Below are 56,861 nucleotides of genomic sequence, written 5' to 3'. Positions count from 1 at the left end.
GGCGCTACTGCTCGGCGAGTCCTACCACCCCGGCGGCCTCGCGCTCACCCGGCGGCTGGCCGACCGGCTGGGGTTGCGGCCGGGCACGCCGGTGCTCGACGTGGCCGCGGGGCCGGGTGCCACCGCGCGACTGCTCGCCACGGAGTACGGCGCCACGGTGACCGGCATCGACCTCTCCGAATCCACAGTGGACAAGGCGGGGGCCGCGGCGACGGCGGCCGGGCTGGCCGACGCCGTGCGGTTCCGGGTGGGCGACGCCGAGCGGATCCCGTTGCCGGACGGTGCGGTCGACGCCGTGGTGTGCGAGTGCGCGTTCTGCACCTTCCCGGACAAGGCGACGGCGGCCGCCGAGCTCGCTCGGGTGTTGCGCCCCGGAGGGCGGGTCGGGATCACCGACGTCGTCACCGCGGGCGCGCTGCCGGCCGAGCTCAGCACGCTGGCCGCGTGGGTGGCCTGCGTCGCCGACGCCCGCCCGGTCGCGGAGTACGCCGCCATCCTCGACCGCGCCGGCCTGCGGGTCGGGCACACCGAGGCGCACGACGACGCGCTGCTCACGATGATCGACGAGATCGAGGCCCGGCTGCGGCTGCTGCGGATGACCGCGGCCGACCGTCTCGCCGCGGCCGGTGTGGACGTCGCGGCGGTGCTGCGCTACACCGCGCTGGCCCGGCGGGGGGTCGCCGACGGTCTCCTCGGCTACGCGCTGATCGTCGCCGAGAAGCGGTGAGACTCAGGGGAGGGTGAGCTGGGGGACGCCGACGACGACGGTGGCGACGTAGAAGGGCGGTGTGCCGGCGGGGAAGCCGAGAACGCCCGGGTCGTCGGGGACGGGGTGGGGGCGCAGGCAGACGGCGGCGATGCCGAGTCCGTCGACGGTGTAGTCGAACACCGAGATCGCGGAGCTGCCGGTGATGCGGCCCGGGCTGGGGAGGGTGCGCCGGCCGGTGGGGGTGATCGTGGCCCGGAGCGGCAGCACCCAGGTGGGCACCAGGCCCAGCAGTGGGCTGGGCGCGCACTCGGGGTCGGGGATCCAGCGGATCGGGTCGCTGGGGAGCTGGAGCTGCAGGTGCGCTCCGCTGGGGACGGTCTGCGGCAGCCAGGTTCCGTTCCACCAGGGCAGGTTGTCCCGGTGCTGCTGGGTGAGCACGTAGACGTGGTCGTTGGTCAGCGGCTGGTTGCCGGGTCGTTCTTCGTGGTCGGCGGCGGTCGCGCCGCTGGTGCCGAGTAGCACGGCCGCGGTGAGGCAGGTGGCGGCGAGGAAGCGACGGCCCATGGTCAGGAGCCCTTCTCGGGCGGGGTGATGAGCAGGTTTCCCATCATGCCGTTGTCCTCGTGGGGGAGGATGTGGCAGTGGAACACCGTCTTTCCGGTGAGATCGGGCCGGAAGTGGGTGCGCAGGGTGAACCGACCGCGCGGCGGCAGCCGGAAGGTGTCCCACCACACGGTCGGGTCGGGCGGGGCCCACGAGGTATCACCGGGTGGGATGCCGCGGACGTCGGTGACCTGGAACGGGTTGACGTGGATGTGGATGGGGTGTTGGAAGACGTCCTCGTTGACCATCGTCCACTCCTCGACGGTGCCGGCCTCGACCTGCTGGTCGATACGGTCGTGGTGGTATTCCTTGCCGTCGATGAAGAAGCGCACGCCGATGCCGTGGCGGCCGGAGATGTCGCCGGAGAAGCGCAGGACGCGGTGGTGGGCGACCGGGAGGTCGGGCATGCGGGGCGGGTCGACCAGGCGGGTGGGGACGCGACCGGTGGCCGGTGGGCCCGCGACCACCAGGGTGGCCAGTTGGACGGAGGGCCGGGCGCCGCCGGGATGGCCCTGGTCGTAGGCGGGAGCGTGGACACGGTACCGGCCGGGCGCGCCGCCCTGGATGACGAACTCGGCGCGGTTGGCGGCGGTGAGCATGATGTCCGAGCGCGGCCGGGGCCGGTCGAACGGGATTCCGTCCTGCCCGATCTGGTGCAGGGTGTGGCCTTCGACGTGCAGCCACAGCGCGCGGTGCGGGGCGGCGTTGAGTACCCGCCAGCGCTGGGTCTCGCCGGGCCGGAGGTGGATCTCGGGCAGGAGCTGGCCGTTGACGGTGAAGTACATGCTGCTCGGGATCGCCGGGAAGCCGTTGAATGGCACCGGCCCGCCGGTGGGGATCACCAGGGTGGTGGGTACCTCGCCGGTGTCGTCGCCGACCCACAGCTCGTTGCACACCAGGATGCGCTCGCGCATGTCGGCGATCTCGGGCACGGCGTCGATGTCGCCCTCCACGACGATGGGTCCGGACAGGCCGGCCCAGCCCTGGTGGCTGGTGGAGCCGTGGAAGTGCGGGTGGTACCAGTGCAGCCCGGCCGGGTGGTCGGCGGGGATGTCGTAGGAGTACTGGTGGGAGCCGAGCGGGTCGATCCGGACGAAGACGTTGTCGCTGTCGCCGCTGGGGGAGACCTGCAGGCCGTGCGTGTGCAGGTTGGTGGCCAGCATGGTCTGCACGAGCGTGTCGCCGTGGTAGAGCTCGCCCAGTGCGTGCGGCACGCAGCCCAGCGCGCTGTCCGGCGGCCCGGTGGTGTCCGGGGTCCCGCCAGGGTGGGACGCGCACAGCGGGGGCAGCCGGTTGAGCGGGATGCCCATCGGGCGCATCAGGTTGCGCAGCAGGATGCGCAGCGTGTCGCCGGGCCGGATCCGCAGCACCTGCCCCGGCACCTGACCGTTGTAGGCATCCAGGGTGAGCACCCGGTCCCGCAGCCGCACCTGGGTCGCCGCGAGATCGATCCGGTGGTCCAGCACCCCGCTGGCGCCGCGGATCTCGGGCAGGTCCCGCACCGGTTCCCCGCCGGCGTGCGCGCCGCGGGGCCCCAGCTCCGCCGCCGACCGCGGGAGCAGGAACCCCGCTGCCGCGACCGCGGAGAACCGGGTCAGAAATGTCCTACGGTCCATCACTGCTCCACCTGATCGACGCCGAACGCCCGCGTGGGACGGTGTCGAGAAAACCCGCGTTCGGCCGGGTTCTCGCCCCCGCGCCGGGCCAACCGCCCGGTCAAGGGGTGCGGTTCACCGGTCCGGGGGAGGCGGAGTGTCAGCGTCCCGACATTCGTTCTCGCGAACGTGTGCGCTGGCTGACAGGATGGGGGAGTGGGACTGTCCAGGCTGACCGGTGCGTTGGAGTCGACGGCGCGGTTGCTCGGTCCCGGTCCGGCCGCCGAGATGGCGATTCGTCAGGCGGCGTGGGTGGCCCGGTGCGTGGGTCGGGGCGCGGACGCGCCGCTCGCGCAGGACGACCTGGCGGCCCTGGCCAGCGGGCTGCACGTGCGCGGCTACGAACGGGGCGCGGTGCTGTTCCGCGGTGGCGCCGGCGCGGAGGGGGTGTGGATCGTGCGGCACGGCCGGGTCGAGTTGGCGGTAGGCTCCGGCCGGCGGCGGGCGGTGGTGCACGTGCTGCGGCCGGGGGATGTCGACGGCGACATCGAGTACCTGCTGGACATGCCGTTGCCCTACACGGCGCGGGCGTTGGAGGAGTGCACCGCGCTGTTCCTCGACGCCCCGGACTTCGAGCGGCTGCTGGTCGCCCGGCCACCGATCGCGCGTCGGTGGCTGTCCAGTGTGGCGCAGCGGTTGGCGACCAGCCAGCAGCGGATCATCGGGTTGCTCGGTCGGTCGTTGACCGAGCAGGTCGCCCGGCTGCTGCTGGACGAGGCCACCGACGGGACCGTGCCGTTGCCGCAACGCGCCCTGGCCGCGATGCTCGGGGTGCAGCGGCCGTCGCTGAACAAGATCCTCAAGGACTTCGAGCGCCAGGGTTGGATCACTGTTCGCTACGCCCACATCGACATCCGGGACGCCACCAGCCTCGCCGACCTCGCCGGCTGACTCCTCGGGTGATGGTGGTGGCGCGGTCAGGATCCGCGGTGCGGCGGTACGGGCTGCTCGACGAGCCGAGCAGTCGTGCCGCCACCGACGCGCTGCTGGCCGGCCTGACCGCCGGACACTGGCGACCCCGGGCGTGGGCCCGGTTCGTCCTCGACGCGACGCTGCGGTCGCTGCGCCAGGCGCGGGCCCGGCCGCGGGCACTGGCCGAGGTGTGCGCGCTGCACCTGGCGTTCGCGGCGCTCGCCGCGGGGGTACCCGGACGAACGCCACGGTGGACTGCTCCGAAGTGGACGCTGATGAGCTGGGCGCTCGCCGCCGGCCACCTCGGCCTGCTCGAGCGGCGGCGCTCGCTCGGTGGGGCCGACGCCGTCACCCTGGCCAGGGCCAACCTGCCCACCTTCGCCACCGGCCGGTGGGTGCCCGCGCTGGCGCTGGTCAGTGACCTCGCCGACGGGATGCTCGCCCGGCGGCTGGGGACCGAGTCACGGTTCGGCGCCGCCGCCGACTCGCTGGCCGACGCCGCGTTCTGGACCTGGTTGGCGCTGCGGCACGAGCCGGACCCGCGGATCCGCGCCGCCGCGTCGCTCGCCTGGCCCCTGCCGGTGCTCGCGGTCACCGCACTCGGTGTCCGACGCGGCCACATGATCGACCCACCGCGGCCGGTGGTGCTCCGCCCGGCGGCGGCGCTGCAGGCGGTGCTCGCCACCCGGGCGGTACTGCGACCCACCCGAACGAACGTCCCACCGGGGCCATCCAACCGACGTTGCCGACGTTGACTGCGGCCGGGCCTAGGCCGTCCTGCTCGCGGCGGGCGGTCAGGCGACGGTGCCCAGCCAGGTGGTCAGCGCGTACAGGGCGAGGTAGGTCGCGACGGCGACGCCGAGGACGCCGGCCAGTCGCCACCGCCACCGGCGCACGCCGGCGATGCTGCACTGCTGACGCCGGCGCAGCGTGACCCACACCAGCAGCATCAGCACCACGAGACCGCCGAGCCGGAACCACCACGCGTGGTGGTCGTAGAGGGTGGTGGCCCACGCGTAGGCGGTGCCGGCGCTGACCACGCCGAGCAGGGCCAGCACGGTGGGTCCGACACAGCACAGGATGCCCACGAGCCCACCGGTGAGCCCCACGCGCCACACCGGCAACCGCTCGCTCCTCGGTGTCGTCCCGCCGGGCCGGGTCGGGTGTGGTCTCGGCTCGGACCGGGTCACGGCGTTGCCTTCCTTGGTCGCATCCTGACGACGTCTAGCGGGTCGCGCCGACCAGGTCGGCCCGGACCAGGGCCACGGCCCGCTCGGGTTCGGGGTCGGTGGCCAGCACGACGCCGTCGCAGACCAGGGCCCCGGCCGTCGTCGCGGCGTTGAGCCTCCGCAGGGCGACCCACGGGGACAGGCCGCGCCGCCGGGCGTCCCGCCACACCGCGGGCAGCAGCCACACCGTGTTGCGCGGGTCGACGACCGCGACGTCGAGCCTGTCCTCCCCGAACGCCTCCCGGAGCGCCCGATACACCGCGCCCGCCCGCGCCATCCCGGCCCGGGTGTGGGCGTAGGGGTCCGCCGCGCGCTCGCGCACGGTGCTGATCGCCTCGCTGCCGAGCCGCCCGCAGCAGCCCGACCCGGACAGCTGCTCGTCCCACTCCCGGACCAGCAGCACCCTGTGCCGTGCCATGTTCGGCCTCCTCGCCGACCGAGAGCTCCAGCATAGGCCGCTGCTCACCCGTGACGGCGCCACCACAGCAGCAGCCGGCCGAGGCGGCGGGCCACCGGTGTGCGCAGTGCCGACGTCGCCTCCGCCACCGCCGCCGACCACACCCCGTCGCTCCACGTGGGGTAGGGGTGGGTGACGCCGGCCAGGTCGCGGAGCCGGCCGCCCCGGGCGAGCACGCCGGTCAGCTCCGCGATCACCTCCCCGGCACGCGGTGCCACGACGGTCGCGCCGAGCACCCGACCCCGGCCGTCGAGCACCACGTGGGTGGACCCGCGGGTGGCGTCCTCGGTGACCGCGCGATCGACGTCGGCGTGGTCGACCCGGCGGACCCGCACCCGGTCTCCGTGCCGGGCCCGCGCCTGGGCCTCGGTCAGCCCGACGCGGGCCACCTCGGGGTCGGTGAACGTGACCCAGGGGATCCGCTCGTGGTCGACCCGCCGGAGCGGCCCCAGCAGCGCGTTGGTGGCCGCGACGCTCCCGTGCACCCCGGCCACGTGGGTGAACGGCAGCCGCCCGGTGACGTCGCCGGCGGCCAGGACGCGCGGATTGCTGGTGCGCAACCGGTCGTCCACCACCACGTGGCCGCGCTCGCCGGTCCGCACCCCGGCGGAGGGAAGGTCGAGGCCGGCGGTGCCGGGGCGGCGCCCGGTGGCCACCAGCACCCGGTCGGCGCGCAGCGGGTCCGGCCCCGCGGTGTCGAGCCGTACGCCGCCGGCGGCCGGGGCGGCCGCGGTGAGCGTGGTCGAGGTGAGCACGCGCACCCCCTCCGCCGCCAGCGCCGCGGCCAGCGCCTCGCCCACGAACGGCTCCTCGTTCGGCAGGAGCCGCTCGGCGGCCTCGACGATCGTCACCTCGGTGCCCAGCCGGGCGAAGGCCTGCCCGAGCTCGCAGCCGACCGGCCCGCCACCCACCACGACCAGCCGCCGCGGCAGCTCGGTCAGGTCCCAGACGGTGTCGCTGGTGAGCGGGTCGATCCCGGCCAGCCCGGGCACCGGGGGCAGCGCGGGCGAGGAGCCGGTGGCCACCACCGACCGCCGGAACGGCAACGCCCGCTCGCCCACCCGCGCCTCCCTCGGGCCGACGAAGGTGGCCTCGCCTCGGAGGACCTCGACCCCGGAGTCGGCCAGCGCGGCCGGGGAGTCGGCGGGCGCGATCCGATCGATCGCCGCCCGCACGTGGGCCAGCACCGCGGCGAAGTCGACCACCGGCTCCACCGGCGCGATCCCGAACCGCCCACTGGTGCTCATCCGGTGCGCGGTGCCGGCCGCGGCGAGCAGCGCCTTGCTCGGCACGCAGCCGGTCCACAGGCAGTCCCCGCCGGTGCGGTCGCGCTCGACGAGCACCACCCGGGCGCCGAGGCCGGCGGCCGTCCTGGCCGCGAGGATCCCGGCGGTGCCGCCGCCGATCACCAGCAGGTCGGGAACGCGCCGGGTCACGCCGGCCGGCCTCGGCGGAGCAGCCGGCGCAGCGGACCCCGCCGGCGGTCGGTGCGCGGCTCGGGCTCGCCCTCGATCCGCACCTCTCCATAGAAGGCGACGTGGTTCCTGATCCGCCGGGCCAGCGGGCTGGGGTGCGGGTAGTACCAGGCGCCGTTCGGCAGCGTGCCGTGGTCGGTGGTCACGTGGTAGTAGCTGGCGACGCCCTTCCACGGACAGAGCGTCCTGCTCCCGCTCGGCGCGAGGTTCTCCCGGCGCACCGACTCCGGCGGGAAGTAGTGGTTGCCCTCGACCCGCACCGTCCACGGCGCCTCCGCCAGCACCGTTCCGTTCCAGACCGCGCGCACCATCGCCTGCCTCCTCACTCTCGGCTCCCATCTCACCAGTCGGGTGGCGCCGAGGCAGGGGGAAGTGTCGGCGGCCTGACATCTTCGGCCGGTCGCGGGTTGGGCCGGGGCGTTGCGGGGTAGCAGCCGGGTATGGCCGCGATCGGGGACTACGGGTTGCTCGGCGACTGCCAGGGCGCCGCCCTGGTGTCGCGGGACGGATCGGTCGACTGGTGGTGCCCCGCACGGTTCGACGCGCCGAGCGTGTTCGGTCGGCTGCTCGACCCGGATGCCGGGCACTGGACGATCCGGCCGCGTGGCCGGTACGCGGTGCGGCGCCGTTACCTCGACGGCACGATGGTGGTGGAGACGGAGTTCCACACCGGCCAGGGTGTGCTGCGGCTCACCGACGCGCTGGCGCTGGGGCCGGGGGAGCGCGGCCACCGTATCGGTGACTCGTCGCCGCACGTGCTGCTCCGCCGGGTCGAGGCGCTGTCGGGCGAGGTGGAGGTCGACGTCGAGGTCGCGCCGCGCCCGGAGTACGGGTTGGTCCTGCCGAGGGTGGTCGAGGCCGGGGTCGGGATCGAGCTGGCCGGCGCCGCGGACCGGCTGACCCTCACCGGTGACCCCGCGCTGCGTGCCGGCGACGGCCGGGCCGCGGGGCGGCTGTGGCTGCGGGCGGGGGAGCGCGCGGACTTCGCGCTGCACCACCGGCCCGCCGGGGCCGGACCACCAGCTCCGGTGGACGGCGGCGCGACGCTGGAGGACACCGTCGCCGGGTGGCGGTCGTGGACCGAACGGCACCAGGGGTATCAGGGCCGGTACCGCGCGGACGTGCGGCGCGGCGGCCTGGTGCTGCAGGCGCTGACCTACCGGCCGACCGGGGCCGTCGCCGCGGCGGCCACCACGTCGTTGCCGGAGAAGGTCGGCGGCGGATGGAACTGGGATTACCGGTTCGGGTGGTTGCGCGACGGCAGCTTCACGCTCAAGGCGCTGTGGGTCGCGGCGTGCCCGGACGAGGCGCACCGGTTCTTCGACTGGATCGCGGCCTCGGTCGGCGGCATGGACGCGCGCCCGGCGCCGGTGATGTTCGGCGTGGGCGGGGAGCACGACCTCACCGAGCACCGGCTGGACCACCTCGCCGGCTACCGGGGCAGCCGACCGGTGCGGGTGGGCAACGACGCCTGGCGGCAGAAGCAGCTCGACGTGCTCGGCGAGGTCCTCGAGTGCGCGTGGGTGCTGCGCGACCAGCTCGGTGAGCTCGCGCCGGCGACGGCCGCGCTGCTGCGCTCGTTCGCCGACCGCGCGGCCAGCTCGTGGCGGGAACCGGACGCGGGGATCTGGGAGGGCCGCGAGGGGGAGCGCCACTACGTCACGTCGAAGCTGCTGTGCTGGGTCGCCCTCGACCGGGCCGTGCGGCTCGCCGACCGCCTCGGCGCCGGGCCGGACGACGTCCGTCGGTGGTCGAGCCAGCGGGCGGAGGTCCGCGCGGCGATCCTGGAGCAGGGCTGGGACGACCGAGCCGGGGCGTTCACCGGCGCGTTCGGCTCCCACCATCTCGACGCCGGCGTGCTGCTGCTCCCCCTCCTCGGCTTCCTGCCCGCCGACGACCCTCGCGTGCTGTCCACACTGGACGCCATCGAGCGGGAGCTCACCGACGACGGCCTGGTACGGCGGTGGACCGGCGCGAGCGACGAGGCGTTCGTCATCTGCTCCTACTGGCTGGCCGCCGCCAGGGCGCTCGCCGGGCATCTCGACCGAGCGCGGGAGGTCTTCGAGGCCGTCACCGGGCATGCCAACGACCTCGGTCTGCTCGCCGAGGAGATCGACCGCGGGGACGGTGCCCCGCTCGGCAACTTCCCCCAGGCGCTGTCGCACATCGGCCTGGTCAACGCGGCCTGGACCATCACCGAGGCCGAGGCCCGTTCCGGCGGGCGTTGAGCGCGCAGCGGCGTTCCGGGTCGCGCCCGATCCCGCAGTCTCGATCTCGCCGACGACCTTTGCCCGGCCGATTTCCTGGGTACCCCGGTCGTGTCAGAGAGATCCGAGGTGAAAGGAGGACATGGTGACGACCACCGAGCGCGTGACGGCTACGCGGGACGAGCACTTCAACCTCACCAGCGTGCTGTACCACACGCTGCAGGAGGCGGAGACCGTGGAGCGTTACATCGAGGACGCCAGGCGGGCTGGTGACGACGAGGCCGTGCGCTTCTTCGAGGAGATCCAGGAGAGCGACCGGCAGCGCGCCGAGCGCGCGAAGCGACTGCTCGCCGGCCGGCTCGCGGGCGGCGGCAGGTCCTGACCAGGTAAGGCCTTGGCCGCCTACGGCGCGCCGCCCCCACCCAGGGGTGGCGCGCCTTGGTCGGCCCAGCGTCACTGGTCGTTCGTCCCCGTCGCGCCAGTCGCGCGGGCCGATGGCGTGCTCGACGTCGGAGCGGTGGTACTCCCTGGTCGTGGCCTGGCTGGTCGGGTCGTGCACGTCGATCCGCTCACGATCCGCCCTCGCGCTCCCGGCCCGGCGATGGGCCGAGAGGCGAGCGGCTCACGAGCGGAGCGACCCGGCCGTCCGGTTTAGCTCTCGTTGGGACGGGCACTCCCCACGCGGACCCGACCCCGAGAGATCGTCGTGATGGCACGGACCACACCTGCGCTGGCCACCGAGCGGGTCGCCCCGCCGGGCTGGAGCCAGAACCCCTCGGCGTGGCCACAGCGCCTGCCGATCGTGGTGGTGGCGCTGGTCGGCGCCGGCATCGCCACCTACCTCGCGCTGTACCAGTACGGCGTCGTCGACACCGTGTGGGAGCCGTTCTTCGGCGACGGCAGCGCCACCGTGCTGAACTCCAGGCTGTCCCACGTGCTGCCGATCTCCGACGCCGCGCTCGGCGCGATCGGCTACCTGGCCGACGCGGTCAGCGGCTCGATCGGCGGGCGGAACCGCTGGCGGGGGATGCCGTGGATCGTGATCGTCTTCGGGATCGCCGTCGGGCCGCTCGGCGCGATCAGCGTGCTGCTGGTGATCGCCCAGCCGGTGCTGTACGGCTCGTTCTGCACGCTGTGCCTGGCCTCGGCGGTGATCTCGCTGAGCATGATCCCGCCCGCCGTGGACGAGGTGCTGGCCAGCCTGCAGTACCTGCGCAGGGTGCGGCGCCGTGGCGGATCGGTGTGGCAAGCGTTCTGGGGCCGGACCGAGGGAAGGGGGTGAGCCCACGTGCCGCATTTCCTGCTCGCCGCTGCCGGGGTGTGGTTGATGGCCGCGCCGGCCGTGCTCGGCTACGGCGACCCGGCGGCGACCAGTGACCGGATCGCCGGGCCGGCGCTGGCGGCGATCGGCTTCCTCGCCGGGTTCCAGATCACCCGCGGGCTGCGCTGGCTGAACCTCGGCACCGGCGCCTGGCTGGTGGTGGCGCCGTGGCTGCTCGGGTTCCCCGCCGCCGCCACGGTGAACAGCGTCGTCATCGGCGTGGCCGCGCTCGTGCTGGCCCCGTGGGGCAAGCCCGACCAGCGCCGCTACGGCGGGGGATGGGTGGCCCTGTGGCGGCCCGGGGCGACGTCGGCGGACGACCTGCCCGCGCGGGACGGGTGAAGCCCGCGGATGAGGGACGTGCGTGACCGTTCGGCGCGCAACGCCGTGCCGGCCGGGGTCACCCGGGCGCTCCGGACACTGTGGACCAATGCCGCCGCGGACCTCCGCGACGGTGCCCGGTTCCCGCACGGCGCTGCTGCTGGCGGCCCGGCGGCTCACCCGGGATCTCACCGGGTGAGCGCCGTGCGGCGTGGCGGGTCGCCGCGGGGGATGGGCAGCGGCTGCCCCGGGTAGTCGGGGACGGGACAGATCGGACGAGAAGGAGCGCGGGTGCGGGGCAGGTATCGGTTGTGGCTGGTCGGCGGGGTCGTCATGGTCGTCGCGGCGGTCGTCGCGGTCGTGGTGCTGGTGAACGTCGGGCCGGGCGCGCGGGTCCCCCGATCGGGCCCGCCGGGGGGCGGGCCGCCGACGGTGGTGGCGATGGGGGACAGCATCATGGCCGGTGAGGGTGCGGGGGACTACACGGTGGAGACCAACGGCCACCACGACGACTGGTGCCACCGCTCACCGCACGCGGCGGTGCACCGGGTGCGGTTGCCCGGGGTGACCGCCTCGGTGAACCTCGCCTGCTCCGGCGCGCCCTCGGCCCACGTCGCGCTGGGTGACACGACACAGTGGACGGAGCCGTCGCAGGCCCGGCAGCTGGCCCGGCTGACCGGAACGCACCGGATCTCCACGGTGCTGGTGACCGTCGGCGCCAACGACGATCCGCGCTTCTCCCGGCTGATGTCCGACTGCCTGGGCGCGTGGCTGCGGGACCAGCCGCCGTGCGGCCACGCCATCAGGAAGGACTGGCGGCAGCGGCTGGCCGCGATGGTGCCCAAGGTGGCGGCCGCGCTGCGCGACGTCCGGACGGTGCTGCGCGACGCCGGGTACGAGCGCGCCGACTACGACCTGGTGTTGCTGTCCTACCCGTCCCCGCTGTCCCCGGCGATCCCGGAGCACCTGCGTTCCCTCGACGGGTGCCCGTTCCACCGGGAGGACCTTCGCTGGATTCACGGGCCGGCGGTGGAGTCGCTGTCGGCGAGCCTGCGGGAGGCGGCGAACCGGGTGGACGCCCGGTTCGTGGACCTGTCCGCCGCCGGGCGTGGGCACGAGGCGTGCACCGGCGGGGACGAGTGGTTCACCCGGCTCACCGTGGACTGGGACGCCTTCGAGCACGTCCAGCGCGCCGACCATGCCACGCAGGACTCGTTCCACCCCAACGCCGCCGGCCACGGCCAGCTCGCCCGCTGCCTCACGGAGTTCCTGCCGACCGGTCGCCCGGCCGGTGCGTGTGCCCCCGCCCCGGATGGCGCCCTGCGTTCCGGGGCACCTCACAGCTCGGCCCACCCACGCTGACCGGCCGCACCGATGTCAGGGAAACTCGTTCTCGGTGGTGGTGTCCGGGGTCGTGTCGATCGTGGCGGCGGACAGGAACAGCTCGCCGGTGAACGGTACGTGTGGGCCGAGCCGCGCCGATGGCCTTACCCGTCCCCCGTCGAGCGCGCGGACCGGGTGGTCGGGCCACTCCCGGTCGGGACGCCGAGGACGGCGAGGAAGGCGGTCGCCGCCGGGGTGAGGGTGAAGCGGCTCCACACCACGTGCTCGACGCGGCTCGGGGCGTCGGTCACCGGGATGGTGACCACGCCGGCGAGCCGCGGCGTGTAGGTGGACGGGAGCAGGGCCACGCCGAGGCCCTGCTGGATGAGTCGAGCCATGAGGTCCGGCGCGGTCACCTCGAAGGCCACGTCGCGGGCGAGGCCCGCGGCGGCGAAGGCCTGGTCGGACTGGGCCCGTCCCGCGCTGCCGGACGGGAAGTCGACGAACACCTCACCGGCCAGCACGCGAAGGTCCACTTCGGACTCCCCGGCGAGCGGGTGCTCGGGGGCCACCACGGCGACGTGCCGGTCCCTGGCGAGCTCGTGGGCGCCGACGTCCCGTGGCCGCGCGGTGGCGGGCAACCCGAGGAAGGCCACCTCGATGGTGCCCCGCTTCACCTGCTCGACCAGATCGCCGCTGCCGCCCACCCGTAACCCGACGCGCACCAGCGGGTACCGCCGCCGGTAGTCGCGCAGCACGGCCGGGATGTCGACCGCGGCGACGGTGGGGATCACGCCGACGGTGAGCCGCCCGCGCACCTCGCCGGCGGCCGCGGCGACCTCGGCGGCGGCGCGCTCGGCCGCCTCGAGGCACTGGCGGGCGGCGGGCAGGAACGCCTCCCCCGCGGGCGTCACCCGCACCCGACGACTCGTCCGGTCGAACAGCCGCGCGCCCAGCTCCCGTTCCAGCCGCGCGATCTGGTGGCTGAGGGCGGACTGGACGACGTGGCAGCGCTCGGCCGCACGGGTGAAGCTGCTGGTCTCGGCGACGGCGACGACGTACCGCATCTGCTGGAGCTCCACACGTCTATCGTGCACCGCGATCGATGCCGTGACAAACATGTGTTGGACTCATGGATCAGGTGGGCACAGGCTGGGGTCGTGAACCTCTCGAGCCTCGACCGCCCCGGCGGCGCCCTGCCGCGCACCGCGCTGACCGCCCTCGCACCCGCGGTGTGGGGCACGACCTACGTCGTCACCACCGAGCTGCTCCCGCAGGGGCACCCCCTGTTCGCCGGGCTGCTGCGCGCGTTGCCCGCGGGGCTGGTCGCGCTGGCGCTGACCCGGACGCTGCCCCGCGGCGCGTGGTGGGGCAAGGCGGCGGTGCTGGGCGTGCTGAACATCGGCCTGTTCTTCCCGCTGCTGTTCACCGCGGCCGAGCGCCTGCCCGGCGGTGTCGCCGCCACCCTGGCCGCGGCGCAGCCGGTCGTCGTCGCCTTCCTGGCCGTGGTGGTCCTGTCCGAGCGGCTCTCCTGGTGGCGGCTGGCCTGGGGAGTGGTCGGCGTCGCGGGGGTGGGCCTGGTGGTCCTCGGCCCGGACGCGACGTTCGACGCCGTCGGGATCCTGGCCGGACTCGGCGGAGCCGCGGTGATGGCGTTGGGGGTGACGCTGACCAAACGGTGGGGCCGGCCCGCCGGCGCCGGTCCCACCGCCTTCGCCGGCTGGCAGCTCACCGCCGGTGGCCTGTTCCTGGTGCCCGTCACGGCACTCGTCGAGGGCGCGCCGCCCGCGGTCGACCCGGCCGCGGTCCTCGGCTACCTGTGGCTGGGCCTGGTCGGCGGTCTGGCCGCCTATGTCCTGTGGTTCCGCGGCGTCACCACCCTGCCGGTCACCTCGGTCGCGGTCCTCGGCCTGTTCTCCCCGCTGGTCGCGGCACTGCTCGGCACCGTGCTGCTCGGCCAGACCCTCGGCGCGACCCAGCTCGTGGGGTTCGCGCTCGCTCTCGCGGCGATCGTCGCGGGGCAGCTCACCCCGGCGGCGTCGAAGCTCGACAAGGAAAGGATCACGTCATGAGGATCGTCGTCGTCGGAGCGGCCGGCATGGTCGGCTCCCGGGTCACCGCCGAGGCCGCTCGGCGCGGGCACGACATCACCGCCGTCGTCCGCACCGACCCGGCCCGCACCACCGCATCGGTCGCCCCGCCCCCTGGCGTCGCCGTCGCCGTCGGTGACGCCGCCGACCGTGACCGGACAACCCCACTGTTCACCGCGGCCGACGCGGTGGTCGGGGCGGTCCGGCCGGCCCCGGGACGGGAGCACACCGTTGCGGAGACCACCACCGCGCTGCTCGACGCGGCCGCGGCGAGCCGGACCCGCATCCTCCTCGTCGGGGGCGCCGGCGCGCTGCGGAGCCCCGACGGCTCCGGCCGGCTCGCCGTCGACGACCCCGCGTTCGTGCCCCCGCGGTGGCGGGCCATCGCCATGGCCAGCGTCGCGCAACTGGGTGCCTGCCGAGGGCACCCGGCCGACTGGGTCTACCTCAGCCCGCCCGCCACCCTCGAACCCGGGCGTCGCACCGGCACCTACCGCCGTGGCGGCACCACACTGCTGACCACTGTGGACGGTTCATGGATCTCCGCGGAGGACCTCGCCGTGGCCGTCCTCGACGAGCTGGAGCGCCCCGGCGGCGACCGGCACTTCACCGTCGCCCACTGAGCCGGTCAGCGGGTCAGGGAGCGGTGTGGTGGTGGGCGCGGGGCGCGTCGGTGGCGGCGGCGCCGAGGTGGACGACGACCCGGCAGCCGGGATCGCCGAGGGCGATGCGTTCCTCGAGGGTGATCGCGGCCTGGTCTGGCCACCGTGACCATCCCGTCGCCGTCCCGCGCCGGGTCGGTGATCTTCGATGTCAGCCCGGCTCTGGCTCCGCCTGGCGGGCTGCCGGGGAACGCCGCTGGTGGGGCCGGTCACAGTGGCCACAGTGGCCACAGTGGCCACAGTGGACGTTCTGGATCCCCACCGCGGCCGGGCCCGCTTCGATTCTCCCCGCGGTAGGGCACAACCCCCGCCGGCACCGGACGTCCTTCCGAACGACGCCAGCACGGCGTCGACGAGACGCGTCACCGTGGCGACGAGCTCGCGGTGACCACACGAAGGGGGAACCACCTCGATGAGTGCGATCAGCAGAACCACCAGAAGAGCCATCGCCTCGGCGCTCGCCCTCGCCACCGCGGGGGTCGCGCTGGCCCCGCCGGCCCACGCCGCGAGCGACCCGGTCACCGCGTACGCCGACCTCGACGGCGACGGCCGGCAGGACAGGGTCACCGTCGAGCCCGTCGCCGACAACCCGAACGAGCAGCTCCTCACCGCCACCGTGCGGGGAATCCGACTCACCGCCCGCGTGCCGTTCGACTCGGTGGTCGGCGTGCAGCCGATGCGCGTGCTGGACGTCGACGGCGACGGCCGGGAGGAGGTCGCGGTGACCGAGGTCCTCGGTGCCCACACCAGGTTCCTCGGCGTGTGGGGTCTTCTCGATGGGCTGCGGCCGGTGCGGATGGCCGATGGCACACCGGTGGAGCTGGTGGAAGGCGGCGGCATCAGCTCCATCAGCCGCTACGGCTGCCGTCCCGGGAAGGGCGGCCGTGAGCTGGTGCAGGTGGGCGCCCTGCTGGTCGACTGGGAAACCTTCGGCTACGAGGGCGAGCGCGTCACCTACTCGGTTCGTGACGGCGTTGCCGTGGAGACCGCACGCACCCCCGTCTCGGGCGGGGCCGACGAGGTGACGTCGGGGATGGATCCGGCGACCTGCGCCTGACCGGGCGGCGGCGGGCCCGGCCCGGGCCCGCCGCTCCCGAGCCGCACGTCCCCGTACGTCCCACTGTGGTCGAGCCGCTGTCCACTGAGGACGGATTGGCCCTGCCTGGGCTGCCTGATGTGCCGTCGTTCCGGGCGCGCTCGGCGGCCGTGCCAGTCGGTGCCGGCTTTTCCGGCCCGGGCGGCGAGGGCCTTCCCGCCACGCACCTGGATCCCGACGACCTGCCGCGCCACACCGACGGCCGCACCGAGAGCCGGAACGACTCGGCCGAGGGGGAGCGGGGATCCGGGAGCTGGCCGGCCGGTATGCCCACGAACCCGTCGCGGCGCTGCCGGACCTGCTGGTCGACCAGTAGGCACGACGTCGTCCTGCGCGCCGACGACACCCTCCTGCTCGGCGTCCGCCGCATACCGGCGACGGAGGACGGCGCGGATCCCTCCCGCACCCGATCGCCGCCTCGGTCGTCGAGCGCCGCTACTCGGGTGGCCGGTCCTCGAAGTCCTCGGGGGTGGCCTCGTCGAGCCGAGCCCGGAAGGTCTCGATCTCCCGTTCCACGTCGGGCTCGCGATTGGGCTCGTCCGACAGCTCGAGCTCGACCGCCGCCACGGCCAGCACCTCCTCGTCCACCTCGATCGGCGCCTCGGCGCGCAGCCCCAGCGCGACCGCGTCGCTGGGCCGCGCCGAGATCCGCACGCCGTCGTCGAGGACCAGGTCGGCGTGGAACACGCCCTCGTGCAGCGCGGTCACCTCCACCCGCCGCACCCGGCGGCCGAAGGCGCCGATCACGTGCCCGATCAGCTGGATCGTGTCCGGCCGCGGGTGCTCGACCCGCTGGTGGGCCGCGACCAGGGCGTTCGCCTCGGGCATGCCGATCGAGATGGGCAACCACCGCCGCTCGCCGGCGGTCTCCCGGAGCAACATCACCGGTGTCTCGTCGTCCGGCGCCAGGATGGCCACCCCGTGTACGCGCACAGGAACCACAGGTCTCACCGCGCCCTTCCGTCGTCGCCTTCCCCCGGCATACCCAGGCCAGGGTCCGCACAACCGGCCGGCCCGGTCAGCGGGACGCACCGCCGTGGCGGCGGCCGGCACGGTAGACGGCGCGGACCTCGCGGAGCGCGCCGAGGTCGGCCACCGGGTCGCCGGACACCGCGAGGAGGTCCGCGTCGTAGCCGGGGGCGATCCTGCCCTTGCGCCCGCCGACCCCGCAGGCCTCGGCGGCGAGCGCGGTCACGGAGGTGAGCGCCTCGCGGTTCGGGCAGACCTGGGAGGCGAAGTACACCAGGTCGCTCGGCAGTACGTCGTGCGGCTTGGCAGGGTTGAGGCCGGCGTCGGAGCAGCAGACCACGCGCACGCCGTGACGATGCAGGTAGGCGTGGTTGGCCCAGTAGGGCTCGAGGGTGCGCAGGACCTCGGGCGGCATGGTCGGTCGCGGCCTGGCGACCGTGCACCCGACGAACGTTCCGGCCGCGGCCATGGCCTCCACCGTCGCCGGGTCGAGGCGGATCCCGGACGCGGTCATGAAGGTGCAGTGCTCGACACCGTCCACGCCGGCCGCCACCGCGTCCCGGATGCCGACCGCCGCGTGGGCGTGCGCGGTGACCGGCAGCCCGTGCTCCCTGGCGGTTCTGGTGATGGCGCACAGCTCGGCCGGCGAGTACTGCGCGGCACCGGGATCGGAGCCGGCCGTGCCCATGCCGCCGGTCGCCATGACCTTCACAACGTCCACGCCGCGCCGGGCGCGGTCCTCGACGGCGGCCACCACCTCGTCCACCCCGTCGGCCTCCCCGCCCAGGTACCAGCAGTGCCCTCCACGGCGGGTGATCGGCGGCCCCGAGGCGATGATCTCCGGGAGCTCGGGGCCCTTCCCGGGAGGGTGGCTCTCGCGCAGTCGGAGCGCGAGGTACCCGCGGTCGCCGAGATCGCGGACGGTGGTGATGCCGGCGGCCAGCGCCCGCTCCGCCTGCCGTCGCATCCTCGCCAGCACGGTCGCGTCGTCCTCGCGGAGCATCTGGTCCTCGTCCCGACCCTCCGGGTCGAACACCAGGTGGCTGTGCGCGTCCACCAAACCGGGCAGCAGCGTGACGTCGTCGCCGAGGTCGGTGAGCTCGGCACTGTCGGGCGGCGCCGCGCCGGTGCGGTCGACATCGGTGATCCGCCCGTTGTCGACCAGCACCATGACGGGGCCGACGTGCACGGCCTCGCCGTCGAAGAGCCGGGTGGCCCGCAGCGCGAGCGGCCTGCCGGTCATCGGGCGATCCCGGCGAACAGGTCCCGTTCCGGGACGGGCGCCCCGGTGGTGTCGTGGACGCGGATGTAGGTCTCCGCGCCGAGGGCGGGCGGCAGCGGGCCGCGGAAGAGCGTCTCGATCCAGGTTCCCCCGACCTGGCTGCGGTGGGCCAGGACCGCCGCCCGCTTCGCCGGCAGCGCCGCCTGCACGTCGACGGTGGTCGTCACGCCGCGCTCGACGCGGGCGAGCTCGGGGGAGAGGTCCGGGTCGGGGAACGGGCTCGGCAGCCCGGCGGCGAGCACCGCGTCGCGGACGTGCCGCCAGTACGTCGTGCCCATCGCGACGGCGTAGAGCTTCGCCGGGATGCCGGTGAGCCGCACGGCGCGCTCGGTCACCTTGGCGGTGTGCAGCTGGTCCGGGTGCCGGTACGGCGACTCGGGGTCGTAGGTCAGCACGACGTCCGGCCGGTAGCGCTCGACGATCCCGGCGAGCCGGTCCGCCGCGGTGTCGACGGGGACGTTGCAGAACACGTCGGGCCGGTGCCGGAGGTCCCAGTCGGGCATGCCGGAGTCGGAGTAGCCGAGGAGCTCGAGGTCGTGCACCCCCAGGTGCGCGCAGGCGGCCTCGAGCTCGGTCACCCTGGTGCGGCCGACGGTCGCCGGGTCGTGGCCCGGAGTGCCGGGCCCGACACCGCCCTCGGCGTCACCGAACTCGCCGTTGGTGCAGGTGACGAGGACCGTGTGGACGCCGCCGCGGGCGTAGCGGGCGAGGACGCCTCCGGTGTTGGTCGACTCCTCGCCGGGATGGGCGTGCACGGCCAGCAAGGTCGGAACCTGCGAGGTGACCATGGCGTTGAGGGATCCTCCCGTCGGGCGAGGGTCGCGGGGCGTCGCCGAGTCTACGGTGGGCGACGATCACGGCGCGGGGTCGGGCGCTCGCCATTGTGTCCACCGGGATGGATACTGTAGTGCACAATCCGCGGGTGCCAAGGGAGTCAGGGTCATGAGTACGCCGCCGGCCGATGGTTCCGGCGTCTGGCTGGCGAGCCAGGTCTGGAACCTGCTCGAGGAGAAGTACGGCAGCGGGAAGGTTCCCTCCGTGCGGAAGCTCACCCAGCACATTCGCGACGCGAATGGTGGTGAGAAGATCTCGCACGGGCACGTGCACAACATTCTGAACGGTGACGCCAACAACATCACCGACAAGACGAGGAAAATGCTCGCCACCTTCTTCGGCGTCAGCCCTTCGCGTTTCGTGCCGGCCGCCGGTCCCCCGGTCGAGGAGCCAGGTCCGGAGTCGGTCGAGGCGCTGGCGTTCCGGTTCTCCACCCTGCGGCCCGAGGAGCTGGCGGCGATCGAGAAGGCGCTGCGCATGGTGAAGGGGGAGGGCGATCGCCAGGACCGTCGCGAGGCCCCGTGATTCCCGCCCACTGCGGTAGGATCCGGGCGCGGGGGACCGGATGAGCCACCGATGAGCCGCCGCTGTCCCCGGGGAGGAGGAACGGAGGAGCCGATGGCCTCGAGGCATGTGCGATCCCTCGCCGGGAAGCTGGTCGCGCGGCTGCCGGACCTTCCCCGCCCGTGGGACGTCGAGGTGCTCTGTCAGGAACTCGCCAGAAACCGTTCCCGCCCGTTGCTCCTCCACCCTGTCGACATTCCCGCGTTCCCTTTCGGCATGTGGTACGACGACGGCGTGCGGGATCACGTCTTCTACCGGTCGTCGGCGAGCGGCTATTACCGCGACCACATCGTTCTGCACGAGATCTGCCACATGCTGGCCGGGCACGGCGTGCCGACCGAGGACGTGCTCGCCGACCAGGTCGACGCCGCGGTTCCCGGCGTGTCGTTCCGCGGGGCGAGCGGGAGGGCCTACAACAACCACGAGGAGGAGCTCGCCGAGACCTTCGCCGCCATGGTGTTGCGGATGGCCCGGCAGCGGCGCCCGGGGTCGGTGAGCGCGGTCGAACGGCGGGCGGAGGAACTGTTCGGTGCGACCCGTACCTGACTGGGTGGAGGATCTCCGCGGGGTCATCCTCCTCGTCGTCTGGGTCGTGCTGGTGCTGCGCGTTCCGGCCGCCCGCGACCCGCGGCAGCGACCCGCCTGGGTGGTGCTCGGCGCGCTCGCCGTCGGGTCCGTGGTGATCCAGGCCCCGGTCAAGCAGTGGATCAACGACGTCGTCGGCATCGACAAGGCCCACGAGCTCGTGATCACCCTGGTCGCGCTGACCGACTTCGCCGCGGTCTGGTGGTTCGCCCTGGTCCTGCACGCGGCAGGGCACGCGGTGCCCACCTGGCTGCGCCGCGCGCCGTTCTACTGCGCCGCGGCCATGGCCGTCCTGGCCGTCGCCTTCTTCGCCGTCACGCCGCCCGCCGACCGGTATGGCGCGCGAGCGGAAGGATGGTGGGTCGGCTACGCCGTCTCCTGGATCGGCTACGGCATGATCACCGCGGTCGGCGCGAGTGTCCTCTTCTGGCGGCACGGGCTGACGATGCGCGACCGCGTGCTGCGGGTGAGCGTGCTGGCGCTCGCCGCCGGCACCACGGCCGAGGTGCCCTACCTGGTCATTCGAGCGATCAGGTGGTTCGCGCCCGGTGCCTCGCCCGACCTCGCCATCGTGGGGTTCTGGTTCTCCTTCACCCGGTTCGTCCTCGTCGCGCTCGGCTGCTCGCTCGCGGCGCTCGAGCCGCTGCGCACGGCGCTGCTCCACTGGTACCGGCGGCAACGGTTGTCCGGCCTGTGGCGGCAGCTGCGCGCGGCGACGCCGGAGCTGGTGGTGACCGGGCCGGAGTCGCGGGTGGCGGACCTGCTCGCCGTCCGGAACGGCTGGGAGCGCCTGCACCAGCGGGTGGTGGAGATCCGGGACAGCATCTCGTTCCTGCACAGCGGATGGGCCTCGCCGGAGCTGCTGCGCGCGGCCACCGACCACGCGGTCGAGGTCGCGCCGCCGGGGAGGGAGCGGCTGACGGCCACCGCGGCGTGGATCGAGGCGACCAGGAGGGCGGCGCTGGCCGAGGTGCCCCGGTCCCACCACGAGCTGGGCGCGGAGCTGCTGCCGGAGGTGCTCGCCAGCGAGTCCACCCTGCGCCGAGACGTGCGCTACCTGCTGCGGCTCCACCGTGCCCTGCGCCGCGCCGAGGTGCGCTCCTTCGCGAGCTGGTTCACCCGTGAGTTGGCCTGACCGGCGTTCGACCGCTCGACGGGCCTGGTGTCCATTCACCTGTCCACTGCACTTGACAGCACGTCGGCACTCCGCCTACTGTCGCTGGTGGCGGGAGCGGCTGCCATGGGGGTGCAGCCGCTCCGAGCGTGACGGCGGCGGGTCCCCTGCGCGGGAGGTGGCCGGCGGGTCATGCCGTGCGGCACACTGGCGCGCGATGTGGCAGGCCCCCGGTCCCTCCTGGTCGGTGTCCCTCGGTGGCGACCACCGGCTGGACGCCGCCCTGTTCCCGCGCGGGACGCGCTGGCGTTGAGTGTCTCCGACGACATGTTCCCGCCGACCGCGCCCGCGGTCCCGGTGTACCCGGTGCCCGGCGTCGATCGCGCGGTCGTCGCCGGCCAGTGGTCGGACTGGCTGCGGCTGGTGGTGCGGCGGGCGGCCGCGCGTGAGCCCGCCGATGTTCGGGGCGACTTCTTCGAGCTCGGCGGCTGGCCCGAGCTGGCGGCGGCGCACGCGGCGCTGGACGAGCCCATGCGGAACTGGGAGCGCGAGCGCGTCCGCGACCAGTCCCCGCCGTGCGGGGACCTTTGGCTGACCGAGTTCGTCAACGGCCTCGCGGGCGAGCTCGGCCGCCCGGTCCGCCCGTTCGCCCTGGTGATCACCCGGGCTCCGGTGCACGGTTCCTTCTGGCACCGCCGCACCCCGACGCACGTTCTGGCGTCCGGCACCGTGCTGGCCGACACCGCGACGTTCCGGGCCGCGTTCGCGCCGGTCGCCCGGGAGCTGGCGTAGCCGACTGGTTCCCGGATTCCAATGTCCTGATCGTGTCGCGGTGTTCCCGGCCCTCGGGGTGAGCGGGCGGGCCGGCGCCGATAATCGGGGCGTGGCACGGATTCTGCTGATCGAGGACGACCAGGCGGTTCGCCGCGGTCTCGCGCTCGCCCTCGGCAGGCACGGGCACGACGTGCGCGAGTCCGGCACCGGCGAGGAGGGCCTGCGCGCGCTGGACGGCACGCCCACCGATGTCGTGGTGCTGGACCTGATGCTGCCCGGTATGGACGGGTTCGAGGTGTGCCGGCGCGTCCGCGCGGCCGGCGGCCCGCCGATCGTCATGCTCACCGCCCGCGGCGACGACATGGACGTCGTCGGCGGGCTGGAGGCGGGCGCCGACGACTACGTCGTCAAGCCGGTCCGGCCGAGGGTGCTCGACGCGCGGGTCCGCGCGGTGCTGCGCAGGGGAGCGCCCGCCGAGCGGGACATCCGCGAGCGGCACCGCGACCTCACCATCGACCGGGCCGCGCTGACCGTGACCAAGGGCGAGCGACCGGTCCCACTCACCCCGACCGAGCTGCGCCTGCTGCTCGAGCTGTCCCGGTCACCCGGGCAGGTCCTCAGCCGCCAGCAGCTGCTCGAGCTGGTGTGGGAGCACGACTACCTCGGCGACTCCCGACTCGTCGACAACTGCGTCCAGCGGCTGCGGGCCAAGATCGAGGACGAGCCGTCCCGGCCGGTCTTCGTGCAGACCGTGCGCGGCTTCGGCTACCGGTTCGGCCCGACATGACCGCGTGGGGCAGGGCGCGGTCGCTACTCGGCGGGCTGCGGGCCCGGCTGGTCGTGGCCTTCGTCGCGGTCGCCGTGCTCGGCGCGGCCACCGCGGCCTGGGCGAGCGCGGCCTCGGCCAGCAACTCGCTGGTCGCGGAGGCGCAGCGCCGGATCTCCGACGAGGTCGAGCGGCGGGTGACCGCGACCGCGCCCACCATGCCCTACCCACCCGACCAGGCCGCGCTCGACCGCCTGCGTACGGCGGTCGGCGGCCCGGCACTGGTGACCTACGGCGCGCTGCGCTCCGCGCACGGCGCCGGCCTCGACCTCGTGCCGCCGGAGCTGCGGTCGGCCACGGCGGCGGCTCACCGGCTGCTGGTGCAGCGGGTCGAGTCGGGCGGAGGGCCGAAGCTCCTGGTCGGCACCCCGGTGATGATCACCGACCTGAACGGGCGGCGGCGGCCGTCCGGTGTCGAGGTCTACGCGGTCCGCGACCTGGGCGATGTGCAGCGGCAGGTCGACGCGCTGACCGCGAACGCGAGCCGCACCAGCGCGCTGGCCCTCCCGGTGGCGGTGCTGCTCGCGCTGCTCGCCGCGCGGGGCGTCCTGCGCCCGGTACGGGACCTGCGCACCGCGGCGCGTCGGCTGGCCGGTGGTGACCTCGGCGCGCGGCTGCGGCCCCGTGGCTCGGACGAGCTCGCCGAGCTCGCCGAGACGTTCAACGAGACGGCGGCGTCGTTGCAACGGTCGGTCGGAAAGCTGGCCAGGATGGAGGCCGACGCGCGGCGCTTCGTCGCCGACGTGTCGCACGAGCTGCGCACCCCGCTGACCACGTTGACCGCGGTGACCGAGGTGCTGGAGGCCGAGGCGGAGCGGATGCCGGGGGACGCCCGCGAGTCGGCCATGCTGGCGGTGTCCGAGACCCGGAAGCTGGCCGGGCTGGTGGAGGACCTGATCGAGGTGTCCCGGTTCGACGCCGGGACGGCGACGTTGCGCCGCGCGGACGTCGAGCTGCGCGCCGTGGTGCGCGACGGCCTGCGCGCCCGGGGCTGGCTTGACGAGGTCGAGCTAGACGCGCCGGACCCGCTGCCCGCCGCGCTGGACCGGCGGCGCCTGGACGTGATCGCGGCGAACCTGGTCGGCAACGCGCTCCGGCACGGCGCGCCAACGGTCGTGGTCCGGCTCCGCGGCGACGAGGAGTGGGTGTACCTGGAGGTGGTCGACCACGGGCCGGGCCTCTCGGACGAGGTCGCGCGGCACGTGTTCGACCGGTTCTACAAGGCCGATGCCGCGCGGGCCCGCTCGGAGGGCAGTGGGCTGGGCATGGCGATCACCGCGGAGAACGTCGCGCTGCACGGCGGCGCCATCGAGGCGGGCAACGCCGAGGGCGCGGGCGCGCGCTTCGTCGTGCGCCTGCCCAGGTGGGCGGGGGAGCGGACGTGATCAGGACGGTGCTCGCGGTGGTGCTGGCCGCGGCGGTGCTCGCACTGGCCGGCTGCGGCGTGCGGCCGAGCGGGGTGCTGGACGGCGGGGACGCGCCGACCGGCCTCGCTCCCGGCACACCGGTGTACCTGGTGGACGACGCCGGCAACCTGGTCGTGCGGCGCAGGGGTGACCAGCTCGCCACGATCGGCCAGGCGACGAAGATGCTGCTCACCACGACCCGCCTCGGCCAGGGGCTGCGCTCCTTCGCCGGTGACAGCGATGTCGTGCTGGAGCTCCCGGTCACCACCACCGGCGACGTGATCACCATCGGCCTGCCGATCGACCGGGACGAGGTGCGCGCCGAGATCGGCATCGACCAGCTCGTGTGCACCGCGCTGGCGGTGCACCAGCAGTCCGGCGGCTCCCCGGTCACCAGGGTCCGGCTGACGTTCGTGCACGGCCCGGCGACCGAACCACGCCACTGCCCGGTGCTGCCGCGGGGCTGACGAGGTCGCGACACGATCGCGACATCGCGGGGACCGGGCTCGGACACCCGCTCGGCAGCGTGTCGAGTATGGATGTCACAGGGACACAGACCAAGCGAGCGGGCACCTCGCTCGGACCCGGCCACCGGCTTCCGCGGGGCCGGCTGCTCGGCATTGACGCGGTACGGGCGCTGGCGATCATCGGCGTCTTCGTCGAGCACTTCTACACCACGGGATGGCTGCACGCGGGGCGGCCGGAGGACACGCCCGGCGTGCTGCAGTGGGTCAACGAGCAGACGTCGTCCCGCGCGATGAGCCTGTTCGTGCTGCTCGCCGGCGTGTCGGTCGCGTTGATGACCGGGGGCCACCGCCCTTTCGCCGGTCGGGACATGTCCACCGCGCGGCGCAGGGTCGCCGTGCGCGCGCTCGCGCTCTTCCTGATCAGCCTCGGCATCGACGAGTTCGGCGCCTCGGTGCTGAGTTACTACGCGGTCCTGCTGCTGCTCCTGATCCCGCTGACCCGGCTGCGCCCGCGCACGCTGCTCACCGCCGCCGGGCTGGCCGCGCCGCTGGTGACGGCCTACGCGTGGTGGGTGATGTCGGCGCACCGGGACTGGATGATGGTCGACGCGCCGTCCGGCCTCGCCGTGCTCACCAGCCCCGGCCGGTGGGGCGAGTACCTGGTCCAGCTCGTGTTGACCGGCGGCGGGTTCCAGACCGTCTACGGCATCCCGCTCGTCCTCGCCGGCCTCGCGATCGGCCGGCTGGACCTGCACGACCACGCGGTCCGGTCCCGGCTGCTGCGCACCGGCCTCGGCGTGGCGGCCACGACCTACGCCGGCTACGCGGTGGTCTGGCACGGCCTCGGCGCCGGTGCGGACGTCGCCGCCGCGATGGCCGCGCCGGGCCCGTCGTCGTTGCCATGGCAGTCCCTGCTCGGCATGCCGACCGACGGCCTGTACGCGACCAGCCCGCTCGGGATCGTGTTCATGATCGGTGTCGCGATGGCCCTGCTCGGTGGAATGCTGCTGCTCCTCGAACGCCGGGTGGCCCGCACCGTCCTGTGGCCGCTGGTGGCCGCCGGCGGCATGACGATGACGTGGTACGCGGGCCACTTCGCCTACCTGGCGTCGATCGGGGACCCGAGTGCCGTGTCGTTCGTCCACTTCGCCACGGCCGTGGCGGTGCTGCTCGGCGCGTCCGTGCTGTGGCGGCGCTGGATGCGCCGCGGCCCGCTGGAGTGGCTGGTGCACACGGTGGTCACCACGGCGGTGCCCGGCCGGCGGTGACGCCGGCGCGGCGGCGGCCCGAAGGCATGCCCGCCTTCGGGCCGCTCGGCTGTCCTAACGCGACGGGGTCTCGTCGTCGTAGATGCGGGTCACGACGGTGCCGTCCCGGGTGACGTAGCCGTTGATCAGGCCGGCGGTGCTGTGCGGGGTGGCGAGCCTTCCGCGCGGGTCCAGCGCGATGGCGCCACCGGTGGCACCCAGCGCCGGGATCTTCTCGGTGATGACGGTGGCGGCCGCGCGCTGGACCGGCTTGCCGGCGTACTCCATCAACGCCGAGATGTCGTGGGCGGCCACGCCGCGGATGAACACCTCGCCGGTGCCGGTGCACGAGATCGCGACCGTCCGGTTGTTCGCGTAGGTGCCCGCGCCGATGATGGGGGAGTCGCCGACCCTGCCGACCAGCTTGTTGGTCAGGCCGCCGGTCGACGTGGCCGCGGCGACGTCCCGGTGCCGGTCGACGGCCACCGCGCCGACGGTCTCCCCGATGGTCTCCGCCGCGCGGGGCCGCGCGTCGGTCGCCGGGTTCTTGGCCGCCATCAGCGCGTCCCACCGGCGCTGGGTGAAGAAGTAGTCCTGGGTGGTGTACGGCACGCCGTGCTGGAGGGCGAAGGCGTCCGCGCCCTCGCCGGCCATCAGCACGTGCCGGGAGCGCTCCATGACCATGCGCGCCAGCGAGATCGGGTTCCTGGTGTTGTGCACCCCGGCGACCGCGCCGGACCGCTGGTCGCGGCCGTTCATGATCGAGGCATCCAGCTCGTGCTCGGCGTCGGTGTTGAAGACGGCGCCCTTGCCGGCGTTGAAGGTAGGGTCGTCCTCCAGCACCCGGACCGCGGCCTCGACCGCGTCCAGGCTCGACCTGCCCTCGTTGATCAGGGCGAGTCCGGCGCGCAGCGCCTCCTCGAGCCCGGCCCGGTAGGCGCGCTCCCGCTCCGGGGTGAGGCTGCCCCGGGGCAGCGACCCGGCGCCGCCGTGCACGGCGAGCACCACGTCGCGCACCACGGACGCGCCGCCGGCCGCCTCCGGCGCGGTGCCATCGGCGGGGACGGCGGCGCCGGATGCCGCGGAACTCGGGGCCGTGACATTCAGGGTCGTGGTTGTCGGGGCCGGGGCGGTGGCGCCGGCCGCCGAGCCGGAGAGCGCGCCGGCCATGGCGATCGCCAGCGCTGACAGGGGGACCAGGATTCCGCGTCGTGGGCGGGAGAGCATGTGACCGACCTCCTCGAGGGTGTGCCAACGGTCGCCCCTCACAGTGGAGTGGCCACCCGGGCCGGTCAACGTCCTTCCGGCGGGTATCCGGGCGCGCGGAGCGCAGGTGTCGTCGCCAGCGGGGAGCGACCACCGGTCCGCGTCACCGGAGCGGCTCGCGGACGAGCACGGCCTCCGACCCGGCGCGATACCTCCGGCGGCCCCACCGCCGACGGTGGCGGAGGAGGTGGTGCGTGTGGGGCGAGGTGAGCGCGTAGAGGAGTCGGCGGCGGTGCCGGCGTCCAGGGTGTCGCGCAGTGCCCCCGCTCGTGCGGCGCCCGGGTGAAGGCCAGCGACACCTCGTGGGTCGCGTGCGCTCCGGCGTCGGCGGCCGCCCGCCTGTCGGATCGCTGTCCGCAGCCTGGACGCTCGCCGTGATCAGCTCACCGGCGCGCTCCGGCAGGGCCGTGCTGTGGTCCACCACCCGCCGGACCGCCCGCCTGGCGGCGTCACGCATGGTGGTGGCGACACCGCCGCGCTCGACGAACAGGTCGGCGGCCGCCACCCGGCTCCTGGCGCGGGTGGCCGCCGCGGCGGCGCGCTGCGGCGAGCGGGGCGGCGCACCTGGACGCCCTCGGAATCCCCACTCGGCGGTGATCGAGGCGTCCCTCGGCTGGCTGCTGGTGTTCGCCGACCCCGACGGTCCCGAGCTGCACCTCTACACCTGGGCGGAGCACGGTCTCGACCAGTCGCACCGGCCCGGCTACGGCCGCCGCGTCGCCGGCGGCCAACCGTCGCCCGGCGACCCGCGAGCCCCTGCCGCGCCACGCTGACCCCACCGGAGCCGGCCGGCGGGACACGACCCGCGGGTGAGTGGTTTGCGCCGATGTGTCCGTGGTCACCCAGTACCTACTGGCTCGTTCGGTCAGCCGCCGTACCTTGCGTCGGGAGCAGCGGGAATGCGTGTCGTGCCCGGTCAGGGGGATCGTCGGCGGGGGTGCCCCCGCCGGGAGGGCGCCGTGTCGGGGACGGCATGGCACGTCGCCGCGCGCGTCCTGCTGATCGCGGGTGTGCTCGCCTGGTCCTGGCCGCTGCTCGTCGCGCCGCAGTCGTCCGCCGCCCCGTGGGCGGCGGACCAGGAGCGGGAGCGAAGCGTGCTGGCGGTCCGGGTCGACGGGCAGATCACCCCGGTCGTGGCCGACCACCTGGTGGACGGGGTGCGGCGGGCCGAGGAAGCGCGTCATCAGGCGTTCCTGGTCGAGCTGGACACGCCGGGCGGGCTGTCCACCTCGATGCGGGAGATCGTGCAGGCCTTCCTCGGCGCCGAGGTCCCGGTGATCGTCCATGTCTCCCCAGCGGGGGCGAGAGCGGCCTCCGCCGGAGCGCTGATCACCTTCTCCGCCCACGTCGCGGCGATGGCTCCCGGAACGACCATCGGCGCCGCCACACCGGTCGACCTGCAGGGCGGCGAGATCAGCGACAAGGTGATCAACGATGCCGCCGCGTTCGCCGAGTCGGTCGCGACCGAGCGCGGCCGCAACGCCGGGTTCGCCGAGGCCGCCGTACGGGAAGGCGAGGCGGCGACCGCCGAGCGTGCGGTGGAGATCGACGCCGTCGATCTGGTGGCCGCCGACCGCGCGGCGCTGTTCGCCGCGCTCGACGGCCGAGCGGTGACCCTCGCCGACTCCTCCGAGGTCACGCTGCGCACGCGGGGCGCGCCGGTGGTGGACCACGAGATGGGGTTCTTCGACCGGTTGTTGCAGATCCTGGCCGACCCGAACCTGGCCTTCCTCTTCATCTCCCTCGGCAGCCTGGCGGTGATCTACGAGCTGGCCAGCCCCGGCGCCGGGCTCGGTGGCGTCATCGGTGCCGTCCTGCTGATCCTGGGTTTCGTCTCGCTCAGCGTCCTGCCGGTGAACGTCGCCGGGATCCTGCTGCTGGTACTGGCCGTCGCGTTGCTGGTCGCCGAGCTCTTCACTCCCGGCGTCGGCGCGTTCGCCGGTGGTGGCGCGCTCGCGCTGGCGCTGTCCGGGCTGTTCCTCTTCGAAGGGCCGTTCGCGGTGAACCCGGCGGTGCTGTGGCCGGTGGCCGTGGTGGTCGGCGCCGGCGCCGTGCTGGCCGGCCGGCTCGCGCTGCGGGCCCGCCGGGCGAAGCCGGTCAGCGGGGCGAGCGCCATGGTGGGGCAGGAAACCGTGGTGCGGGACGCGAAGCGGGAGCGTGGCCGGGCGCGCCTGGAGGGGACGTGGTGGAACGTGCGAAGCCGGGGCGGCCCGCTCGCGGACGGGCAGCGGGTGCGGGTCGTGGAGGTGCGGGACCTGACGCTGCTCGTGGAACCGATCACTGAGGAGAAGCAATGAACCAACTCATCGGGTGGGGCATCGCCGTACTCGCCGTCCTGGCGTTGGTGTTCGCGGCGGTGCGCATCGTGCCGGAGTACGAGCGCGGAGTGATCTTCCGGTTGGGACGGGTGATCGAGGCGAAGGGGCCCGGCCTCTTCTTCATCATCCCGATCGTCGACCGCATGGTGAAGGTCTCGCTGCGCACCATCACGATGGACATCCCGCCGCAGGACGTGATCACCAAGGACAACGTGACGGTGTCGGTGAACGCGGTGGCCTACTTCCACGTCGTCGATCCGGTGCGCTCGGTGATCTCCATCGAGGATCACGTGGTCGGGACCTCGCAGATGGCGCAGACGACGTTGCGCAGCATTCTCGGCCAGATCGACCTGGACGAGCTGCTGGTCAACCGGGAGGAGATCAACCAGCGGCTGCAGCAGATCATCGACGAGGTGACCAACCCGTGGGGCGTCAAGGTCGACCACGTGGAGGTCAAGCACGTCGAGCTGCCGCAGGCCATGCGGCGCGCGATGGCCCGGCAGGCCGAGGCCGAGCGTGAACGCCGGGCGAAGGTCATTCACGCCAAGGGGGAGCGGGAGGCCGCCGAGACGCTCGGTGAGGCCGCCGGCGTGCTGGAGGAGCACCCGGCGGCGATGCAGCTGCGCGTGCTGTCCACCATGGCCGACATCACCGACGAGCGGAGCTCCACCCTGATCTTCCCACTGCCCGTCGAGATCATGCGGCTGGTGGACACGCTGCGGCCGCTCGCCCAGCGCGCCGTCGGCGAGGCACCGCAACGAGCCTGAGCGACCGGCGCGCGCGGAGGTCCCGCCGTCGGGCCCCTGGGCTTGCCGGATCGGCAAAGATGTTTGCCCATGGCTCACCCCGGGGCGCAGGGTGGTCGCGGAGGTGATCGCCGTGACCGATCGGCTGAGTGACGGGTGCGACGTGGTGGTGGTCGGCGGGGGCGCCGCGGGGTTGAGCGGCGCGTTGACGCTGGCCCGCGCCCGGCGGAAGGTGGTGGTGCTGGACGCCGGTCGCCCGCGCAACGCCCCGGCGAGCGGGGTGCACGGGTTGCTGGGCCTGGACGGGACCGACCCCGCGGAGCTGCTGGACCGCGGCCGGGCCGAGGTCCGCCGCTACGGCGGGCAGGTGGTGTCCGGCGAGGTCGAGGCCGTGGTCCGCGACGGCGACCGGTTCGTCGTGGAGCTGGCCGGAGGAGCGACAGCCTCCGCGCGGCGGTTGCTGGTGGCCACCGGGCTGGTGGACGAGCTGCCGGACATCCCGGGGCTGCGCGAGCGGTGGGGCCGGGACGTGCTGCACTGCCCGTACTGCCACGGCTGGGAGGTTCGGGACCGGGCGATCGGTGTGCTGGCGACGGGACCGATGTCGGTGCACCAGGCGTTGCTGTTGCGCCAGTGGAGCGACGACGTCGCGTTCTTCTCCCGGGCGCTGCCGCTGGCCGACGAGCAGGCCGAGCAGCTGACCGCGCGCGGCGTTCGCGTGGTGGACCGCGAGGTGGCGGCACTGGAGATCGTCGACGACCGGCTCACCGGGGTGCGGCTGGGCGACGGCACGGTGGTCGGCCGTGAGGTGGTGGCGGTGTCGCCGCGGCTGGTGGCGCGGGCCGGGTTCCTCGCCGGGCTCGGGCTCCGGCCGGCCCCGCATCCCATGGGCGAGCACATCACCGCGGACCGGGCCGGCCGCACCGACGTGCCCGGCGTCTGGGTCGCGGGCAACGTCGCCGATCTCGCCGCGCAGGTCGGGGCCGCCGCGGCCGCGGGGGCCGCCGCGGCGGCCCAGATCAACGCCGACCTCGTCACCGAGGAGACCCAGCGCGCCGTGCGGGCGCTGCGCGAGCCGTTCTCCGCCCGGACCGAGGCCAGGGTCAGCGAGCTGGTGCTGGGCGAGCGCCGCCACGGCTGGTGAGCGAGCGAGCGGTTGACACAGCGGCTCCGGCGAGCCGGCACGCCGGTCAGCGGAGCGCCTTCCGCATCAGCGTGCACATCGTCGCGTACCGGCGCACCACACCGTCCGGTCCTTCGGCGTCCCACGCCTCCGGCTGCCGACCGCAGCCGACGTACCCGAGCCGCTCGTACAGGGCCCGAGCACGCGGGTTGCTCTCCTCGACGCTCAGCTCCGCCCGGTGCGACCCCCTGGCGAGGATGCGTCGCTCGGCCGACCGGATCAGGAGGGTGCCGATGCCGCGGGACCGCACCGCCGGATGCACGGACAGCTGCCACAGCGTCCCCGCACCAGGGCTCAGCTGGTAGTCGACGCCGCCGATCGCCACCGGAACGCCGGATGGGGGGCACACGGCCAGGTAGTCCACCTCACCGCGCCGGGCACGCTCCAGCTCCAGGGCGACCTGCCTCAGGTGCAGGCGGGTTCCGGCCCAGGAGCACCACGCCAGGTCCTCGTCGGTCAGGTCACGCACCGACAGGGGCGGGCCCACCTCGGCCATCCGTCCTCCTTCCGCGTGGCGGGGTGCAGCGTGTGTCCAGCGCCCGGCAGGCCCACGAGCACGGGCAGCCGCCCGACCCCGTCCCTTGCATGGAAGGAATCCCTACTGGGGAAGGCGGTCGCGCCGGCCAGGCGCTGCGCTGCCCTGCTGCCGGGGCCGTGGCCGGCGGGCAAGGGGACCGGGCGAGCCCCGCCACGCGCGGCGAGGCTCGCCCGGTTCCGGCCGGGTCAGTGCGCGATGACGCCGTTCAGCTCGTTCGGTGCCTCGGGCAGGGACACCGTGGCCGTCGGCTCGCCCGAGGCGAGGTCGACCGCGGAGATCTCCTTCCTGGCCGGGGTGCTGACGTAGGCGGTGCCGCCGCGGACGAACAGCGTCGGTCGGGGCCGCTGCCATTCCAGCGGCTCCTGCCACGGGTCGGTGACCGGGATGGTCCTGGTGACCCGGGCGCTGTCCGGGTCGATCACGTGGAGGTGGCCGTCGGTCCCGAGCACCAGGCCCTCGCCCCGCGGCCCCCGGCCCAGCGAGCGGAAGCTGTAGCTGGTGTCGAGGTCGACCAGCCTGAGCGAGTGGTCGCGGGTGTCGATCAGCGAGACCTGCCGGGGGCGCTCCAGGTCGGCGTCCTCGTCCTGCTTGTAGTCGCCGAGGGTGATCGGGGAGGCGTCGATGCTGGCCTGGTTGCCGATCCGGCCGTACTCGGTTGGGCTGTCCACCTTCGTGATGGTGCCGCCGGCGTAGACCAGCACGCCGGTCTCGCAGCCGATGACGACGGCACCACCCTGGGCGGTGGCCTCGCCGTGCACGCCGGGGCAGTTCTCGTCGCGGGCGATCTCCCGGCGCTGCTCGTCCAACACGAGGATGCCGGGCCGGGAGTCCTCGTTGCCCAGGGTCACCACCAGCTCGCCGTTCGCCAGCTCGACGGCGACGCCGTGGTGTGGCTCGGCGGTCCGGTAGACCTCGGTCGCGGGCATGCCGTCGCCGAGTGCCGCGGGGTCGAAGCTGGTCACCTCGCCGCTGCCGTCGGCGAACAGCACCGTCCTGCCGTCGTGCCGCACGACGTGCCCCGGCTCGGCCGCCGGGAACTCGATGCCGGTCCACGTGGCGCCGACGGCGTCCAGCACCCGGAACCCGGTCGAGGTCGACACCAGCACGTGCCGGTCGTCCCCGGCGGCGTTGAGCCGGTTGAACCCGTCGAGGGGGATGTCCTCGACGAGGTCCAGCGTCCTGCCGTCGAGGACGTAGAGACCGCCGTCGTAGGTCGCGACGACCGGGTCGACGACCGCGGGCCGGGGCGGTGCCGCCGTGCCCTCGACCCCGGTCTGGCCGGAGCCGCTCGCGCCCGAGCCGCAGGCGCCGAGCAGCAGCGTGGCCGCCGTCGCCGCGGACGCGGCGACCGCTCGCCTCGTCCGCCGCGTGGCGCGCGCCGTGGTTGCCATCATGTTCACCTTTCCTCGTGTCGTCCGGTTCCCGGGTGGTGCCGGGAACCGGGTGGGTCGGGGTTCACGGTGCGGCGAGCGCGCGGGTGATCGCGGTGGTGTTGGCGCGCATCATGTCCAGATAGGTGGCCGCGCCCTCGCCCGGCCGGCTCAGCGACTCGGAGAACAGCGGGACGACGGCCACGTCGAGCCCGGCCCGGTCGGCGAGCACCCGGGCCAGTCGGTCGGGTTGCGAGGAGTCGGCGAAGATCACCGGCACCCCGGCCGCGCGGACGGCGGCCGCGAGTCGCTCGAGATCCGCGGCGCTCGGTGAGGCCAGCGTCGTCCCGCTGGGCAGCACCGCGCCGATGACCTCGAAGTCGAAGCGCCGCGCCAGGTAGCCGAACACGTGGTGGTTGGTCACCAGCCTGCGCCGGTCCGGGGGGATGCTGCCGAACTGCTCGGTCATCGACGCGGTGAGCCGGTCGATCTCCGCGCGGTAGCGGCGCGCGTTGCGCCGGATCGTCTCCTCGTCCACGCCGGGCACCGTGGCGACGATCTCGCCGGCGATGACGTCCACCGCCGCGCCGACCCGCACCGGGTCGGTCCAGAAGTGCGGGTCCGGCCGGCCCGCCGACTCGTCGCCGGTGTAGCGGATCGGGTCGACCCGCTCGCCGACGGGCAGGGTGGGCACGCCGGTCGCCGCGGCCGCCTCGACGGTGCGCAGCACGCCCTCCTCCAGGCCGAGTCCGTTGTAGACGACCAGTCCCGCCCGCTCCACGCGCGCCGCCTCTCGCGCGGAGATGCCGAAGGAGTGCGGGTCGGCGTTCGGCTTCATCAGCACCGTCACCTCGGCCTGGTCGCCGACGATGGCGCGGGTGATGTCGCCGAGGATGTTCGTGGTGACCACGACACCCGAGCCACCCGAGCCGAGGGCCGAGCAACCACCGAGCCCGAGCACCACGGCGGCGAGCAGGGCGGCGAGCCGCCGCGGGCCGTGCCGCCGGAGGGACTTCCCGCTCATCGGCCGGTCTCCACCATGTGGCTCGCCCTGCCGCCCACGTGGAACGTGCGGGCCTGGCGCAGGCGGTCGGTGTAGTCGATCTCGTGGATGATGCCGGCGGCGACGTCGTTGACGTAGGCGCGCGCCGGATCGACGTGGATCACCGGCAACGCCGGATCGGACTCGTCCACCGGTGCGGCCAGCACCGGCCGGTGCGCGGTCCGCTCCCCGGTCGCGGTGTCGTAGGCGTGCAGGACGCCGTCGGCGGTGAGGGCGAGCAGCGGAGCGCCCTCGCCCACCGCGTTCACCGCGACGGCGGGGCCGGTCTCCAGGAAGGTCCATGTCCCGCGGGTGAGGTCGAGCGACCACACGCCCCGCTCACCGGCCTTCGCGGCGAGTGTCGTACCGGCCGGGCGGTGGGCGAACTCGACGGCGCGTTCGGCCTCGGGCACGGGCCGCGGGTAGGGGATCTTCTCGCCGTGGAAAGCACCGTCCCGCTCGGTGACCAGCAGCGCGCCGTCCGCGCAGCCGAAGACCACCCCGCGCCGGGTGACCGCCGTGCCCCGCGGACTCGGGCAGGCCGGCTCGACGGTCGACACCGGGTGGCCCCGCCGGTCGCGCACCTCGACCGTGCCGGCCGGCTGGCCCGGTGGTGCGGCCGGCACCAGGAGGTGCTCTCGCCACGGCACCGCGCCGCCCCCACCCGGTGGGAGGGAGATCGTGCCGGTCCGTGCCACGGTTCCGGCCTCGAGTCGGGCTCGGTCGAGCAGGTGCACGGTGCCGTCGGCGCCGGAGACCGCGGTCAGCGCCGAGTCACTGTGGACACTGACCGGGCGGCCGCCGGGCACCGTCCCGACCTCCCGGATCGCCGCGCGGTAGTAGTGCACATGGTCGACGTGGTCGACCGTCCAGGCACCGCCGTCGACCACGCGGACCGTGCCGGTTCCCTCGGCGAGGTAGGCGAACCGCCCGTCGCCGTGGATGCCTCGGACGTCGCTCACCCGCCCGACGTCGCTCACCCGCTCGGTGATCAGGTCCACGACGCGGACCGTCCCGGTCTCCCGGTCCGCCACCACCAGCCGGGGCTGCGCCTCCGCGGTCTCCTCGGCGCCCTCGACGTACCCGTGTGGGACGACGTCCGGCGCGGGTGGGTGCGGCACGTCCGGGCCGCATCCGGTGGCCGACACGGCCACCGCGCCGGCCGCTGCCATCGCGACCACCGCTCGTGTCAGGGATGTCACTGTGCTTGCTCGGCCTCTCGTTCGACGTCGGGGAGTGCCGGGCGCACCCGGCGGTGGAGGTGGGCGGCCAGCGCGGACGCGAAGAACAGGACGATCGCGGTCGCGGCGATCGTCGCCCCGGCGGCGGTGCCCCAGTGCCACGACACGAGGAGGCCGACCGTCGTGGCGAGGCTGCCGACGACGGCGGCTCCGGCGATGACCGTCGGGATGCGCCGGGCCCACACCACGGCCGTGGCCGGCGGCGCGATCAGCAGCCCGAAGACCAGCAGCGTGCCGACGACGTGGAACGACACCACGATCGCCACGGTGAGCAGCCCGAGCAGCAACGCGTTGGCCAGCCGGGGACGCAGGCCGAGGGTGTGCGCCTTGCGCACGTCGAAGGCCAGCGCCACGAAGGACCGGTAACCCAGCGACGACACCAGCCCGGCCCCCGCCGACGCGACCGCCAGCAGCACGAGGTCGGCGGCCCTGACCGCGAGGACGTCGCCGAAGAGGAAGCCGGTGAGGTCGACGGCGAAGGACCGCGAGTGCGACACGATGATCACACCGATCGACAGCATGCCGACGAACAGCAGCCCGATCGTCGTGTCCCGGGAGAGGCCCCGCACGCGCCCCAGCGCGGTCACGCCCGTGGCCATCAGGCCGGCGCTGGCGGCCGCACCGAGCATCAGGTTGCTGCCGAGCACGGAGGCGAGCGCGACCCCCGGCAGCAGGCCGTGCGCCATCGCGTCACCGAGGAAGGCCATCCCCCGTAGCACGACCCAGGTGCCGGCCAGTGCGCACACGAGCGACACCAGGATCCCGGCCAGCAGGGCACGCTGCACGAACGGCACCTCGAACGGCACGATCAACCACTCCACCGCGGCATCGTACAATGAAAATCATTATCAAGTCGAAGGCGTCGATCGTCGAAGGGATGGCCAGCACAGTGCGCGATCAGCCGGCCGTGGTCCTGCGCGAGGTGTCGGCGGGATACGCCCGCCACGTGGTCCTGCACGGCGTCACCGCCCGCGTGCCCGCGGGGAGGGCGACCGTCGTGCTCGGCCCGAACGGGTCGGGGAAGACCACGTTGCTCAACGTGATCGCGGGCGTGGTGGCACCGGTCGCCGGTTCGGTGCGCCGCACGAGCGTCCGGCTCCCGGCCTACGTCCCGCAGCGCAGCGCCGTCGCGGACACCCTGCCCATGACGGTGCGCCAGGCGGTCGCCATGGGCCGATGGGCGCGACTCGGTCCGTGGCGCCGGCAGTCCGGAAAGGACAGGGAGATCGTCCGGGAGTGCCTGCGACGACTCGCCATCGACGATCTCGCCGCCCGGCAGCTCGGCGCGCTGTCCGGAGGGCAGCGGCAGCGTGCCCTGGTCGCGCAGGGGCTCGCCCAGCGATCCGACCTGCTGCTGCTCGACGAACCGTCGACCGGCCTCGACCTCGGCGCGCGGGGCCGCATCGCCGACGTGCTCCACCAGGAACGCGCGGCCGGCCGCACCGTGGTCCGGACCACCCACGATCTGGCGGAGGCGCTGCGCGCCGACCACTGCCTGCTGCTCGACGAGGGGCGGCTGGTCGCCCAGGGCGCCCCCGCCGACGTCCTCACCGAGGACACCGTGCACGCCGTCTGGCGCCTCCCCGGTCGACCCGTGGCGCGCCCACCGGAGATGACGAATCTGCCTGGTTAGCAACTCCCGCTGGATCTTCTCGAAGCCGCGGTTCTTGGTCTCCGGGACGCGGCGCCAGAAGAACAGCGGCGCGAGCGCGCTGACTCTGGCGGCTGAGCGGCCGCTGAGGTGCTGTTTCGGCGCCGCAGGCCCCACTGTGAGCCTCGGGCGCGTTCGTCGCGCTCGGAGGGCGAGCGCTGCTAGCGTGCGACCGTGGATCTCTTCGCACGCTCGTGGACGGCCTTGCTCTCAGCGGTCGCCGAGCTTTCGGACGAGGACTTCGCGCAGCCGTCCGGCTGTGCCGGCTGGCTCGTGCGGGACCTGGTGTGCCACCTGGTCATCGACGCCCAGGACGTCCTGATCACCCTCGTGACCCCCGCCGACACGGAACCGACCCGCGACGCGGTGACCTACTGGGAGGTCGCCGAGACGCCGTCGACCGGCGACGACCCGCTCGACGCGCTGATCGTGCGGCTGGCCGCCGCGTACGAGGAGCCGGGGCTGCTGAAGTTCCACCTCGACGACGTGGGCTCGGCGGCCGGGCGTGCCGCCGAACTCGCCGACCCGAGCCTGCGGGTCAGCACCCGCGGCGAGGTCCTCACCGCGGGTGACTACCTCTCCGCGTACGTCCTGGAGTGGACGCTGCACCACCTCGACCTGATCGCGCACCTGCCGGCCGCGGCCGGACCGCCCGCGGAAGGGCTCGCCCGGTCCCGCGAGCTGCTGGAGAGGATCGCCGGGGCCGCGTTCCCCGCGTCGCTGTCCGACAGGGACGCGCTGCTGGTCGGTACCGGACGGCGCGCCCCGACCGGCGCGGAGAACGCCGCGTTGGGCGAGCTGGCCGCGACACTCCCGCTCGTCCTCGGCTGATCGGCTGGCCCATCGGGCTCGTCGCGCGTTCGTCAGGCGAGGTGGCAGCCACGTCGGCTCCGGTGTGCACCGGCAGGTGGATCGCGGGGCGCGGGACCAGGCGGAGCGGAACGATCCGCGCGGGGTCAGGGCGGGCCTGCCGAGCTGCGGCACCACGCCGACGGCGCGGGAGCGGCGGCACCGCGGCGGCCGCCGAGACCGCACGCGATGGCCCGAGACGGCCGAGGACGGGCGAGAAACCGCCGATGTGCCGTTGACACCCCGAGCGAGTCCTCGATAGATGTGTGCGGGCGGATCCGGAGGGTAGGAGGGCGGGCGTGGTGGCGGACGTGCCGGTGGAGAAGGTGCCTGCCGCTCGACGTCGCGGTCGGCGACCGCCGGCGTTCGACTGGGATGGTCTGCGCGACGACCTGCGGGCGGCGGTGCCCGACGCCACCGCGGCGCTGGTCGTCACCGGCCTGATCTTCTGGTGGCTGTACAGCCGGATCGACTCCGGTGTCTCCGCGACCCTGGTGGTCATGCCGTTCCTCGCTGACGCTGACGCCTACTGGATGTACTGGCTGTGCCAGGCGTTCGGCTGGTCCGGCCTGTTGTGGGCGTGGGCCACCACCATGCTCGGGCTGGTCCGGTCCAGTGCCGGCTCGCGGGTGCTGCGCATCTCGGCGGCGCGTGTCGAACGGTGGCATCGCAGCACCAGCCTGACCACGATCGCGCTGATGTTCTTGCACGCCGTGATGTTCTTCGCCGAGCTGGTGCGGGGGAATGAGAACGGCCTCGGCTGGCCGGGCCGCGTGGGGACGGCGCTCGTCGACACGTTCGTGCCGGGTGGCTACTCCAGCGGGACCGGCCGGGTCGCGATCCTGCTCGGCCTGCTGGCGCTGTATCTGGCCATCCCGTTCGGCCTGGCCTTCTACCTGCGCGCCAGGACGGGATCGCGGCGGTGGCGAGCGCTGCACCGCTTCGTCATCGTGGTCTACGTCCTCAGCGTGTGGCACACGCTTCTCTACGGCACCAACGTGTGGTTCAACGGCTGGCCGCGCACCACGCTCTGGGCACTGCAACTGCCGGTCGCCGTGCTGCTGTTGGTCAGGCTGCTCGCGCCGGCACGACGGGCCGAACGCCTCCGCGCGAGCGCTCCCGTGGGTCTTCCGACGGTGCGCAGGGCGGCAGCGCTGGTCGGTGCCGTGGTGGTCATCGGTGCGCTGCTGGTGGTCATCGTCAGCGGGCGCGACGGCGGTCGCACGCCAGGGGTGGACGGTGCCGGCCTCACCGTCATGCCGTGGATGGTGTGGACCGCGACCGGGATGCTCGGTGTCCTCGTCGTGCTGGCGCTCTACCTCGTCACCCGGGCGGAACGCCGGGCGCGGTGAGCATCCGGGCTTCCCGCTCCAGGTCGGCCCGGACCGCGCGGTGCCGGTGGCCGGTGTACCAGGCGATCGCGCCGCAGCACAGGGCGAGCACGGCCACGGCGGTCAGGACGTCGGTGACCGAGGACACGATGAGGGACAGCGCCAGGGGGCCGGTGAGCCCGCCGATCCGGTTGGAGAACGACACCGTGCCCGTGACGCGCCCTCGCGATGCCGAGCCGGCGAGGTCGGCGGCGATCGGCAGGAAGATCGCCGCCAACGTGTTGACCGCGAACAGCGACCCGGCGAGCATCGCCGCCGCCAGCCAGGGCACGGCGGCGGTCACCCCCGACGTGACCAGGCCCAGCAGGAGCGCGGCCGTGCCCGTGGCCATCGCGACGGCCAGCGGGATCGTTCCGAACCGCCGGTAGGCCACCGCCACGAGCACGGCACCGGGCACCATGGCGACCGCGACGGCGGTGAGCAGCGTGTTCGCCGTGGTCGGCGCCAGGTCACCGGCTCGGGCGAGGGTGGGCACCCAGGTGGTCAGGCCGAAGGTCATCAGCCCGACCACAGCGGCGTACAGCCACTGCAGGCGGATGGTGAACGCGGCGCGCGCGATTCGCCGCGGTCGACCGTCGAGTTCGCGCGTCCCGCCTCCCGACGGCTCGGTCGCCGCCGGAGCGCGCTGCGGCACGAGGACGGCCGCGAGGGTCAGCAGCAGCCCGGTCGGTGCACCGATGAGCCAGAGCATCCGCCAGCCGTAGACCGGCTCCAGCCACAGGGCCGAGCCGGACGCCACGAGGAAGCCGACCGCGGTGGCGACCACCGACAACCCGGTGACCACCGGTCCACGCGCGCCTCCGGGGAACAGGTCGGTGAGCATCGTGATGAGCAGGGGTGCCAGTCCACCCACGGTGATGCCCATCAGGAAACACATCACGACGTTGCCGCCGAAGGTCGGCATGCCGGCGCACAGGCTGGTCGCCGTGAAACCGAGCGTGGCGATGACGTAGGTCAGGCGACGCCCGACCCGGTCGGCGAGGCGGCTGAACAGCAGGGCGCCGGTCGCGGTGCCGCTCAGGCCGGCGACGGCGAGCATCGACGCCGCGGTGGGGCCGAGGCCGTACTCCGCACGCATCCCGGGGATGACGAAACCCAGCGTCGAGGTCTTGCTGATGTCGATGGTCAACGCCGTGGTGGCGATGAACGCCACCAACCCACGACCGCGGAACCGCTTGGTGGCCGGGACCGGCGTGCGCGGTGCCCCCCGCAGCAACGCCCCGGCCAGCGCGAGCAGAATCCCCCCGCCGGCGAGGACCATCTCCGGCATGTCCGACATGGGCATGCCGTGCACCATCTCGCCGCCGAGACCGAACATGCGGACAGCGCCGATGACCGAGCCGGCGATGGCGATGGTGGCTCCGGTCACCACCATCACGTGGTACCGCGTGCGGGCGTGCCGGACGGACACGACGTTGCCTGCCTTCGTTCCTCGGGCCGCGAGTCTCCGCGCGGCACCACCAGTCGCGGACGGACAATGGCCCGCCCCCACGCGGATCACTTCCGGCTACGACCGTAAAGGCGCGCAGCGGTGAGGACAACGCTCGCGCGGGCGTCGAGCATCCGTTGCGCAGGAACGAAGAAGGTCCGCGAAGGCATCGGTGGCCCGCCAGCGGGGCGAAGGGCTGCCGGTCCTGCGGGACACCGCGGACCGCCGAAGGCGAAAGCTGGGCGGGGCCCGTCCGGACACCCTCGACACCACCGAGACGCGCCGCGCACGGCATCGGCCACGAACCGGTGGAGACCTACGGCAACGGCGTGCGCCACGTCGTCGTGCTGGACCCGGACGGGAACAGTCTGTCGTTCGCCGAGGTGCTCGCCGGGTGGGTCACGGGAACAGGACGGGGCACGGCTGCCTGTCGGATGTGTGGTGTTGGCTGGCGGGACCGGTCAGGAATCGAGAAGCGCTGGTCAGTGGGTCGCGCTTAGCGTTGCTGTCATGACTTCGATCGAGACCATCACTCTGGAGGTGGCCGATGCCGCGGCCGCCGAGCGCTTCTACGCTTCTGCTTTCGGGTTGGCGGACGCCTGGCTGTGTCTGCGGGCCGCTCGGGAGCCGACCAGCGGCTTTCGCGGGTTCACCCTGTCACTGACGGTGCCGCGGCCGGCTGATGTCGACGTTCTGATCGGCGCCGCGCTCGACGGCGGTGCCACGGTGCTGAAGCCGGTGGCGAAGTCGTTCTGGGGTTACGGCGGGGTGGTCCGCGCGCCGGACGGCGCGATCTGGAAGGTCGCGACCTCGGCGAAGAAGGACACCGGTCCTGCTACCGGGCGGATCGAGGGCGTCGTGCTGTTGCTGGGAGTGGCCGACGTGGCCGCGAGCAAGCGGTTCTACCAGGACCGGGGCTTCACCGTGGCGAAGAGCTTCGGCCGGATGTATGTCGAGTTCGCTGCCGGGTCGAGCCCGATCACGCTGGCGCTGTACCGGCGGCGTGCTCTGGCCAAGGACGCCGGTGTTGCCCCCGACGGCAGCGGATCGCACCGGATCGTGGTCGGCGGGGCTGTCGAGCCTGGCGCCGACCCGGACGGGTTCGTGTGGGAGAGCGCCTCGGTGGCGGCCCGGTCCTGATGTGCCACTACCGCCTGCCGGGCCTGGTCGCCGCGCTCACCCGCGGCGGCGTGGCGTGGTTGGACGACACGTCCGTTCATCGTCGAGTTGACGTTGCCGACATCGCACTGCCCTCTGGCGACGAGCGGCGGGTCAGCGCGGTGAACGGGGTTACGGTCCCCCTTACCACGATCAGTGAGGAGAAGGTGCGATGAGCCGCGGCAAGACCAGCGGTTACGAGGGATTCACGGCCGAGGAGCGGGCCGCGATGAAGGAGCACGCCCAGGAGGTGAAGAAGGAAGCGCGCCGTGGGTCACGGGCGGACAAAGCGGCGGCGGCGGAGCGGGACGTCCTCGCGAAGATCGCCGAGATGCCCGACGCCGACCGGATCATCGCCGAGCGCGTCCACGCCGTGGTCACCGCCAACGCCCCGATGCTCGCGCCGAAGCTCTGGTACGGGATGCCCGCCTACGCGCTGGAGGGCAAGGTCGTCTGCTTCTTCCAGAGCGCGCAGAAGTTCAAGGCGCGCTATGCCACGGTCGGGTTCAGCGACCAGGCGAAGCTGGACGAGGGCCCGATGTGGGCGACCAGTTTCGCCCTGACCGAGGTCACCGCCGACGTGGAGGCCCGCATCGCTGCCCTCGTGCGGCAGGCGGTGCGGCCGGTGCGCTGATCAGAGCCGACGTGGACCGCAAGCACCACTGCTCGACGTCGCCGAACTCGCGCGGCCGCGCCTTCGCCACCGGATCGACGAAGGCGCGGCCGCGCGGGTGCGGGGCGTCCTCCGTGTTCGCCGAAACGAGGGAGTGTCACGAGCGGCTCCGCGGTCAGTAGCCGATGCGTTCGATGTCGAACGGCAGGTAGATCCGCTGGTGGGGGAGAGTGGATGATCGTGTGGTGGAACGTCACGGGCAAGGCCGCGTCCTGGGCTGGAGCGGTTTCGGGATGACGCGGGCGAGGGCACCGATCTCGAGTGCCGCCCACAGCGCACCGTCAGGGCCGAGGGTGATGCCGTGTGGCTCGGCACCGGAAGTCGGCAGGTCGTGTACTTCGATGGCACCGTCCGGGGTGATGGAGCCGACACGATTGCCGCCCCATTCGGTGAACCACAGGGCGTCGCCGCCCGAGGTGATGGCGTGCGGCCGGCCGGCACGGTCGGGCAGCGGGAACTCGTTCACCTGGCCGTCGGTGGTGATCCGGCCGATCTGCCCGGCGGCGATCTCGACGAACCACAGCGCGCCATCCGGCCCCGTCGCGATGCCGACCGGCGCGGCCGCCTCGGTTGGCAGCGGGTGCACGGTGACGGTGCCGTCCGTGCCGATCCGGCCGATCGCGTTGGCCTGGTTCAGGGTGAACCACAACGCCTCGTCGGGTCCCGCGGTGATCGCGGACGGGAACGCCCCGGCCAGCGGGAGCGGGAACTCGGTGAGCTGACCGTCAACAGTCATCCGGCCGATCCGGTCGGCGGTGGTCTCGGTGAACCACAGGGCGCCGTCCGGTCCGGCGGCGATCCCGAACGGCCCGCATTCCGACAGCGGGAACTCCTCGATCTCACCACCGGTGGTGATCCGGCCGATTCGGTGTGCCTGGTACTCGGTGAACCACAACGCACCGTCGGGTCCGGAGACGATGATCGTCGGGCCGCACCGAGGGTCCACCTGATAGCTGGTCGGCCGCTCCCCGGGAACGAGCCGCCCGATCTGCCCACTCTGGACCAGCGTGTACCACAGGGCGCCGTCCGAGCCGGTGGTGATCGCGTACGGGCCGCTGCCGGGCACGGCGTGTTCCTGGATGGATGTCATCGGATTCCCTCGGCGATGCGTTCGATGTCGGCAGGATTGCCGGCCATGATCGTGCGCGCGTGCTCGGTGACCAGTTCGGCGGGCCAGTCCCACCAGGCGGCGCGGCGCAACCGGTCGATGTCGGCGTCGTCGAAGCGTTGCCGGAGCACCCGCGCCGGGTTGCCGCCCACGATGGTGTAGGCCGGGACGTCGGTGGTGACGAGCGAGCGGTGGCGATGACGGCGCCGTCACCGATACGCACGCCGGGCATGACGGTGGCCTGGTAGCCGAACCACACGTCGTTGCCGACCACGGTGTCACCTCGGCTGGGCATGCCGGTGACGATGTCGAGGGTCTTCTCGGTCCATTCGCCGCCGAACATGGTGAACGGGAACGTGGACACGCCCATCGTCGGGTGTTCGGCGCCGGCCATCAGGAACCGGGTGCCGGCCGCGATGGCGCAGTACCTGCCGATGACCAGTCGTTCCGGTCCGTAGGCGTAGAGCACGTTGCGGTGCTCGAACTCGGTCGCGCCGTCCGGGTCGTCGTAGTAGGTGTACTCGCCAACGACGATCTTCGGCGAGGTGACCAGCGGCTTGAGGAACACCACCCGCTCGTGCGCGGGTAGTGGGTGGAGGGTCATCGGGTCAGGTGTCAACGTCCAACTCCTGGTGAGGGGATGGTTGGGGAACGGGGTCGAGGAAGCCGTCGACGCGGCACAGGCGGGCCCTCGATGATCATGACGGCCAGCCCGATGATCACCGCGGGGCCACCGGCCGGGGCCAGTTCCCCGGTGAGGCGCGGCACGTGGTGGTGGCCATCGGCGCTCCCGACCATGCGGTACACCAGGTCGGGGAACCGACGCTGGGCCGTGGCCACCACGTCCGCGATGGTGAGGATTTGAACGGCTGCGTTCCAGCCAGGTTGCCGGTGGGGTCTCTGCGGCCATCCTTCTCACCGAGGCGTACGGGGGGAGAACCTCGAGCACGTGCGGATGCTCGCTGATCGCGGGATGAGCTTACCGCCCATCGTCCGCACCGCCCCCTCTTGGCGGGTCATCGACGGCATGCGCCGGCTGCGTGCGGCCATTCCGCGTGGCGACGCCGAGATCGACGTGCGGCTGTACGACGGCGATGCGGACGATCCATGCCGGCTGATGCTGCGGTGGCTGGAGGCGGACCTCACCGGCATCGAGTGCCGAGCCAGGGGGGCCGACGTCGTGCCCGCGCATTGCCTCGCCGTCCTCGTGAGCTTGCCTGGGAGAACGCCGCTGGCTGGCGGGACCTCGCCGAGCGGCTCGATCAGCGAAGGAGGCCGGCCTCGAGCGGATGACGTCGCGATACCGGGGCCCACTGATCCGCCATTCGGAGTAAGATCCTCCTGTGTTCTCGAACACGGTACGAGCGACGGGCAGGGTAGCCGCTGGTGAGTACGGCCGATGTGGACTACCGGGTGCTGGGGCCGCTGGAGGTCGAGCGGAACGGTCGCCCGGTCTCCGTTCCCGCGGGTAAGCAGCGGGTCATCCTTGCCCTGCTGCTCCTCCATCACGATCGAATGGTCACCGTGGAGGAACTCGTCGACAAGACGTGGGGTGCGCGGCCACCCGCCGACGGACGTGCCGTCGTGCAGAAATACGTGATGCGGCTGCGACGGATCTTGCCCAAGGAGGCGATCCGCACCGAGGACGGCGGTTACCGGCTGGTACTGCCGTCGCGAGGAGCCGACCTGAGCAGGTTCACCGACCTGGTGGAGCGGGCGAGAACAGCCGCGGCCGAGGGCGATCGGGAAGCCGAGTCGACGTTGTTGACCAAGGCCGTGGCGGAGTGGCGCGGCGTGCCGCCGTTGGCGAACGTTCCTTCGGACGCACTGGCCAGGGACGAGATTCCCCGGCTCGTGGAGCGGTACCTGCAGGCGATGGAACGCCGCATCGAGGTTGACCTCGAGCTGGGCCGGCACGGCGACGTCGTGGGTGAGCTGATGGGGCTGGTTCGGGAGCACCCTCTCCGGGAGCGGTTCTGGGCGCAGTTGCTGCGGGCGCTCCACGGCTGCGGCCGCCAGGGCGAGGCGCTGAACGCCTTTCGCGAGGTCACCCGGTTGCTGGCGGACGAGCTGGGTGTCGACCCGGGCCCCGAGCTGCGCGAGACCCACCGGCGGATCCTGCGCGACCTCGACGAGCCGCCGGAGGTTCCTCGGCGGTCCGCCGAGGAGACGCGATGCCGCCGGCCGCGGCAACTTCCCATGGCCACCGCCCATTTCGTCGGCCGAAGGGAGGAGATCGAACGACTCACGGCGCTCCTCGGAGCCACCGGCGACGCGCTCACGCCCCCGGTCGTGGTGATCACCGGGCCCGCCGGCGTGGGCAAGACCGCGTTGGCCGTCCACGTCGCGCATCGGGTAGCCGCCCGGTTCGGCGACGGCCAGCTCTTCGCCGACCTACGGGCGTACGGTACGACGGCACCACTGAGCCGCGAGGAGGTGCTCGGCCAGTTCCTGCGCGCGCTCGGCCTGGCGCCCGACGCGACGCCGCTGGCGCTGGGCGAGCAGGTCTCCCTGTTCCGGTCGCTGATGGCCGGCCGGCGGATGCTGGTCGTGTTGGACAACATCGCCACGGAGGAGCAGGTCCGGGCGCTGCTACCGGCATCGCCCGGCTGCGCCGTCCTGGTCACCAGCCGCCACGAGCTGGGCGGCCTCGCCGTGGACCCGGGTGTCCAGCGACTCCGCCTCGGAGAGCTGACCACGGCGGAGTCACTCGACCTGCTGGTCACCCTGGTGGGTGACGACCGCGTCTCCGACGAGAGCGAGTCGGCCGGGGACCTGGTGGTGTCGTGCGGTCGGCTGGCGCTGGCAATGCGGATCGCCGCCGCCCACCTCGCGCTGCGTCCGCAACTCAAGATCGGCGACTACGTCGCCCAACTGCGCTCCGGCAGCGCGCTGTCCCTGCTCCGACTGGAGGGCGACGAACGGGCGGACGTCTCCGCCGCACTGAACTGGTCCTACCGGGTGCTGAGCCCGGAGCAACGGCGGATGCTGCGCCTGGTGAGTCTGGTGCCGGGCCCCGACTTCGGCGTCGAGGCGGTGGCCGCGCTCTGCGCGGTTCCCCCCTCGACGGCCGGCGATTGTCTCGATCAACTGGTGGCGGCCAGCCTGCTCGACCGCACCGCCTCCGGCCGGTACCGGCTGCACGACCTCGTCCGTGATTACGCGCGGCAACGCGGTCTGCGGGAGGACCCGGACGACGAACGATCCGCGGCCCACCGCCGGCTGCTCGACTACTACATCGCGGTGACCGACGCGGCGGTGCGACCGCTGCTCACGATGAACCCGCTGCCACGGCCCCCGTCCGTGACGTCGCTCGACGTCGGCGCGCGCTCGCTGGACTCGGTGGACGAGGAGCGGCCCGCGTTGGTCGCCGCCGTCCGGGACGCCGCCGAGCGAGGACCGTACCAGGCAGCGTGCCACCTCGCCGACGCCCTGCGTGGCTACTTCACCCTGCGCGGGCACACCGTCGACTGGCTCACCACGGTGGACGCCGGACTACGGGCAGCGCGGCGGGTCGGCTACGACGAGGGCGTCGCGGCCATGCTCAACGGCCGCGGGGGATTGCGGTACTACTCCGGTGACACCGGTGCGGCGCTGCGAGACCTCACCGCCGCGTTGCGACTCTACGAGCGACTGGGCCTGCCCGGCGCCAACGCCGCTCGGATCAACCTCGGCATCATCGCCCAGGTCAGCGGCGACCTGGCCAGGGCGGTCGAGCATCTCGAGGCCGCGCTGCGGGGGTACCGGGCCGCCGGGGACGCCACGCTGGAACGCCGAGCCCGGGAGAACCTCGTCCTTTCTCTGCTCGAGCTCGGCGAGCTTCGCCGGGCCCGCCGCGAGTGCGCACCACTGCGGGAGGACGCCGCCACGCCACCGGTTCCCGGTCAACCCGGCGTGCCCGCCATGCTGGCGCACTACACCGAGGAGCTGCCGCGGGCGCGCCGCCTTCTGATCGAGTCATTGGACGAGGCGCTGGCCCGGGGTGATCAGCGCACCTCGGTCGGCCTGCGCGACGAGCTCGCCAACTGCCTGCTGGAGCTCGGCGATGTCGACGAAGCCTACCGCCAGGCCAAGCAGGGCCTCGCCGACGCCGAGCGCAACCAGGACGTTCGCAACACGCCCAATACGCACACGACGTTCGCACAGATCCTGCGGGTCATGGGACAGGACGACGACGCGGCGTTCCATTACGACGAGGCGTTGGCGAGCGCCCGGGACATGCGCAGCCCCAACCTCGAGTGCGGCGCCCTGATCGGACTCGCCGAACTCCGGCTCGCCGCCGACGACATCCCGGAGGCGACGGCGCTGGCCACCCAGGCGGTGCTGATCGCGCGCGGGTCGCGGCGCCGGCTCCGCCTGGTCCAGGCACTCACCGTGCTCTCGGCCTGCGAACGCGCTATGGGCAACCCGTGTCGGGCGCGGGAGCTGGCCGAGGAGGCACGGGAGCTCGCCCACGACTGCGAGTACCCGCTGGGGCAGGCGCTGGCGCTCGAGCAACTCGCCGAGGTGAGCGCCGTGGTCGGTGAGCGCGACGCGGCGATCTCCGGATGGCGGGAGGTCGAGCACCGGTACCGTGAGCTCGGATCCCGCCGAGCGGCACACGTGGCCCGGCGCCTGGTGGCCACCCGATGTGGGTGATCACCCTCGCGACCGTGGCGCGGGTGGCCGATCAGCGAAAGAACGATGACCGCGTCAGGCCCGTAGCGCCGCGTCGGTCGACCCGAGCAAACATCTCCGGCGGTCGCTCACGAACGGCTGCCGCTGGAGTGGTAGCGCGAGCCCGGCGCAAGGAGTCGACTACTCGGATGGGTCTCGGACTGCGCGCGGCCACCGACAGCACGATCGATGTCGCGGGCGGCAACGCTCGTTTCGGGGGGCGCGCTTGGTCGCGCGCCCATGAATTCATCTCCGGTGATGTACGACTGCGCGTTGCGCGCGGACGAACATGATCCAGGCCGCATCTCAAACATCAGGGCAATCCCGATATCAGCAATACCTGACGAGACTGTCCGACTGATCAATCCAATCAGACGAACACGCGTCGTCGGTTCACCCGGCCGTGTTTCGCAGCCGTGAGCCGTGGTTCGATCTGTTCATCGGCAGGCAGTCGATGCTTGAACGGTGAACGATCCTGGACGGGATTGACAGCAGGAACAAAACGAACGTAGCTTGCCGAGCACAATCCATCTCATCGTCCAACCTGGTTCAGAGACAGATGGACGACCGAGTCGAGAGAGGTGTGCTGAATTGATCAGGAAAGCACTGCTTGCCCTCGCGCTTACCGGAGCGGCGACCATGGTGCCCATGGCAATGGCAACCCCCGCTACAGCGGCTGAGGCGCTACCACAGACACTCCCTACGGAGAACACGAACCTGTTCCGCGCCGCCCCTCCTCCCCCTTGCGTGACGGTCAGGGAGGACAACCCGGCGGGAGTCACGACCCGCTTCACGGCGACCAACCACTGTCATTTCCAGGTGCGAGTCAAGTTCACGTACAGGTTCGCGATGGATTCCCGTTGCTATACCATCAACCCCGGGCAGAGTGCGTCGCACACACGCACGAGGGGTACCGGTCAGATCTTCGACGGGCTCAAGGCCTGCTAGTACTTCAGCCGAGTTGGAGTACCAGGTCGTTGAGTCCGAACCAGATCGACGACGGGTGGTGACCCGATGTTCCTCGGGTCACCACCCGTCTGCGTCTCGCCGGTCTTCGCCACCTGGCGCAGGTGGTTCGAGCGTGCTTCCTGGCACCTGGTCGAAACCAAGCCGGGGTCGCCGGCCACGGACGGCGACCCGGGAAGGGAGTGAATGCCGACCGAGGGGACACCTGACGCCGTCGTGGTCGACGCGGGGCAGCCGGTGCTGCACGCTGCCGCTGCCGCTGCCGCACACGATGCTGCGGCCCTCCTGCCCGTTCGCCGGGTGGCATCGATGCGGCATTGAGATGGCAGTGCGGGGACGGAGACTGACTGCGCAGTGTCGCCTGGCGAGGTGACGCACGAGGCGTAGGTAGGTACGGGGGAATGATGGTGCACCAGGTCAGTTCACAGGTGAATGCCGTCCACCGTCGGTCCGGAAGCTGGCTGGAGATGCAGTTGGACAGCTGCGTTCCGGCCAGGGTTCCGGTCCAGTCGTTGAAACCGTCGCTGTCGCCGCGACGTGACGGTGAGAACCTCGAGCACGTGCGGATGCTCGCCGAGTGCGGCTCGTCGTTGCCGCCCATTATCGTGCACCGTCGGTCCATGCGGGTTGTCGACGGCATGCACCGGCTGCGCGCCGCCATCCTCCGGGGTGACTCCGAGATCGACGTGCGGCTGTACGACGGCGACGAAGGCGACGCCTTCGTGCTGGCCGTGCAGGCCAACGTCACGCACGGGCTGCCCCTGTCCGCGGCCGATCGGAGGCAGGCCGCCGAGCGGATCCTTCGTACTCATCCGGACTGGTCGGATCGCATGATCGCCACCGCTGCCGGACTCTCTCCGGCCACCGTGCGCAAGGTCCGGATGCGGACGACCGCTGACGACGCATCACGAGGCGGCCGGCTCGGCAAGGACGGGCGGGTGCGCCCGTTGAACGGTGCGGCCGGCCGGGAACTGGCCGGAAGACTCATCGCCGAGCGCCCAGGGGCCACCCTGCGGGAGATCGCGAAGGAAGTGGGGATCTCACTGTCGACCGCCCGCGATGTCCGCGAGCGAGTTCGGCGAGGACTGGACCCGGTACCGGCCCGCGGCCGGGCCGGTAGGAGCGCTCGGGAGGAGATCCGCGCCCGCCCGGTCCCCGACCTGCCATCGCGGCGGAGTGCCGCCCAGTGCCAGCCGAGCCGGGCCGACCGACTGTCCCTGCTGCGGGAGGACCCGTCGATTCGCTTCAACGACATGGGCCGCCTGCTGCTGCGCTGGCTGGAGGTCGACCTCACCACGGCGGAGTGGCGACGCAGCGTCGCTGACAGCGTGCCCGCGCATTGCGTCGATGGCGTCCTGGCCATGGCCTGGGAGAACGTCAGAGCGTGGCAGGACCTGGCCGAGCGGCTCGATCAACGGGGAAGGATCGCGGCCGAGCGGACGACGTCATGAGTCCCGGGCCGTGCCTGGCGGGGGGTGGGGGTCGTATGGACAGCTTTCCCTCGAGCTTGACACCCGGTCAGGCTCGTCCTAGCGTCTCGGTAATCGATTTCCCAGGTGCTTCGGCAGCGAGGGACGGGCATGGACGACGGCGACCGGCCCCTGGTCGAGATGAGCGGTGTCACCAAGACCTACGGCGGGGTGTGTGCCTGTCGGGAGGTGTCCCTGACGCTGCGCGGGGGCGAGGTACATGCCCTGCTCGGCGAGAACGGTGCCGGCAAGTCCACGCTGATGCGCATCCTCAGCGGCGACGTCACCGACTACGACGGCAGCGTCTCCCTGCGGGGACGGGAGTTCCGCTTCGCCGCTCCGTCCGACGCCCAGCGCGCGGGAATCGCCATGATTCCCCAGGAGCTCGACCTGGTGCCGGGCCTTTCGGTCGCGGAGAACATCTTCCTCGGCCGGGAGCTGCGCACTCGATGTGGTGCGGTGGATCGCGGTCGGATGATCCGCCGGTCGAGAGGGTTGCTGGAGCACACCGGGGTGGCGCTGGATCCACGTCGGCCGGTCGGCGAGCTGCGCACCGGTGAGCAGCAGCTGGTCGCGATCACGAAGGCACTGGCTCTCGACGCGCGGGTCCTGATCATGGATGAGCCGACCTCCGCGTTGTCCTCGGCCGAGGTCGACCAGATGTTCACGGTGATCGGCGAGCTGAGCAGCGCCGGTACGGGGATCTTCTACATCTCCCACCGAATGGAGGAAATCGGCCGAGTTGCCGACCGGGCAACGGTGCTGCGCAACGGGTCGGTGGTCGCCGAGTTCGACGCGCGCCGGATGAGCGCGCGGCAGGCCGCCCGTGCCATGGTCGGCCGCTCTGTGCGGACCTTGTTCCACACGCGCGCTCACGAGCCGGGTCCCGAGCTCCTGCGCGTCGAGGACCTCACCGTCATACCTCGTCGGGAGCGCCCGGGCCGCCGCGAGCCGGCCGGGATCACGCTGTCGGTACGCCGCGGTGAGATCGTCGGCGTCGGTGGTCTGCTGGGCTCCGGCCGCACCGAGCTGCTGGAGACGCTGTTCGGCGTCGGATCCCACGGCCGGTGGCGCGGCGAGGTGACGTTCGACGGCCGCCGGGTACGGCCACGCACGCCGCGGCAGGCACAGCACCTGGGCATGGCCTTCGTGGCAGAGGACCGGCGGGTCGCCGGACTGATGGTGGGGCACTCGGTGCAGGCCAACACCGTACTTTCCATTGTGGACCGTATCGCGGTGCTCGGTGCGGTACCGCGCAGGCGGGAGACCGGTACCGCGCGAGCGATCCTCACCGAGCTCAACGTCAAGCTCGGCTCGGTCCGCGACGCGGTGGGCACGCTGTCCGGTGGCAACCAGCAGAAGGTGGTCCTCGGTCGCGCGTTGCTGACCGAGCCGAAGCTGTTGCTGCTGGACGAGCCGACGCGCGGAGTCGACGTGGGCGCCAAGGCGGAGATCTATGAGCTGCTCGGCGCGGCCGCCGAGCGCGGCATCGCGGTGCTGCTGGCGTCGTCGGAGCTGCCCGAACTGCTCGGTGTCTGTGATCGGGTCGTCGTCCTGCGGTCCGGGCGGACCGTGCGGGAACTCGACACGCGCGCCGCGTCGGAGGCCGACCTGCTGGCGGCCACGATGGGTGTCGGCCCGACCGCCGAGCTGGTCGACGCGGCGAACGGCACGGCATCGGCAGGTACCGGAACGCCCCGGGCACAGCCACGATGAGCGGGCGGACGGACGAGCTGACGACTGCTCGCGTACCACGCCCCGAACCAAGCCGGTTCCGCTCCGTCGCCGCGTGGCTGTTCCGTTTTCAGAGTCTGTTCGGACTGATGGCGGTGTTCGTCGCCGCGGTGGTCTTCTCCCCGACGCGCGGCGGCGAATTGCTGTTTCTCAACAGCGACAACCTGTTCAACGTGGTTCGCGCCGTGTCCGAGATCGGGATCATCGCTGTCGGCATGACCTTCGTGATCCTGGTCGGTGGCATCGACCTGTCGGTCGGCGCGGTGCTCGGCCTGGCCGCTGTCGGGTCCGCCGTGCTGCTGGTTCATCAGGACCTCGGTGTCCTGCCCGCGGTGCTGCTGGTCCTACTCGCCGGGCTGGTCTTCGGTCTGCTGCAGGGGATGGCCTCGGCCATGCTCGGCATCCAGGCGTTCATCGTGACGCTGGCGGGACTGCAGATCGCTCGCGGTCTGGCCCGGATCACCTCTGGCGGCCAGGGCGTCGCGATCGCCTACGGGGACGGCCCCGGCGAGGCGCCCGCCGTGTTCTCCTTGCTCGGCGAGCGCACGTTCAACGGCCTGGTGCCGATCCCGGCGGTGATCTTCGTGGTGGTCGCCGTGCTGGCCATCGCGTTCCTGCGGATGAGCGCGTTCTCCCGGCACGTCTACGCGGTCGGCGGCAACGAGAAGGCGGCACGACTGTCCGGCGTCCCGGTCACCCGGGTCAAGGTGATCGTGTTCGGGATCAGTGGGTTGCTCGCCGCACTGGCCGGGATCGTCCACGCGGGCCAGCTCAACCAGGGCAGCCCCAACGACGGCAGCGGCTACGAGCTCGACGCCATCGCCGCGGTCGTGATCGGAGGAACCGCGCTCTCCGGTGGGCGCGGTTCGATGATTGGCACAGTCGCCGGGGCATTGCTGCTCGGCGTGCTCAACAACATCCTTGCGCTCAACAACGTCGATCCCAACGTTCAGTTGCTGGTCAAAGGTTTGGTGATCGTGGTCGCCGCGGGTCTGCAGCGGCTACGTCCCGAGTCGTGAGCCCCAGCAGGAAGGAATGCCATGTCCCGTCGACCCCTCACCGTGGCCGCGATCGCGGGCTGCCTGTTGCTCGTGTCCTCGGCCTGCGGCACGACGAGCGAGAACTCCGGCCAGGGCAGCCAGCCGGGCCAGACCGGTAGCAGTTGTCAGGGTCCGCGGGGCTCGTACGTCATCGGGATGAGCCAGGCCAACGTCGCCGAACCGTACCGGCAGCGGATGGACGACGACATCGCGCAGGCCGCCGCGGCGATCCCGCAGTTCACCGTCGAGTTCGCCGACGCCCAGCAGGACAACGCCAAGCAGGTCTCCGACGTGGAGAACTTCCTGATCCAGCAGGTCGACCTGCTGATCATCAGCCCGAACGAGGCCACCCCGCTGACGTCGGTGGTGAAGAAGGTCTACGACAGGGGCGTTCCGGTCGTGGTCCTGGACCGCAAGGTCGACGGGGATTCCTACACCACGTTCATCGGAGCCGACAACACCGAGATCGGGCGGCAGGCAGGCCGGCACATGGCCGAACAGGTGCTGCCCGACGGTGGCAGGATCGCCGAGATCCGGGGGCTCGCCGGGTCCACTCCGGCGCGGGAGCGGTCGACGGGCTTCGCCGAGGGCATCGAAGGGAGCGACATCGAGATCGTGGCGGCCGCGGACGGCGACTGGCTGCGCGAGAAGGGCCAGGCGCAGGCCGACGCGATCCTCAAGGCCCATCCCGACCTGCAGGCGGTCTACGCCCACAACGACCCCATGGCCGAGGGAGCGTACCTCGCGGCCAAGGCGGCAGGCAGGGACCAGCAGCTCAAGTTCATCGGAATCGACGGACTGCCCATCCCGTCGGGCGGCATCAAGGCGGTCGAGGCGGGCAGGCTCTCGGCCACCTTCATCTACCCTACGGGCGGTCAGGAGGCCATCGACGCCGCCAAGGCGTTGCTGATCGACTGCCAGCAGGTGCCCAAGACCCAGATCCTGCCGACACAGCTGGTCACCCAGGAGAACGCGACCGAGATCTACGACAGGGCCAACAGCGGCTGAGCGGCCCGCCGCGGGTCAGCGCGCGGACCGGCGGGAACTGGCCCGCTCGAGGAGGCGAGCGGTCAGGGTGGTGACGGCAGGTGCCCGACGACTGCTGCCGATCCTGGCCAGCAGCAGCTGCGCCGCGATCCGACCGACCTCGTACGCGGGCTGCGCGACCACGGTCAGCGGCGGGTCGACGACGGCCGTCCAGGGCGCGTCGTCGAAGGCCACCAGCCCGACATCGCGGCCCGGCCGCAGACCCAGCTCCCGCACGGCGGCCAAGACCCCGATCGCCATCGCGCTGTTGGCGACCAGCAGGGCATCCGGTGGCTCCGTCTGGGCGAACAGCTCGGCACTGGCCTGCTGCGCCCGCGTGCCCTTGTACTCGCTACGCCGCACCAGCGTGGAGGAGGTGCGCCGGCGCGCCGCACGCAGGGCGTCGCGATAGCCGGCGAGCCGGTCGTCCGCGGTGCGCACCCCGGCCGGGCCGGTCACGCAGCCGATCCGGCCGTAACCCTGCGCCAGGAGATGTTCGGTGGCCATCCGGGCGGCCTGCCTGGTGTCGACGAGGACGGTGTCGCCGAACCCGACCGGTAGTGGCCGGTCGACGGCGACCATCGGAATTCCGGTGTCGGCGAGTACGTCCGCATTGGTGCCCGCGCCGGTCGGGGACAGGATGACCCCGGCGACTCGCTCCTGGATCGCCACGTCGATGTAGCGCCGCTCCTTGTCGGCGTTCTCGTCGGAGTTGCACAGGACCACTGAATAGCCCATGTCGTGCGCCACGTCCTCGACGCCGCGCGCGATCGCGGTGAAGAACCAGTTCTCGACGTCCGAGATGATCAGTGCCAGAACAGCGGTCTCTCGCCTCCGGAGACTCCGGGCCGGGCCGTTGGGCTGGTAGCCCAGTGCGGTCACGGCCTCGAGGACTCGCGTGACCAGCGCGGGGGACACCGTCGACTTGCCGTTGAGGGCGCGGGAAACCGTCGCGGTCGAAACGCCGGCCAAGCTGGCCACGTCGTTGATCGTCGGCACCGGGGCTCCACTCGTTGTTGACAACGTCCAGGGGCAAGACTAGCGCGCCGAGAAAACGATTACCCAGCCTGGTTGACGTCGTCGGATCGGGGGCCGACCGACCCGGGGGCGAAGGCACTCGCGCCACGTGGCTGGAGCAGCACGCCACCCGTGCACTACGACAGGAGGAAGCTCCTCCCGGAAGCTGCTGGAACGCCAGATCGGCGCTGACGTGGTGACTCGCGAGCTGACCGAGGAGTGGCGGCTGACGCCAAGGGGCAGCCCGAGCCGCGTGCCGGGTGCGAGTTGGTAAACATCACGCTCGACGAGTTCCGCCCGGTCCGAACACCGGTGTACCGCCGCCGCTGACCGTCGTGCTGGTCGCAAGCCGGGATCGCGGGCAGCTGAGCTGCGTGGTGGCGGGCCGAGGGGCCGGCGATCAGGTTGCCGGCCCCTCGGTGATCGGGATCTACAGGCTGGTTTCTCCGGGGAGTCCGAAGAAGTCGTGCCATTTGGTGCCGGGGCCGAAGGTGGTGCCGGTGGAGAGGGCGGTGTAGACGTCGGCGCTGGGGGTGTGGGTGAAGGTGACGATGTCGGTCTTGCCGTCGCCGTTGTAGTCGCCGGTGTAGGGGAATTCGCCGCTGGGTGCGAAGTAGTCGTGCCATTTGATGGTGGTGCCGAGGAAGGCGTTGGTTTTGTTGGACAGTGCTACGTAGACGTCGCCTGCGGCGTTGTTGGTGAAGGTGGCGATGTCGGTGGCGCCGTCGCCGTTGAAGTCGCCCACCCGTGGTGCTTCGCCGGCGATGGCGAAGTAGTCGTGCCATTTGACGCCGGGGCCGAAGCCGGTGCCGGTGGACAGGGCGGCGTAGACGTCGGCGCTGGTGCCTTGGGTGAAGGTGAT

Annotated in this window: 54 protein-coding genes and 1 pseudogene (1 of these 55 running past the window's edge); 34 read left to right on the top strand and 21 right to left on the bottom strand. The window is 72.9% G+C overall.

All coding sequences use genetic code 11. From position 1 onward, the window contains the following. Positions 1–727, top strand: the 3' portion of a protein-coding gene (locus BM051_RS27145; RefSeq protein ID WP_092536582.1) for a class I SAM-dependent methyltransferase. Its footprint begins 59 nt before the window's first position; the window shows 727 of its 786 coding nt (coding positions 60–786); the start codon falls outside the window, past its left edge; its stop codon occupies positions 725–727. Positions 728–730: 3 nt separating this feature from the next. On the opposite strand, the gene BM051_RS27140 is transcribed toward BM051_RS27145, so the two are convergent. Both BM051_RS27140 and BM051_RS27135 read right to left on the bottom strand, forming a co-directional pair. Continuing rightward, positions 731–1,273 (bottom strand): hypothetical protein, encoded by a 543-nt coding sequence (locus BM051_RS27140; RefSeq protein ID WP_092536579.1) that lies wholly within the window; start codon positions 1,271–1,273, stop codon positions 731–733. A 2-nt stretch (positions 1,274–1,275) separates the two neighbouring features. Beyond that, positions 1,276–2,928 carry a multicopper oxidase family protein gene (locus BM051_RS27135; protein ID WP_092536576.1) on the bottom strand — a complete coding sequence of 551 codons (1,653 nt, stop codon included), beginning with the start codon at positions 2,926–2,928 and terminating at the stop codon, positions 1,276–1,278. Between the two features lie 195 nt (positions 2,929–3,123). Between BM051_RS27135 and BM051_RS27130 the strand changes: the two genes are divergently transcribed. Together BM051_RS27130 and BM051_RS27125 are read left to right on the top strand one after the other, a co-directional pair. Further along, a complete protein-coding gene (locus tag BM051_RS27130; RefSeq protein ID WP_243859322.1) occupies positions 3,124–3,858 on the top strand; it encodes a Crp/Fnr family transcriptional regulator in 735 nt (244 codons plus the stop codon). A gap of 17 nt (positions 3,859–3,875) precedes the next feature. Beyond that, the gene (locus tag BM051_RS27125; protein WP_208325870.1) at positions 3,876–4,634 is read left to right on the top strand and encodes a CDP-alcohol phosphatidyltransferase family protein; all 759 of its coding nucleotides are present in this window, start codon (positions 3,876–3,878) and stop codon (positions 4,632–4,634) included. A gap of 39 nt (positions 4,635–4,673) precedes the next feature. Here BM051_RS27125 and BM051_RS27120 read toward each other — a convergent pair whose 3' ends face one another. The 4 genes from BM051_RS27120 to BM051_RS27105 all read right to left on the bottom strand — a co-directional run bounded on the left by BM051_RS27120 (position 4,674) and on the right by BM051_RS27105 (position 7,351). Then, complete coding sequence (locus BM051_RS27120; protein ID WP_243859380.1) at positions 4,674–4,997, bottom strand: hypothetical protein; 324 nt, start codon at positions 4,995–4,997, stop codon at positions 4,674–4,676. A gap of 106 nt (positions 4,998–5,103) precedes the next feature. Further along, complete coding sequence (locus tag BM051_RS27115) at positions 5,104–5,526, bottom strand: hypothetical protein (RefSeq protein ID WP_092536567.1); 423 nt, start codon at positions 5,524–5,526, stop codon at positions 5,104–5,106. A gap of 44 nt (positions 5,527–5,570) precedes the next feature. Then, complete coding sequence (locus BM051_RS27110; RefSeq protein ID WP_208325871.1) at positions 5,571–7,001, bottom strand: dihydrolipoyl dehydrogenase family protein; 1,431 nt, start codon at positions 6,999–7,001, stop codon at positions 5,571–5,573. Continuing rightward, positions 6,998–7,351 carry a DUF427 domain-containing protein gene (locus tag BM051_RS27105; RefSeq protein WP_092536564.1) on the bottom strand — a complete coding sequence of 118 codons (354 nt, stop codon included), beginning with the start codon at positions 7,349–7,351 and terminating at the stop codon, positions 6,998–7,000. Before BM051_RS27105 ends, BM051_RS27110 begins: the two co-directional genes overlap by 4 nt. 129 nt (positions 7,352–7,480) lie before the next feature. Between BM051_RS27105 and BM051_RS27100 the strand changes: the two genes are divergently transcribed. The 5 genes from BM051_RS27100 (at position 7,481) to BM051_RS27080 (ending at position 12,251) form a co-directional block, all read left to right on the top strand. Further along, positions 7,481–9,268 (top strand): glycoside hydrolase family 15 protein, encoded by a 1,788-nt coding sequence (locus BM051_RS27100; RefSeq protein WP_092536561.1) that lies wholly within the window; start codon positions 7,481–7,483, stop codon positions 9,266–9,268. A 121-nt stretch (positions 9,269–9,389) separates the two neighbouring features. After that, entirely contained in the window at positions 9,390–9,629 is a 240-nt protein-coding gene (locus tag BM051_RS27095) for a hypothetical protein (protein ID WP_092536558.1), read from the top strand. Between the two features lie 327 nt (positions 9,630–9,956). Then, complete coding sequence (locus BM051_RS27090; protein ID WP_092536554.1) at positions 9,957–10,529, top strand: vitamin K epoxide reductase family protein; 573 nt, start codon at positions 9,957–9,959, stop codon at positions 10,527–10,529. 6 nt (positions 10,530–10,535) lie between these two features. Then, complete coding sequence (locus BM051_RS27085) at positions 10,536–10,910, top strand: SPW repeat protein (protein WP_092536551.1); 375 nt, start codon at positions 10,536–10,538, stop codon at positions 10,908–10,910. 312 nt (positions 10,911–11,222) lie between these two features. Then, positions 11,223–12,251 (top strand): GDSL-type esterase/lipase family protein, encoded by a 1,029-nt coding sequence (locus BM051_RS27080; RefSeq protein WP_092536726.1) that lies wholly within the window; start codon positions 11,223–11,225, stop codon positions 12,249–12,251. Between the two features lie 125 nt (positions 12,252–12,376). On the opposite strand, the gene BM051_RS27075 is transcribed toward BM051_RS27080, so the two are convergent. Next, the gene (locus BM051_RS27075; protein WP_092536548.1) at positions 12,377–13,294 is read right to left on the bottom strand and encodes a LysR family transcriptional regulator; all 918 of its coding nucleotides are present in this window, start codon (positions 13,292–13,294) and stop codon (positions 12,377–12,379) included. Between the two features lie 78 nt (positions 13,295–13,372). Here BM051_RS27075 and BM051_RS27070 point away from each other — a divergent pair, with 78 nt between their 5' ends. The 3 genes from BM051_RS27070 to BM051_RS27060 all read left to right on the top strand — a co-directional run bounded on the left by BM051_RS27070 (position 13,373) and on the right by BM051_RS27060 (position 16,021). Then, positions 13,373–14,284, top strand: coding sequence for an EamA family transporter (locus tag BM051_RS27070; protein WP_177217014.1), 912 nt, complete (start codon positions 13,373–13,375; stop codon positions 14,282–14,284). Then, positions 14,281–14,925, top strand: a complete 645-nt coding sequence (locus BM051_RS27065; RefSeq protein ID WP_092536545.1) for an NAD(P)-dependent oxidoreductase — start codon at positions 14,281–14,283, stop codon at positions 14,923–14,925. Before BM051_RS27070 ends, BM051_RS27065 begins: the two co-directional genes overlap by 4 nt. Before the next feature lie 451 nt (positions 14,926–15,376). Continuing rightward, positions 15,377–16,021 carry a hypothetical protein gene (locus tag BM051_RS27060; RefSeq protein WP_092536542.1) on the top strand — a complete coding sequence of 215 codons (645 nt, stop codon included), beginning with the start codon at positions 15,377–15,379 and terminating at the stop codon, positions 16,019–16,021. Positions 16,022–16,495: 474 nt separating this feature from the next. Here BM051_RS27060 and BM051_RS27055 read toward each other — a convergent pair whose 3' ends face one another. From BM051_RS27055 to BM051_RS27045, 3 genes are all read right to left on the bottom strand, one after another. Further along, positions 16,496–17,002: a bifunctional nuclease family protein gene (locus BM051_RS27055; protein ID WP_092536539.1), complete on the bottom strand. Its 507-nt coding sequence runs from the start codon at positions 17,000–17,002 to the stop codon at positions 16,496–16,498. Positions 17,003–17,078: 76 nt separating this feature from the next. Then, positions 17,079–18,272, bottom strand: a complete 1,194-nt coding sequence (locus BM051_RS27050) for a metal-dependent hydrolase family protein (RefSeq protein WP_092536536.1) — start codon at positions 18,270–18,272, stop codon at positions 17,079–17,081. Next, on the bottom strand, positions 18,269–19,099 hold the full coding sequence (locus tag BM051_RS27045) for a PIG-L family deacetylase (protein WP_092536533.1): 831 nt from the start codon (positions 19,097–19,099) through the stop codon (positions 18,269–18,271). The genes BM051_RS27050 and BM051_RS27045 overlap by 4 nt, the downstream gene beginning before the upstream one ends. 154 nt (positions 19,100–19,253) lie before the next feature. Between BM051_RS27045 and BM051_RS27040 the strand changes: the two genes are divergently transcribed. The 8 genes from BM051_RS27040 to BM051_RS27005 all read left to right on the top strand — a co-directional run bounded on the left by BM051_RS27040 (position 19,254) and on the right by BM051_RS27005 (position 26,149). Further along, positions 19,254–19,670, top strand: a complete 417-nt coding sequence (locus BM051_RS27040) for a hypothetical protein (protein WP_092536530.1) — start codon at positions 19,254–19,256, stop codon at positions 19,668–19,670. Positions 19,671–19,763: 93 nt separating this feature from the next. After that, the gene (locus BM051_RS27035; RefSeq protein WP_092536527.1) at positions 19,764–20,255 is read left to right on the top strand and encodes a hypothetical protein; all 492 of its coding nucleotides are present in this window, start codon (positions 19,764–19,766) and stop codon (positions 20,253–20,255) included. Further along, on the top strand, positions 20,239–21,429 hold the full coding sequence (locus BM051_RS27030; protein ID WP_208325873.1) for an MAB_1171c family putative transporter: 1,191 nt from the start codon (positions 20,239–20,241) through the stop codon (positions 21,427–21,429). The genes BM051_RS27035 and BM051_RS27030 overlap by 17 nt, the downstream gene beginning before the upstream one ends. A 288-nt stretch (positions 21,430–21,717) precedes the next feature. Further along, positions 21,718–22,200: a hypothetical protein gene (locus BM051_RS27025; protein ID WP_134046002.1), complete on the top strand. Its 483-nt coding sequence runs from the start codon at positions 21,718–21,720 to the stop codon at positions 22,198–22,200. Positions 22,201–22,291: 91 nt separating this feature from the next. Further along, positions 22,292–22,969 carry a response regulator transcription factor gene (locus BM051_RS27020; protein ID WP_092536521.1) on the top strand — a complete coding sequence of 226 codons (678 nt, stop codon included), beginning with the start codon at positions 22,292–22,294 and terminating at the stop codon, positions 22,967–22,969. Further along, positions 22,966–24,393, top strand: coding sequence for a sensor histidine kinase (locus BM051_RS27015; RefSeq protein ID WP_092536518.1), 1,428 nt, complete (start codon positions 22,966–22,968; stop codon positions 24,391–24,393). The genes BM051_RS27020 and BM051_RS27015 overlap by 4 nt, the downstream gene beginning before the upstream one ends. Next, positions 24,390–24,881 carry a GerMN domain-containing protein gene (locus tag BM051_RS27010; protein WP_134046004.1) on the top strand — a complete coding sequence of 164 codons (492 nt, stop codon included), beginning with the start codon at positions 24,390–24,392 and terminating at the stop codon, positions 24,879–24,881. The genes BM051_RS27015 and BM051_RS27010 overlap by 4 nt, the downstream gene beginning before the upstream one ends. Positions 24,882–24,949: 68 nt before the next feature. Continuing rightward, a complete protein-coding gene (locus BM051_RS27005; RefSeq protein WP_092536512.1) occupies positions 24,950–26,149 on the top strand; it encodes a heparan-alpha-glucosaminide N-acetyltransferase domain-containing protein in 1,200 nt (399 codons plus the stop codon). Positions 26,150–26,203: 54 nt separating this feature from the next. Here the strand turns inward: BM051_RS27005 and BM051_RS27000 are convergent, their stop codons facing one another. After that, positions 26,204–27,355, bottom strand: coding sequence for an isoaspartyl peptidase/L-asparaginase family protein (locus tag BM051_RS27000; protein WP_208325874.1), 1,152 nt, complete (start codon positions 27,353–27,355; stop codon positions 26,204–26,206). A 413-nt stretch (positions 27,356–27,768) separates the two neighbouring features. Here BM051_RS27000 and BM051_RS28770 point away from each other — a divergent pair, with 413 nt between their 5' ends. From BM051_RS28770 to BM051_RS26980, 4 genes are all read left to right on the top strand, one after another. Further along, the gene (locus tag BM051_RS28770; RefSeq protein ID WP_134046006.1) at positions 27,769–28,167 is read left to right on the top strand and encodes a hypothetical protein; all 399 of its coding nucleotides are present in this window, start codon (positions 27,769–27,771) and stop codon (positions 28,165–28,167) included. A 186-nt stretch (positions 28,168–28,353) separates the two neighbouring features. Continuing rightward, a complete protein-coding gene (locus BM051_RS26990) occupies positions 28,354–29,691 on the top strand; it encodes an NfeD family protein (RefSeq protein WP_208325875.1) in 1,338 nt (445 codons plus the stop codon). After that, a complete protein-coding gene (locus tag BM051_RS26985) occupies positions 29,688–30,479 on the top strand; it encodes a slipin family protein (protein WP_092536506.1) in 792 nt (263 codons plus the stop codon). The genes BM051_RS26990 and BM051_RS26985 overlap by 4 nt, the downstream gene beginning before the upstream one ends. 112 nt (positions 30,480–30,591) lie before the next feature. Further along, positions 30,592–31,602: an NAD(P)/FAD-dependent oxidoreductase gene (locus tag BM051_RS26980; protein ID WP_092536714.1), complete on the top strand. Its 1,011-nt coding sequence runs from the start codon at positions 30,592–30,594 to the stop codon at positions 31,600–31,602. Between the two features lie 46 nt (positions 31,603–31,648). On the opposite strand, the gene BM051_RS26975 is transcribed toward BM051_RS26980, so the two are convergent. The 5 genes from BM051_RS26975 to aztB form a co-directional block, all read right to left on the bottom strand. Further along, positions 31,649–32,137 carry a GNAT family N-acetyltransferase gene (locus BM051_RS26975; RefSeq protein WP_092536503.1) on the bottom strand — a complete coding sequence of 163 codons (489 nt, stop codon included), beginning with the start codon at positions 32,135–32,137 and terminating at the stop codon, positions 31,649–31,651. Positions 32,138–32,364: 227 nt separating this feature from the next. After that, entirely contained in the window at positions 32,365–33,570 is a 1,206-nt protein-coding gene (gene aztD, locus BM051_RS26970; protein ID WP_092536711.1) for a zinc metallochaperone AztD, read from the bottom strand. 64 nt (positions 33,571–33,634) lie between these two features. Beyond that, positions 33,635–34,573 (bottom strand): zinc ABC transporter substrate-binding protein AztC, encoded by a 939-nt coding sequence (aztC, locus tag BM051_RS26965; protein ID WP_092536500.1) that lies wholly within the window; start codon positions 34,571–34,573, stop codon positions 33,635–33,637. After that, the gene (locus BM051_RS26960) at positions 34,570–35,763 is read right to left on the bottom strand and encodes a hypothetical protein (protein ID WP_243859325.1); all 1,194 of its coding nucleotides are present in this window, start codon (positions 35,761–35,763) and stop codon (positions 34,570–34,572) included. The genes aztC and BM051_RS26960 overlap by 4 nt, the downstream gene beginning before the upstream one ends. A 26-nt stretch (positions 35,764–35,789) precedes the next feature. After that, positions 35,790–36,653: a zinc ABC transporter permease AztB gene (gene aztB, locus BM051_RS26955; protein ID WP_092536495.1), complete on the bottom strand. Its 864-nt coding sequence runs from the start codon at positions 36,651–36,653 to the stop codon at positions 35,790–35,792. 14 nt (positions 36,654–36,667) lie between these two features. Here aztB and aztA point away from each other — a divergent pair, with 14 nt between their 5' ends. From aztA to BM051_RS26940, 3 genes are all read left to right on the top strand, one after another. Continuing rightward, positions 36,668–37,465, top strand: coding sequence for a zinc ABC transporter ATP-binding protein AztA (gene aztA / locus BM051_RS26950; RefSeq protein WP_166677635.1), 798 nt, complete (start codon positions 36,668–36,670; stop codon positions 37,463–37,465). A 192-nt stretch (positions 37,466–37,657) separates the two neighbouring features. After that, the gene (locus BM051_RS26945; RefSeq protein WP_092536492.1) at positions 37,658–38,314 is read left to right on the top strand and encodes a maleylpyruvate isomerase N-terminal domain-containing protein; all 657 of its coding nucleotides are present in this window, start codon (positions 37,658–37,660) and stop codon (positions 38,312–38,314) included. Between the two features lie 317 nt (positions 38,315–38,631). After that, positions 38,632–39,684 (top strand): ferric reductase-like transmembrane domain-containing protein, encoded by a 1,053-nt coding sequence (locus BM051_RS26940; RefSeq protein WP_243859327.1) that lies wholly within the window; start codon positions 38,632–38,634, stop codon positions 39,682–39,684. Here the strand turns inward: BM051_RS26940 and BM051_RS26935 are convergent. Beyond that, positions 39,656–41,134 carry an MFS transporter gene (locus BM051_RS26935; protein ID WP_243859329.1) on the bottom strand — a complete coding sequence of 493 codons (1,479 nt, stop codon included), beginning with the start codon at positions 41,132–41,134 and terminating at the stop codon, positions 39,656–39,658. The two genes, BM051_RS26940 and BM051_RS26935, sit on opposite strands and share 29 nt — an antisense overlap. A 528-nt stretch (positions 41,135–41,662) precedes the next feature. Here BM051_RS26935 and BM051_RS26925 point away from each other — a divergent pair. Together BM051_RS26925 and BM051_RS26915 are read left to right on the top strand one after the other, a co-directional pair. Beyond that, positions 41,663–42,292, top strand: coding sequence for a VOC family protein (locus BM051_RS26925; protein WP_092536486.1), 630 nt, complete (start codon positions 41,663–41,665; stop codon positions 42,290–42,292). A 190-nt stretch (positions 42,293–42,482) separates the two neighbouring features. After that, entirely contained in the window at positions 42,483–42,944 is a 462-nt protein-coding gene (locus BM051_RS26915) for an iron chaperone (protein WP_092536479.1), read from the top strand. A 232-nt stretch (positions 42,945–43,176) separates the two neighbouring features. Here BM051_RS26915 and BM051_RS26910 read toward each other — a convergent pair whose 3' ends face one another. Next, on the bottom strand, positions 43,177–44,073 hold the full coding sequence (locus BM051_RS26910) for a Vgb family protein (protein WP_092536476.1): 897 nt from the start codon (positions 44,071–44,073) through the stop codon (positions 43,177–43,179). After that, positions 44,070–44,710: pseudogene (locus BM051_RS26905) on the bottom strand (CatB-related O-acetyltransferase). Before BM051_RS26905 ends, BM051_RS26910 begins: the two are co-directional and overlap by 4 nt. Before the next feature lie 330 nt (positions 44,711–45,040). On the opposite strand from BM051_RS26905, the gene BM051_RS26900 reads away from it, so the two are divergent. The 6 genes from BM051_RS26900 to BM051_RS26870 all read left to right on the top strand — a co-directional run bounded on the left by BM051_RS26900 (position 45,041) and on the right by BM051_RS26870 (position 54,964). Continuing rightward, positions 45,041–45,481 carry a ParB N-terminal domain-containing protein gene (locus BM051_RS26900; RefSeq protein WP_134046008.1) on the top strand — a complete coding sequence of 147 codons (441 nt, stop codon included), beginning with the start codon at positions 45,041–45,043 and terminating at the stop codon, positions 45,479–45,481. Beyond that, positions 45,478–48,729 carry an AfsR/SARP family transcriptional regulator gene (locus BM051_RS26895; RefSeq protein ID WP_092536470.1) on the top strand — a complete coding sequence of 1,084 codons (3,252 nt, stop codon included), beginning with the start codon at positions 45,478–45,480 and terminating at the stop codon, positions 48,727–48,729. Before BM051_RS26900 ends, BM051_RS26895 begins: the two co-directional genes overlap by 4 nt. Before the next feature lie 1,550 nt (positions 48,730–50,279). Further along, positions 50,280–51,164 carry a ParB/RepB/Spo0J family partition protein gene (locus tag BM051_RS26885; protein WP_243859381.1) on the top strand — a complete coding sequence of 295 codons (885 nt, stop codon included), beginning with the start codon at positions 50,280–50,282 and terminating at the stop codon, positions 51,162–51,164. A gap of 129 nt (positions 51,165–51,293) precedes the next feature. Further along, positions 51,294–52,898: a sugar ABC transporter ATP-binding protein gene (locus tag BM051_RS26880; protein ID WP_092536464.1), complete on the top strand. Its 1,605-nt coding sequence runs from the start codon at positions 51,294–51,296 to the stop codon at positions 52,896–52,898. A gap of 107 nt (positions 52,899–53,005) precedes the next feature. Next, complete coding sequence (locus BM051_RS26875) at positions 53,006–53,935, top strand: ABC transporter permease (RefSeq protein WP_243859331.1); 930 nt, start codon at positions 53,006–53,008, stop codon at positions 53,933–53,935. A gap of 21 nt (positions 53,936–53,956) precedes the next feature. After that, positions 53,957–54,964 (top strand): substrate-binding domain-containing protein, encoded by a 1,008-nt coding sequence (locus BM051_RS26870; RefSeq protein WP_092536458.1) that lies wholly within the window; start codon positions 53,957–53,959, stop codon positions 54,962–54,964. Positions 54,965–54,979: 15 nt separating this feature from the next. Here BM051_RS26870 and BM051_RS26865 read toward each other — a convergent pair whose 3' ends face one another. Together BM051_RS26865 and BM051_RS26860 are read right to left on the bottom strand one after the other, a co-directional pair. Next, positions 54,980–55,981 carry a LacI family DNA-binding transcriptional regulator gene (locus tag BM051_RS26865; protein WP_092536455.1) on the bottom strand — a complete coding sequence of 334 codons (1,002 nt, stop codon included), beginning with the start codon at positions 55,979–55,981 and terminating at the stop codon, positions 54,980–54,982. Between the two features lie 448 nt (positions 55,982–56,429). After that, positions 56,430–56,861: FG-GAP repeat domain-containing protein (locus BM051_RS26860; RefSeq protein WP_143095731.1), on the bottom strand; the 432-nt coding region annotated here is incomplete at its 5' end.

This window comes from Amycolatopsis arida (assembly GCF_900115565.1).
Lineage (GTDB): Bacteria > Actinomycetota > Actinomycetes > Mycobacteriales > Pseudonocardiaceae > Yuhushiella > Yuhushiella arida.
Note: the sequence above shows the minus strand (reverse complement) of the source record. Positions and strands in the feature narration are given on the sequence as shown.

Coding starts and splice junctions, on each gene's coding strand:
- BM051_RS27140 (WP_092536579.1), bottom strand. CDS start 1,273: ATGGGCCGTCGCTTCCTCGCCGCCACCTGCCTCACCGCGGCCGTGCTA.
- BM051_RS27135 (WP_092536576.1), bottom strand. CDS start 2,928: ATGGACCGTAGGACATTTCTGACCCGGTTCTCCGCGGTCGCGGCAGCG.
- BM051_RS27115 (WP_092536567.1), bottom strand. CDS start 5,526: ATGGCACGGCACAGGGTGCTGCTGGTCCGGGAGTGGGACGAGCAGCTG.
- BM051_RS27105 (WP_092536564.1), bottom strand. CDS start 7,351: ATGGTGCGCGCGGTCTGGAACGGAACGGTGCTGGCGGAGGCGCCGTGG.
- BM051_RS27100 (WP_092536561.1), top strand. CDS start 7,481: ATGGCCGCGATCGGGGACTACGGGTTGCTCGGCGACTGCCAGGGCGCC.
- BM051_RS27095 (WP_092536558.1), top strand. CDS start 9,390: ATGGTGACGACCACCGAGCGCGTGACGGCTACGCGGGACGAGCACTTC.
- BM051_RS27090 (WP_092536554.1), top strand. CDS start 9,957: ATGGCACGGACCACACCTGCGCTGGCCACCGAGCGGGTCGCCCCGCCG.
- BM051_RS27080 (WP_092536726.1), top strand. CDS start 11,223: ATGGTCGTCGCGGCGGTCGTCGCGGTCGTGGTGCTGGTGAACGTCGGG.
- BM051_RS27065 (WP_092536545.1), top strand. CDS start 14,281: ATGAGGATCGTCGTCGTCGGAGCGGCCGGCATGGTCGGCTCCCGGGTC.
- BM051_RS27060 (WP_092536542.1), top strand. CDS start 15,377: ATGAGTGCGATCAGCAGAACCACCAGAAGAGCCATCGCCTCGGCGCTC.
- BM051_RS27050 (WP_092536536.1), bottom strand. CDS start 18,272: ATGACCGGCAGGCCGCTCGCGCTGCGGGCCACCCGGCTCTTCGACGGC.
- BM051_RS27045 (WP_092536533.1), bottom strand. CDS start 19,099: ATGGTCACCTCGCAGGTTCCGACCTTGCTGGCCGTGCACGCCCATCCC.
- BM051_RS27040 (WP_092536530.1), top strand. CDS start 19,254: ATGAGTACGCCGCCGGCCGATGGTTCCGGCGTCTGGCTGGCGAGCCAG.
- BM051_RS27035 (WP_092536527.1), top strand. CDS start 19,764: ATGGCCTCGAGGCATGTGCGATCCCTCGCCGGGAAGCTGGTCGCGCGG.
- BM051_RS27015 (WP_092536518.1), top strand. CDS start 22,966: ATGACCGCGTGGGGCAGGGCGCGGTCGCTACTCGGCGGGCTGCGGGCC.
- BM051_RS27005 (WP_092536512.1), top strand. CDS start 24,950: ATGGATGTCACAGGGACACAGACCAAGCGAGCGGGCACCTCGCTCGGA.
- BM051_RS27000 (WP_208325874.1), bottom strand. CDS start 27,355: ATGCTCTCCCGCCCACGACGCGGAATCCTGGTCCCCCTGTCAGCGCTG.
- BM051_RS26985 (WP_092536506.1), top strand. CDS start 29,688: ATGAACCAACTCATCGGGTGGGGCATCGCCGTACTCGCCGTCCTGGCG.
- BM051_RS26975 (WP_092536503.1), bottom strand. CDS start 32,137: ATGGCCGAGGTGGGCCCGCCCCTGTCGGTGCGTGACCTGACCGACGAG.
- aztD (WP_092536711.1), bottom strand. CDS start 33,570: ATGGCAACCACGGCGCGCGCCACGCGGCGGACGAGGCGAGCGGTCGCC.
- aztC (WP_092536500.1), bottom strand. CDS start 34,573: ATGAGCGGGAAGTCCCTCCGGCGGCACGGCCCGCGGCGGCTCGCCGCC.
- BM051_RS26960 (WP_243859325.1), bottom strand. CDS start 35,763: ATGGCAGCGGCCGGCGCGGTGGCCGTGTCGGCCACCGGATGCGGCCCG.
- aztA (WP_166677635.1), top strand. CDS start 36,668: ATGAAAATCATTATCAAGTCGAAGGCGTCGATCGTCGAAGGGATGGCC.
- BM051_RS26925 (WP_092536486.1), top strand. CDS start 41,663: ATGACTTCGATCGAGACCATCACTCTGGAGGTGGCCGATGCCGCGGCC.
- BM051_RS26915 (WP_092536479.1), top strand. CDS start 42,483: ATGAGCCGCGGCAAGACCAGCGGTTACGAGGGATTCACGGCCGAGGAG.
- BM051_RS26910 (WP_092536476.1), bottom strand. CDS start 44,073: ATGACATCCATCCAGGAACACGCCGTGCCCGGCAGCGGCCCGTACGCG.
- BM051_RS26885 (WP_243859381.1), top strand. CDS start 50,280: ATGCTCGCCGAGTGCGGCTCGTCGTTGCCGCCCATTATCGTGCACCGT.
- BM051_RS26880 (WP_092536464.1), top strand. CDS start 51,294: ATGGACGACGGCGACCGGCCCCTGGTCGAGATGAGCGGTGTCACCAAG.
- BM051_RS26875 (WP_243859331.1), top strand. CDS start 53,006: ATGGCGGTGTTCGTCGCCGCGGTGGTCTTCTCCCCGACGCGCGGCGGC.
- BM051_RS26870 (WP_092536458.1), top strand. CDS start 53,957: ATGTCCCGTCGACCCCTCACCGTGGCCGCGATCGCGGGCTGCCTGTTG.